This is a genomic window from Hyphomonas sp. (assembly GCF_041398465.1).
Taxonomy (GTDB): Bacteria; Pseudomonadota; Alphaproteobacteria; order Caulobacterales; family Hyphomonadaceae; genus Hyphomonas.
In genome coordinates, this window is sequence record NZ_JAWKUS010000001.1 from 224703 (window position 1) to 281532 (window position 56830).

Consider the following 56830-nt stretch of genomic DNA (forward strand, 5'->3'; position numbering starts at 1 on the left):
CTGTCGCGCATCATCGCCATGGAAGGCGAGCGCAAGAATGTCCGTTCGAACATCATCGCACCATTCGCCTGGACGCGCATGATCGCCTCTATCCCGGTGAAAGACGAAGCCGGCGCCCAGCGGGTCAACCGGATGAAGGAAGGCATGCGTGCCGACCAGGTCGCCCAGCTCGCCGTCGCCCTCTGCGCCGACCGCGCCAAGGACGTCTCCGGCCAGATCTTCGGCGTGCGCGGCAACGAGGTCGTGCTGTTCAACCAGCCGCGCCCGGTCAAATCCGTTGCCCGCCTCGAAGGCTGGGATCCGGAAAGCCTGATCGACCAGTGCATGCCGGCCATGAAGGCCGACTTCACCGATATGGGCCCGACCGCCAGCGTCTTCCCGTACGACCCGATCTGATCGGCAATCCGATCCGATCCATTCTGCGCGCCCCGGACCTTGTTCCGGGGCGTTTGCACATCTGGCCCGGTATAGTCGCTTATAGTCCGGTATAGTCATGACAAGTCATGCATGATCATGACGTAGACAGATTTTGTGCTCTGCCGGTCATGCTTCGACTTCGCTCAGCATGAGTCCGCATCTTCGAAGCGCTCATCCTGAGCGAAGTCGAAGGATGGACGCAGGCTCCCCTCACGTCCCACACGCGTCATCCCCGACCGCGCAGCGGTCTGGGGACCCATCTCTGATCCGCGCCTCGGGAATGTCATGTCGTGACGTGCCTGCCGTATCTTTCAGAGATGGGCGCCCAGATGGCCGGTGGCCATCGGGCGTGACGCTGGTGGGGAGTTATCCACCAACTGAACCGTCAAATCCTGCCGCAGCCATTGTCGCACAAACAAACTCATCCAACACCTCCGTCCCCTGACGTATAGTCCGGCACATGTCGCTCTTCCGTCTTCCCGAAGGCTTCCCGCCGCAGCTCGCCTTTCTTTGGCCCATCATCTGGGTCCAGGTGCTGATGCTGCGTGCGCAAATCCGGGCGGCCTATGGGCGCGGGGTGAAGTATCACTGGAGCGTGACGCCCAATCTCCGTGTGTACCTTGTCAGTATCGACTGGATGCCGGGGCAGAAATCCGAACGCACGTGGCTGAAACCTTCAGAACATTACAATGACCGCCTCGCCGCCGCCTGCGACGGGCGGGCAGCTATGCCTGCTTATGCTGCGCAGTTCGGCGAATTTCATGATGCCCTCATTGCGACCGCCGTACGCAGCCCCGCGATGTCCGGCACGCCGAATCTGCCTCTGCCGGAAACCTGAGGCAGCCCCAGCCCTGAAAAACTCAGCTCACAGACCAAGCGCCTTCACGGGCGCCGTACCTGCTGGCGGCAACGCTCAGTCCGGCGTCTCGTCACGTGGGCGCAGGTCAGTCGGTCCGGACTCGGTGGCCGTCTCCGGCTCGGCTTCCGAAGGCTCCGAAGGCGAAGGCGTGGTCTCCTGCCCGAACCGGTCCTGCGCGTCCTGGAGGAAGCTGTCGAATTCATCCGGGGATTCTGTCACTGCCTCGTTCTGCGGCAGCGACTCCGGACCTTCTTCTGGCGCAGGTGGCAGGTCTGGCAGGCTCGGCCGGGCGGCAGGCGTTTCGGGACGGATCTCTTCCGGTGCTGAAGGCTTCGGCTCGGCGGGCCGCTTCGGCGCAGACCGACGCACCGCCTGCTCGTCCAGCACACAGGCGGCGAGACCTTCGGACCGGACCACCCGCATGCGGGCCTGCAATGTCCCTGCCCGCTGGGAGACATAAGGCCCCGGCGGGTCGAGGCGCCATTTGTTCGGGCTGGGCAGGACGGAAGCGAGCAAAGCAGCTTCGCGTTCTGTCAGATCGGCAGCTGACTTGCCGAACCGCGCCTGCGCCGCCGCTTCTGCGCCGAAGATGCCGTCGCCCCATTCGGCGACGTTCAGATAGGCTTCCATCACCCGGCGCTTGCCCCACATGCCGTCGATGAAGGTCGCAAACCAGGCTTCGGCGCCCTTGCGGGCAAAGCCGCCGCCATTCCAGAGGAAGACATTCTTCGCCGTCTGCTGGGTGATGGTGGAAGCGCCGCGCAGGCCCTTGCCCTGCCGATAGTCGCTGATCGCCTGCTCGATCGCATCCCGGTCAACGCCGGTATGCTGGCAGAAACGCGTATCCTCCGCCGCGATCACCGCGAGGACCAGATTGGGGGAAATATCGTTGATGGAGACCATGTCGCGCTTGATCTGTTCACCGCCAATCGCCCGCTGCGCCATCAGCACCGTGCCGGGCACCGGCGCCGCCTTCAGCACGAGGGCGTAGACATGCACCCCGACAAACAGGCCGAGCACGAATTTCAGCGCCCAGCCCAGATAATCCATCAGGCTGCGGCCTTGAGGTTTTCCTGGCGGCTTTTTCTGCCGGGGTTTCTTCATGCGCCTTTGTTCCATTCCCTCAGCACATCGGGGTCGGTTTCCCCGGCCACATTCTGTGAACGGGCGAATGAGAACCGCTCCGCGTCCAGTTGCAAGAGAGCCCATGCAGCCGCCCCGCGCACCAGCGCGGATTCGTCTGTCACGAGGTCCTCCAGCAGCGGCACGAACCGGGCCGCGCCGGAGTTCCCGATCGCAATGCAGACATTGCGCACGAACCTGTCCCGCCCGATCCGCTTGATGGGCGAGCCGGAGAAGACTTCGCGGAACGCCGCATCGTCCAGCGCTGCCAGCTCATCGAGACCCGGCAGCTTCAGCTCCGCCCGCGCATGGAAGGCCGCTTCGCTGGCCGCGCTCGCAAACTTGTTCCAGGGGCAAACTGCGAGACAGTCGTCGCAGCCATAGATCCGGTTGCCCATGGCCGCGCGGAACTCTTCCGGGATCGGGCCCTTGTTCTCGATGGTCAGGTAGGAAATGCACCGCCGCGCATCGAGCTGGTATGGCGCCGGAAAAGCCGCAGTCGGGCAGACATCGAGGCAATTCCGGCAGCTGCCACAATGGTCCGCCTCAGGAGCATCGGGGACAAGTTCCGCATCGGTCAGCATGACGCCGATAAAGAACCAGGAGCCAAGCTCCCGGCTGACCAGGTTGGTGTGCTTGCCCTGCCAGCCGAGCCCGGCTTTTGCCGCCAGCGGCTTCTCCATCAGCGGGGCGGTATCGACGAAGACCTTCACCTCCGCGCCGGTCTTCGCGACGAATTCCCGGGCGAGCTGTTTCAGGCGGGACTTCAGCGTATCGTGATAGTCCCTCCCCCGCGCATAGACGGAGATATTCCCGGCTTCGCGCTGTTGAAGCGTCTCCATCGGATCATGGTCCGGGCCATAATTCAGCGCGACCGTGACAGCAGACTTCGCACCTTCCCACATGGAAACCGGCGTGCGCCGCCGTTCCAGCGTCGTCTCCATCCACTCCATCGTGCCGTGCCGGCCCGCCGCAACGAACGCCTCCAGCCGCTCCGACGCCGCCCAGGCTTCATCCGCCCGCGCAATGCCGACCGCATCGAAGCCGAGCGTCAGGGCATGTTGTCTGGCAAATTCGGCGCGGCCCGCCGGATCAGAAATCAAGGTCGGCATAGTGCGGGGAAGGTCGCACGGCGGCCAGCCGGTCGGCAAGCAGCGGACGGAAGCTCGGCCGGGACTTTATCCGCGCATACCAGGTGCGAAGGTCCGGCACCGCATCCCACTGGATATCGCCGAAATAGTCGCAGGCCGAGAGATGCGCCGCCGCTGCGAGATCCGCCAGTGTCAGGTCACGCCCGGCGATGAAGCCATGGGTTTCCACCAGCGCGTTGAGGAAAGTCAGCCGGCCCCGCAGCGTGTGCGCACCGCGGCGAAGCTTCTCGGAATCCGGCTGGCGGTCGCGCCGCACCCACTGCATGACCCGCTCGGTCAGCAGCGTATCGGTGACTTCCTCAAAGCCTTGCTCCACCCAGGCCCAGAGACGCCGCGCCTCGGCTCGCTGGCCCGGATTCAAGGGCAGCAGATGATGACCCTCAACCGACTCTTCCAGGAATTCGCAGATCGCCCGTGTGCCAACCGCGACGATACGTCCGCCTGTCCCTTCCTGCAGCAGCGCCGGCGCAACCGCGCCGGGACCGAGCAGCCTGAGATCGGGATGCGGCGCCCATGGAGAGGACTCAACTGTTTCAAAATCCAGACCTTTTTCGGCCAGACAAAGGCGAACCAGCCGTCCGGCAGGGTCAAGGCACCAGTGATAAAGTCGGGTCATCGGCAGGCAAGCCTCCTGCGGTCTGCCGTTCACATTTAGTCCAGAGGAGTAAAGAACGTCTATCCGAACGAAAAAAGTTGTGGTTCAAAAACGCCTTCATAATTCACCAAAGAGACTGCCCCATGAAAACCAGATTTACGTCTGCCCTCCTCGCAGGCGTTGCTTCCGTCGTTCTTGTGTCAGCATGCAGCACGCCGGCCGATACTGTCGCCGCATCTGTTGAAACAGAGACAGCTGCCACGGAGGCACCCGTCCTCCACGCCGAAATTCCGAAAGGCCAGCTGCCCACCGGTGTCCGCCCGACGGCTTACCGGCTGGACCTCGTGACGGACCCGAACGCGGCAACCTTCACGGGTCAGGAAGAGATTGATATCAATCTGGAAAAGCCCCATTCACGCATCTGGCTGCACGCCCTTGGCCCGGATGTGGCGTCCATAAAGGCTGTCCTGCCGGATGGAATGGAAATCGGCGCGACCTTCACGGGCGACCAGACGCCTGATGGCGTCGCGCGCATCGACTTCGACGCACCGCTCCCTGCCGGGGATGCGACGCTCGTTCTGGAATATGAAGCGCCTTACAATCTCCACCTCGCCGGTCTTTACAAGGTCGAGCAAGGTGGCCTGCCCTATCTCGTCACCCAGTTCGAAGACATCGATGCCCGCCGCATGTTCGTCTCCTTCGACGAGCCGCGCTTCAAGACACCCTACACGGTGACCATCACTGCACCGGCAGAAATGGAAGTCACGGCGAACGGCGCCGAAACCGACGCTGAAGACCTTGGTGACGGCCTCGTTCGCCACCACTTCGCCACCACCCGGCCGCTTCAATCCTACCTCGTTGCGATCATGGTCGGCCCCTATGACAAGGTCGAGGCAGACCCGATCCCGGCAACGGACCTGCGTCCGGATCCAATTCCGCTGCGCGCCTACGCCCCGGCTGGCAAGGGTGAAAAGCTCAAGGACGCCCTCGCCATCACCGACGAAATGGTCGAGTGGCAGGAATCCTATTTCGATTATCCGTACCCGTATGGAAAACTAGACCTGATCGCCGCAGCAGACTTTGCGTACGGCGCCATGGAAAATGCGGGCGCTATCGTCTACCGCGAAGCCGCCCTGCTGATCGATGACCGCACGTCGCTGACCCGCCGCCGCGCCATCTACGGTACGCATGCGCACGAGCTCGGCCACCAATGGTTCGGTAACCTCGTCACACCGGCCTGGTGGAACGATATCTGGCTGAACGAAGCCTTCGCCACCTGGATCAGCACCAAGACGATGAACGCCATCGATCCGGAAGGCGACTGGTCGCTTGGACCGATCCTGTCCAGCCTGAATGCGATGCCGACCGACAGCCTCATGTCGACCCGCCAGATCCGTAACCCGATCCTGACGACCGGCGACATCGGCGATGCGTTCGACTCCATTACCTACCGCAAGGGCGGCGCGGTCCTGAACATGTTCGAGACCTATCTCGGTGAAGACACGTTCCGCGATGGCATCCGCCTGCACATGCGCCGGTTCGAAGATGGCGTCGCCACGACGCAGGACTTCATGCAGAGCCTGGCCGATGGTTCCGGCCAGCCGGACATTGTTTCCTCGTTCACCTCCTTCATTTCCCAGCCAGGTATCCCCTTCCTGGACGTGAATGTGAGTTGTTCGGCCCCAACCGGCGCTCAGATGACCATCACCCAGAGCCGGTACGCACCCCTCGGCTCGAAGATCGACACTGAAGCACAGACTTGGGAAATTCCGTTCGCGGCCCGTGTGTCCGATGCCTCCGGTGACCATGTCATTCGCAAGATGCTGTCCGACAAGACCACCACAATCGCGCTTGATGCCTGTCCGGATTGGGTCATGCCGAATGCAGGTGGCGCAGGTTACTGGCGGTTCGCGACCGATGCGGACAATGCTGCGGCGCTGCAGGCGAACTATGCATCGCTCAGCCCGGCTGAGCAGATGATGTACATGGACTCTGTTTCGGCTGGCTTCGATGCCGGCAAGCTGAGCGCGGCGGACTATGTCTCCGCTTTCGAAACTTCGGCAGGCGGATCGGCTTCTGCCATCTACACGTCGGTCAATCTGACCAGCACCCTGGAATCCATGCTGGACGACGAAGGCAAGGCGAAGTTCGCCGACTGGATGGAAACGACCTACGGACCCGTCTGGACCTATCTTTCCGAGCGTCCGGCCACAGCGCTTTCGACGTCGGAAAGGCTGCTCGCCCCGACGCTCTGGACCCGCTTGCTGGAAGACGGCAACCGGGCCGGGGACCGCGCCGACATGGTGGCACGGGCCAAAGCCTTCATGGGTATCGGCCAGGAAGCGAATGCGTCCGCCCTCCCCGCAGAGGACCTCTCCGCCGCTGTTGCAGCGGGCGTTGAGGATGGCGACTGGGACTTCTACCAGGGCACGGTTGATTTCGTTCGGAACTCGCAAAACCAGACGGAGCGCGTAACCATCCTCGCCGCCATTGCAGGCGAAGGCACACCGGACATCGTGGCAGACCTGTTCAAACTGTCCCTCAGCGATGATATTTCCGGCAACGAACTGTACTCGATCTACAATTACTCACTAGAGAACCAGAAAGCCCAGTCGACCGTCTGGCCGCTGATCAAGGACAATTTCGCGAGCATCGTGGCGAAGATCCCGCTGATCCGGAAACAGCAGATGCCGAAAGCGGTGGGCTATTTCTGCAAGGCTGAAGATGTTGCGGATGCAAAAGCCTTCTTCGAAAGCCAGGCTGACCTGATCCCCGGCTATGAGCGCTCTCTCGCACAAGGCGCCGAGCACGGCGAAAACTGCAGCGCGCTCCGCGCCGCCACGGCTGACGATGTGAAAGCCCTCTTCTCGGGCGACTGATCACTCGGCAGGCCGAACAAAGAAGCCCCGCACCTGTTCACCGGGTGCGGGGCTTTCCTTTCGCGCCGGAATAATTGTCTAGCGCTTCATGAAATGGCGAACCGCATCGGCGGCCAGCGCAAACTTCGCAAAGCTCCAGGCCTTCTCCTTGCCGAGTTCAGTCAGCGTTGCCAGCAGGTCCCTGCGGCCATCCTGATGCTTGGACAGCCAGGCGGCTGCCCCACCCGCGGCGAGGGCATCGCGCGCCGCATCGGCCTGCGTCTGCACCAGTTCGACAATCAGGCGCCGGCCGGCAACCCGGTCCCAGAAACCGGCCTTGGAGAGGCCGTCCAGTGCGGAAACGCGCAGACGATCGAGGCGCAGCGCCTCGCCGATCTGGAAGAAACACTCGCCCGCAACAGGCACGGCTTCACGCGTTTCCCGCGCAAGATCCACAACAACGAGGCCTTGTGCGAAAAGACTCATGGCCGATGCCCAACGCGCCAGTTCCTCCGGTGCCCCGCGCCGCATGAGCGTACGGGTCGACCGCTCGATCTGTGCTGCCGGGAAGTGCGTGTGGATATCGGCCAGCGCGGCCTTGAATTCGTTCAGGGGCCCATGGGTCGTGTCCACAAGTTCCTGAAGCGTGCCTTTGGGCATGGTCGTCACGAACCAGGCCGCCGCCGCACTCATCGCCTGCGCCGCAAGCAGCCGCAGGTCCGTCTGCACATCGGCATGCACCACATTGTCGAGCGCATCGACCTCACGCTGGAAGCCTTCAAAATCGAGCACCACCCGCGCCGCTTCGAGGCCCCGCACGATGGCGGCCATGTCGGTCGTGTCGGTCATTTCCCGCAAGCGGAAGACCGGGATCGTACCGCCCATGTCGAGCGACCGGTTGGCGAGCACCGTGGCGATGATTTCCCGCTTCAGGCGGTGATTGTCCATGGCCTCGCCATAGGTGTCGATCGGGCTCGGGAAGTAGGCCTTCAGCACATCCTCGAAATACGGATCATCCGGCAGGTCCGATGCGACGATATCGTCGAACAGGGTAATCTTGGACCAGGCGAGCAGCACCGCGAGTTCCGGGCGGCTGAGGCCCTGACCATGATCGGCCCGGACTTTCATGTCACCCGTATCCGGTAGGCCTTCCAAGGCGCGGTCCAGCACACCGCGGCTTTCCAGATGCAACATTAGACGCTCCAGCGCTTCATGGTCCTGCTTGGCCGTCGCTTCAGCCAGTGTCAGGGCCGCTGTCTGATCGTAATTGTGGCGCAGGACATGCGAGGCGACATCGTCGGTCATCTCCGCCAGCAGGGCGTTGCGGTGGCTCTCCTCCAGATTGCCCAGCCGGATGGCTTCAGCGGCAAGGATCTTGATGTTCACTTCGTGGTCGGATGAGTCGACGCCGGCCGAGTTGTCGATCGCATCAGTATTGATCCGCCCGCCGGAGAGCGCAAACTCGATCCGGGCAGCCTGGGTGAGCCCGAGGTTTGCCCCCTCCCCGACGACTTTTACGCGGAGCTGATGCGCGCCGATCCGGATGGAATCGTTGGCGCGGTCGCCGACTTCACCATTGGTCTCGGCATCCGCTTTCACATAGGTGCCGATGCCGCCGAACCAGAGCAGGTCTGCCTGCGACTTCAGCAAGGCATTGATCAGCTGGTCCGGTGTCACGGCGTCGGCGTTGAGGCCCGTCAGCGCCTTGATCTCATCGGTGAGTTCGATCGACTTGGCCGACCGTGCGAACACACCGCCGCCTTTGGAAATCAGGCTCTTGTCATAATCGTCCCAGGTCGATTGCGGCAGATCGAACATGCGCTGCCGCTCGGCGAGGTTCTTTTTCGAATCGACCGGATCCGGATCGATGAAGACGTGCATGTGGTTGAACGCCGCCACGAGACGGATCTCCGGCGACAGCAGCATGCCATTGCCGAACACGTCGCCGCTCATGTCGCCAACGCCGATCACGGTGAACGGTTCGGACTGGATGTCCTTGCCCATTTCGCGGAAATGCCGCTTGACCGCTTCCCACGCACCACGCGCCGTGATGCCCATCTTCTTGTGGTCATAGCCCGCCGACCCGCCGGAGGCGAAGGCGTCGCCCAGCCAGTGGCCCTTTTCGAGACTGATCGCGTTGGCCGTATCGGAGAACGTCGCCGTTCCCTTATCTGCCGCCACGACGAGATAAGGATCCTCGCCATCCCAGACGACCGTGTCAGCCGGATGCGTGACTTCGCCGCCGACCAGATTGTCCGTCAACTCCAGCAGCGCCGCGATGAATTCCTTGTACGCATCCCGCCCGCCTTCGAACCACGCATCGCGGTCAGACCGGTCCGGCAGCTGTTTCGGATAGAAGCCGCCTTTGGAGCCTACCGGCACGATCACCGCATTCTTTACCTGCTGGGCCTTCACAAGGCCCAGGACTTCGGTGCGATAGTCCGCGGCCCGGTCCGACCAGCGCAGGCCGCCGCGCGCGATCGGTCCGAAGCGGAGATGCACACCCTCGACTTTCGGGCTCGACATGAAAATCTCGCGGAAAGGCTTTGGTTCCGGCACTTCCCGTAGCTCGCGGCTGGCAATCTTCAGGCTGACGAAATTGTGTGGGCAGCCATTGGCATCCGTTTGATAGAAATTGGTTCGTTGCACGCCGAGGATCAGATCCGTCAGGCGGCGCAGGACCTGGTCGTCTGCCAGTGCCGAGACGTCTCTCAGGTTCACTTCGATACTGTCGCAGATTTCGCGGCAGGCTTCCTCGCGCTGGTGCAGGGTGAGATCTTTTGTAGGATCGAACCGGACCGCGAAGAGTTCGACGAGCAGGCGCGTCAAGGCCGGATAGCGGGCGAGTGCCGCTTCCTGCACATCCTGTGGCTGGTCGAGGCCGGTCTGGCGCCGATAGGCGCAGAGTGTACGGACAAGGGCCGCTTCGCGCCATGTCGCCCCCGCGACCAGGATCAGGCGGTTGAAGCCATCATTCTCGGCATGTCCGCTCCACACCGCGACAAAGGCTTCTTCAAGACGCCGGGCCACCGCCTCAAGGTCTATCGGCGCACCGGCTTCCGAGCGCATGGAAAGATCGTGCACCCAGTAGATGTCTGGCGCATCAGGCACCGGCTTCTCACCCGGCCGCACGGGATACCCCGTCTCGAAGGCCGCAAAGAGCCCCATCTTCTCGAACACCGGCACACAGCGCGACAGTGGAATTGATCCGCTGCGGGAGTAGATCTTTACCCGGATCTTGTCGGGGTCTTCATCCGGGGACTGGTATCCGCGGGCGACAATTGGAGAACTCGCGCTGAGCCGCGCCATCATGGCGACATCCAGCATTGCTTCTTCGGGCGTAAAGGCTTCGCGATAGGCCGCGTTGAACGCCCCGATGAACGCACGCGCCCCTTCCCCGTCCTTCTCGCTGAGGTCGGCCTGAATGATCGCTTCGCGTAGAGCCTGGTCCCAGGTACGGGCGAGCTTCGCTATTTCGGCTTCGAGGGCCTCCACATCCGGTTCCGGATGATTTCGATTGATCGCGATCTGGAAATGCACACGCGCCAGCGGCCCGGTATCGAAATAGGGTTGAAAGCGAACGAGTTTGCCATTGTAGGCAGTGAGCAGCGTTTCCGTAATCCGTTCCCGAAGCGTCGTATCATAAGCTTCGCGCGGCACATAAACGATGGCGCTGACAAACCGGTCGAACTGGTCACGCCGCAGGAACAGGCGTGTGCGCGGCCGCCCGATCAGATGCAGCGCGCCCATGATCATCGGGGCCAGCGTTTTCGAGCTTGTCTGGAACAGCTCGTCACGCGGCCAGGTTTCCAGCAAATTGGCAATCGCCTTTTCGGTATGCCCGCCGGGCGTTGCGCCAGAGGACGCAATCACCTTCAGTACACGGCGGCGAATAAACGGAATGGAGCGGGCGGTCTCGTCATAAGCCTCTGCAGTGAATAGACCGAGGAAACGCATCTCCCCGTTCACGCGCCCTTGCTCGTCATATTTCTTTACGCCGACATAGTCACAGGCGACACGGCGGTGGATGCGGCTGATCAGGGTCGATTTCGCAACGATCAGCGGGAACGGCTCTTCCAGCAGTTCTCCGATCTCCGGCGTCAACACCAATGGCTCCGCGTCGCGCGAGAGGACATTCAACTCCTCATCCCGCAACAGCCCCAGATTGCTGCCCTCGACCATGATCGGCTCTTCCGGCAGCACACGGCCTTCTGCGTCGGTTTCAAAGCGGTATTCACGGCAGCCGAGGAATACGAAGTGGTTTTTCGTCAGCCATTCCAGGAAGGCAACAGCTTCGTGCGTGTCGGCGTGTTTCGGTTCTTCCAGCAGCGACAGACGGCGGATCTCTTCCCGCATCCGCTCCTTCATCGGCTTGAAATCCTCAACCGCCTGCGCGGTGTGTCCCAGTGTCCGGCGCGCGCCCGCGGCCAGCCGGTCTGCCTCGCGCTCTGTCAGGCGCGGCAGGTGGATCTGGATCACCGAGATCATACGGCCATCCGGCATGCGCACGACGGGGTGGAACATGGTGCGCACCTCAAATCCCTGATCGGCGCACTCCCCCAGCAGCGAATCGACCAGGAAGGGCATGTCCGGTCCGGCGGCTTCCAGCACGCTGCGCCCCAACGGGCCTGAGGCCCCATCAGCGTCGACCAGGACCCGCACATCCTGTTCGCCGGCAGGCAACGCGGATGCCCAACTCCACAAGTCCCGGGCCAGCACGTCGATATCTGACGGCTGCAGGCCGCTCAGGTCTTCGTTGCCGGATTCAAGGGTGACCTGCGTCAGCACCTGATCGAGCGGATCGGTGGCAACAGTCTGATTGTTCATGGGAGAGACTCACACGGAAAGGAGAAGGATTCGGTGGTGTTCCGGTCTAACGCGGGTCACCTATTCCTTCAACTTGATCGTTTCAAATGAAACTTCCGTGTTGCACTGGCGAGAAGTGAAATACTTTCGCCAAAATAAACGGACCCGCCGAACGGGGACGTGTCCGGCGGGCCCTACAGGCCTTGATCCGCAGGCTGGGTGGGGGGACGCACGCGGAGGCCTGATTCTATATTTTGTATCGAATATTTTATTCGCAAGATCTGCGCATCAGTCCACTTATAAATTCCGTGAAAAACATGCAGTCCAAGTCATTCATATCGCGGTGTGGTTGTGGATTGCCATGAATTGCGTTCACGCTCCACCATCTTGTGCAGCACCGGCTGCGACTCTTTCTGCGTGGAGCCCCCCCTTACCCTGCGGATTGCCGTCAGAAGACAGGAGAATGGCGATCCAGCGCGTTGCATCGGATTGTGCAAACAGCACCATCATCAACACAGTCAGCGGTGCAGACAGGAACATGCCGGGGATACCCCAGATCACGCCCCAGACTGCCAGCGCAAGTAGCACCACCAACGACGACAGGTTGAGTGATTCCCCCATCATGCGTGGCTGGATGAAGTTCCCGATCGAGAATTGCCAGAAACTGACCGTCGCCAGAACGATTCCTGCATAGATGTACGTATCCTGCGGCGGCACGCCGGGCACCCAGGCGGGCATGCTGGGCTGCACCAGCGCGAACAACGGGGGCACCAAAGCCGCCACGATAGAGCCAACCGTGGGAATGTAGTTCAGCACGAAAATCAGCGCCGACAGGAACAATGCGTTCTTCACCCCGAGCGCCAATAGCGAGCCATAGGTCAGCACGGTTATCAGCGCCGAGATCACCGTCTGGGTCCACAGATAGCTCTCGATCCCCCGTCGGGCCTCGTCTCCCACATTACGCACCTGCTCGCGGGCTTCCGGATCAGGGAAGATATTGTCGAGCTTCAGCGTCCAGCCAGACTGGGCCAGGAATAGGAACGCCACATAGATCAGGATCAGAACGACATCGCCGGACAGATCACCGGTGGCGTTGGCGATGGTCGCAAAGAATCGCTGACCGGTCTCGTTGAACAGCAATTCCTGCAGCGTCGGCGCACCGGTCATGTGCACCACATCATAGGCATTCTGGATCAGCCCGTTGATCTTGGTTTCGTACTCGCCTGCATCGCGGCCGAACTCGGCAATGCCATTCGCCATCAGCCCGATGAAACCGATGAAGCCGCCCAATACGAGCAGGATCGCGATGATCCGGGCATGACCGATCTTCAGGAACCGGGTCCAGTTGTCGATCATCGTGGCGAAGCCTTCGATGGTCAGGAAGAGGAACACGGCCAGCGCGAACGGCGCGAGAATGGCACGGGTCCAGTACAGGAACGCGATGATCACGCCTGTCGCGATGACCCAGATCCCAGTCGTGGCGGCACGGCTCATGCCCGGCTCCCCCTTCTGCCTCCGGCAAGCGTGGCGCCAGCCCGGCTCCGCGTCAAGGCACGTGAACCCTGCCGTTACCTTTACACCCCGGCCCTTGCCGAATCCGCCGAATTCTCTAGCGTTCCCGCAGGAACGAAAGAGGCGGGGCAATCATGACAGACTCCATTTTCATTGGCGGCGCGGACGCAAACGGAACCGGTCATCCGGACGTCGCGCAGGAACTGCTGCTGAAGATCGCAAACCGCCACGGCCTCGTCGCCGGCGCGACCGGTACCGGCAAGACGGTGACGCTGCAGATCCTCGCCCAGGGCTTTTCGGATGCCGGCGTGCCGGTCTTCTGCGCCGACGTGAAGGGCGACCTCTCGGGCATCTGCGTTCCCGGCAGCGAGAAGCACCCGCTGCATCCGAAGCTCGTCTCCCGCGCCGAAAAGATCGGCCTTGCCGACTATTCCTATTCCGGCGCGCCGACCATTTTCTGGGACCTGTTCGGCGAGAAAGGCCACCCCGTTCGCACAACGATTGCCGAAATGGGGCCGCTGCTGCTGTCGCGCCTGATGGGCCTGACCGATGCGCAGGAAGGCGTGCTGAACATCGCTTTCGAATATGCCGACGACAACGGCCTTGCCCTGCTCGACCTCAAAGATCTGCGCAAGCTGCTCGCCCATATGGGCGACAAGGAAATCCGCGATGAGCTGAGCAAGGAATACGGCAACATCGCCTCGGCATCTCTGGGTGCCCTGCAACGCAACCTCCTGGTCATGGAACGCGAAGGGGCCGAACACTTCTTCGGCGAGCCGGCGCTGGAACTGCCGGACATGATGCGGACCACGACAGACGGCCGCGGGGTCGTCAGCGTGCTGGATTCCACCCGCCTCATCAACAGCCCGAAACTTTACTCGACCTTCCTGCTCTGGCTGCTGTCGGAACTGTTCGAGCAGCTTCCGGAAGTTGGCGACCCGGACAAGCCGAAACTCGTCTTCTTCTTTGACGAAGCCCACCTCCTCTTTGACGACACGCCGTCTGCCCTCCTCCAGAAGATCGAACAGGTCGTCCGCCTGATCCGCTCCAAGGGCGTCGGCGTTTTCTTCGTGACACAGAACCCGCGCGACCTGCCTGAGAGCGTGCTCGCCCAACTCGGCAACCGGTTCCAGCACGCCCTGCGTGCCTACACGCCGGCGGAGCGCAAAGGTGTCCGCGCAGCGTCCGATTCCTTCCGGCCCAACCCTGCCTTTGACACAGAAGAAGTGATCACCACGCTTGGTGTTGGCGAAGCATTGGTCTCAACGCTCGACGCCAAGGGCGCGCCGAGTATTGTTCAGCATACGATTGTTCGTCCGCCCGCATCCCGGCTCGGCCCCGCCGAAGACGCCGAGCGCAAGAAGATTATCAGCGAAAGCCCCGTCGCCGGAAAATATGAAGGCGTGGTGGATCGCGAGTCTGCTTACGAGATCCTCGAAGCCAAGGAAGCGAAAGCGACCAAGGAAGCCGAGCGCCTGGCCAAGGAGGAAGAAAAGGCCGCCAAGGAGCTGGAAAAGAAAAAGGCCCGCACAAAGAAGACCAGTTCCAGCCGGTCGCGCCGCATGTCACCCCTGCAGAAAGCCGGAAACCAGGCAGCCCGCTCTGCCGCACGCGAAGCCACCCGCTACATCCTGCGCGGCATTCTTGGCAGCATGAAGCGCCGCTAGGTCTGACGGTCAGTTCGGTCGCGAGTCCGGCTCGGCATCTTCCAGCATGCCGAGTTCGTCCTCATCATCATCCATGATCCCGGATGCATCGTCATCGGACGACTGGAAGACCTGTCCTTCTTCATAGGTTTCGCCGGAATAGGTTTCCATTTCCGCCGGGCTGTCATCGCCCAAGACCTCTTCCTCGGCGGCAGCAGCGGCAGCGGCCTTTTCAGCCGCCTTTTCAGCCTTGCGAGCGTCTTTTTCGGCCTGCTTTGCAGCCTTTTTCGCAGCCTTCTCCTCGGCTTTGCGGGCGGCTTCTTCCAGCTGTTCCGGTGTCTTGCGGCGCCCGAACGGCGCGTGGATGTCGGCTTTGCGGTCATACTGCATCGAATAATATTCGTGCGCGGTATGGGTCAGCGGTCGCGGCGTGAGGTGCAGGCCATAGGCGCGCAGGCGCTCGACGACTTCGTCGCGAAGGTACATGCCGGGCAGCGAGTTCTGGCTGAAATTGTGGCCCTTCATCCAGTCGCGCACATCCCAGGAACGGATGCGGCCCACTTCGGACGGCCGGGCGCCGCCATGCACTTCCCACATGTAGAGGGTCGCGATGCCATTGATCGTGGCATCCATCGCATCGTCCATCGGATCGACCGGATCACGTCCCTGGGCCAGCGAGGCGCGCAGCGCCATCTTGCGGGCTTCGAGTTCCTGATAGGTATTGCCGATGACGGCCAGTGCATTGCGGTTCGCGCGGATCATGGACGCGTTGACGCCGTCCAGCTGGGGATGGCGCACCGGCAGCAGGAGATCGGGTCCCGCTTCCTGAATGGCATGGACCTGGCCAAGCTCCGACACGAAGCGCTGGAGGTTGATCCTCAATTCATGGCTGACCCCGTCGAGGGCAGACACAATGCCGGCCTGATGCTCCTCGCGCATGCGCCAGAGATGCCAGGCAACCAGCAGCCCGGCAGCGATCATCAGAGAGACCCCGCCGGTAATGAACGTATAGAACTGCGACTCACTCATTCTGAGCTCCCCTCCGATCAGCCCGAAAACGCCAGCCCCGCGACTATTCAGGTTAATGGAGATGAAACCTTAGCCGCCCAGCGCACGTCCCGCAATCGCCTGCAACTTGTGGATCGTGTCCGGATCGCGCGCTGCCTCAGCCGTGATCAGGGCGTAGTCCAGACAGGTGTCGATTCCATCCGGACTCGGTGTACGATCTGTTCCGCTCAGAGTTTCCGCAAGCTTTACAACGGCCTTGCGGCCAAGAGCGCTGTTACGGGCCATGACTTCGAGCACATTCGTCACCGTGACGGCTTCTTCTTCCTCGCGCCAGCAATCATAATCCGTGACCATGCCCAGCACGGCATAAGGCAGCTCCGCCTCACGTGCGAGCTTGGCTTCCGGCATCGCGGTCATGCCGATCACGTCACAGCCCCACTGGCGGTACAGTTTCGATTCGGCGAGCGAAGAGAATTGCGGGCCTTCCATGGCGATATAAGTCCCGCCGCGGTGCACCTTCGCGCCGACCGCTTCGGCCGCATCCGCCGCCAGCGCGGAGAACCGGGAACAGACCGGACGAGCCATGGAGACGTGCGCGACCATGCCCTCGCCAAAGAACGTCTTGGCGCGGGCAAATGTGCGGTCGATGAACTGGTCGGCCGCCAGGAAATCGCCCGGCGCATAGGCCTCCTGAAGGCTGCCGCAGGCCGAAATGGCCAGCACATCCGTCACACCGGCCATTTTCAGCGCGGCAATGTTCGCCCTGTACGGCACTTCGCTGGGCGTCAGCCGGTGGCCCCGGCCATGGCGCGGCAGGAAGACCAGCTTCACATCGCCAATCCGGCCATGCACCAGCGCATCGGACGGTGCCCCCCAAGGCGTTTCGACGGTCTCTTCCCGGCGGTCTTCCAGACCGTCAATTTCGTAAAGTCCGGAACCGCCGATAATGCCGAAAGTCCAATTGCTCATGTATTCATCCTGAAATCTTTGCGCATGCCGATGGGCGGCGGGGAGCGCGGGTTGGGCGTGGTCAGTTCCACATCATCTGCCAGCACGTAACCAAGCCCGGCATAGAAGTCGACCAACCTCACCTGGTCGTGACGAACGGCGAGCTGCGCCCCCTCTGCGCCAGCGTCGTGGCCTGCCTGTTCGAGCGCCTTGAGGATGACCTCCCCAAAGCCGCGTTTGCGATAGGCTTCCAGCACGCCAATGCGCTTGATTTCCATCCATGCCCCCTGCCCTATGGGCCCGGGCACCGGCACCCAGCGGCCCGATCCGATGGGCACTCCATCGTCCAGCAGGATGGCGCCGCCACCCTTTTGCAGCTGTGCCGCGACGTAGTCCGGGGTTTCGGTGAAGACGGTCGATTCCTCGGACACCCGTCCGGTCCAGATCCGGCGCGTCAGCTGTTCGACAAGGACGCTATCGGCCGGTCCTGCGCTGCGGAGACTGATACCGGACATGCCGGTCGTCTCAGGCTCACTCACAGACAGCCCTGACAACCAATTTCGAATAATGGTCTTCGGTTCTCAGGAATTCCACGAAGCATTTCCCGTCTTCCGATGTGTGGATGTGGGCCCCGATCGGGAATAGTCCCTCCTGGCCATTTATAGTCATGGTATAGCCCTTCGTGGTCCGGTCGAGGTAGCTCATGCTCACGCGTTCGCCATTCCCCATCACGATGGTCTTGGTCTCCCTTGCAGGGATTGCCACGCCTTCGTCGGTAAGAAGCACACCGTCGACATTCGGCAATTCGAGCCCGGCCGCCTTCTCCGCGACCTTGCGGCTGATTTGATCCGCTCGCTTCAGGACATCTGCAGCCTCCCCGGCCGCGGACGGGTCAATGTCCTGCATTTTCTCAAGATTTTCAGCGATCCGGTCGAGCGAAGACGCCATGCCCGACAGGGATTTCGGAGACGTGTCACCTAATGCGAACAGAACACCCAACCCACCAACCAGCGCGCCACCGATTGCACCAGCGGCGTTTGCGATATTCAAGAATTTTCCATCTGCCATCATTCCCTCCACCTGAGGGCGCAGAAGATAAAAGCCAGTCAGACGCCGCCGCAACAAAAAAAGCCCCGGAAAATCCGGGGCTTTTCAAATTTGTGCCGGGTGAAACCGGACCTTAGTGGTCAATTTTCCGCCAGATCTGTTTGTAGGAGAACCACAGAAGGACCGCCAGGATCAGCAGATAGCCCATCACGGCGAGGCCCAGGGACTTGCGGTGTTCCTGCTTCGGCTCACCGGCCCATGCGAGGAACTGAGCGACGTCATACGCCATTTGCTCGATCGTCGCCTCAGTGCCGTCCGTGTACTCGACACGGCCTTCGATCAGCTGCGGTGGCATGGCCAGGAAGCCACCCTTCGGCGCGTGGCGCGGGTCGCCTTCATAGTTCGGCGTTGTGTCGCCGGCCATGTACGGGTTGTAGTACTGGCCTGCATTGATCTTCAGGAAGCCTTCGCCGTGCTCGCCGCCATGGCCGCCGACTTTCGACATATCGAGGAAGTTGGCCGTTTCGCCATCGACGTCCCGCTTTACGAACGCGTCGTCATGCGGATAGCCCGACAGCAGATGATAGACATAGCTGGCACCGCCATGACGGGCTTTGGTAATGACCGACAGGTCCGGCGGGGCCGCGCCGCCATTTGCTGCACGAGCCGCTTCCACGTTCGGATACGGGCTGCGGAACGTGTCAGCAGGTGTCGCCGGACGGAAGTCGAAATCGCCAACATCGTTCGGCGTCGGGCTGAGAATTTCGTTCTCTGCAGCCAGCGCTTTCACATACGGGTTGTCGTTCGGATTTGAGTAGGCCGGGTCGTAGAACGGGCCACCCGGCTCACCGAGATTGCGGTAGCTCATCAGCTTCATCGAGTGACACGACGAACAGATCTGGTGGTAGACCTGATAGCCGCGCTGCAGCGATGCCTGATCGAACTGGCCCGTCGGGCCTTCGAACGGCCAGCCGCCCTCGGGCGGGTGCGGGTGCTCGGCGCCGCCAGCAGCATGTGCTGCAGCGGTGAAGATGAGTCCGGCCAGGCCGGCAGTGAGGAGTCGAAGCGCTTTCATGGTTCCCCTGGCTCCCTATTCCGCCGGAATGGCGGTTGCCGTCGACGCCTTATGGCGTTTCAGGACCGACTTGTGGATGGATTCCGGAACTTCCTTTGGCTTCTCGGTCAGACCGACCAAGAACAGGATCGCGAAGTAACCGAAGTAGCAGAAGGTCAGGATCAGCGAGAGGTGCCGGAACTGGAAGGTCGGCGCCGGCACAGCCGACAGCGACGGGTTCGAGTCGGCCGGAAGCGTTTCCATGAAGCTCTTCGCGTCATGATAGGCTTCGGCTCCGCCCTTGTACTCGCTGGTCACTTCCACATCGTTCTCGGTGTAGCTGACAACCAGTTTCGGCTCGCCCTGCAGCGCCTTGATGACAGCGTCATCCGGGTTTGCAGCGCCGCACCAGCCGAGCAGCACGCAGGTCGCGACAAAGCCGAAGAAGAACTGCTTGGCCACCGGGCGGTAGCGCATGGACTTCACTTTCGACGTGTCGAGCCACGGCAGGATGAACAGCACGGCGATGGCTGCGAACATGAAGATCACGCCCAGCAGCTTGGCCGGGATCGGGCCGAGATCGAAGGTAATGGCACGCAGGATCGCGTAGAACGGCAGCAGGTACCATTCCGGCACGATGTGCGACGGCGTCACCAGCGGGTTGGCCTCGACATAGTTGTCGGCATGGCCCAGCACGTTCGGTGCGTAGAAGACGAACACGGCAAACATGATCAGGAAGATCACGATCGCGAAAGCGTCCTTCACCGTGTAGTACGGGTGGAACGGAACGGTTTCCTTCTCGACATCCTGAACTTCAACACCCGTCGGGTTGTTGTTGCCCGGCACATGAAGTGCCCAGACGTGCAGGATGACGACGGCAGCGATCATGAACGGCAGCAAGTAGTGCAGCGAGAAGAAGCGTTGCAGCGTCTGGTTACCGATCGACGGACCGCCCATCAGCCAGGTCTGGATGCTTTCACCGATCAGCGGGATGGCGCCGAACAGGCCGGTGATCACGTTCGAACCGTGATACGACATCTGACCCCATGGCAGCATGTAGCCAAGGAAGGCAGTCGCCATCATCAGAAGATAGATCACGCAGCCCAGGATCCAGAGGACTTCGCGCGGCGCCTTGTATGAGCCGTAGTAAAGCCCCCGGAACATATGAATGTAGACCGCGAGGAAGAACATCGAAGCGCCGTTGGCGTGGATGTAACGAAGCAGCCAGCCATAAGGCACGTCGCGCATGATGCGCTCAACCGAAGCAAAGGCGCCGTCGACGCTGGCTTCGTAGTGCATGGCCAGAATGACACCCGTGATGATCTGGGTGGCAAGGCAGACGGCCAGGATGCCGCCGAAGGTCCACCAGTAATTCAGGTTCTTCGGGGTCGGAAAATTGATTGCCGTGTCTTGTGCAAAACGCACGATCGGCAGGCGAGTATCCAGCCAGCGGGTAAACGCGTTGGTTGGAGTGTAAGAAGATTCGTGTCCGCTCATGGGCTACCGTCCTTACAGCGAGATGTTGACCACGGTGTCCGAAACATAGCGGTAGTTCGGAACCGGAAGATTGCGGGGCGCCGGGCCTTTGCGGATGCGGCCGGACGTATCGTAGTGCGAACCGTGGCACGGGCAGTACCAGCCGCCGAAGTCGCCGGTGTTACCCTGGGCCGGGCCAACCGGGACGCAGCCGAGGTGCGTACAGGATCCTGAAGTGATCAGGATTGCACGGTTCAGCTCGCCGTTCTGCATCGGGTGCAGGCGGTCGTCATCGGTCTGCGGGTCGCGCAGCGATGAGACGTTCACCGCCTCGGCCGCCGAAATCTCGGCCGGCGTACGGTGGCGAATGAAGAATGGCTTGCCCCCGATGAGCACGCGAATTTCGCTGCCCAGCGGGACTTTGGAGATATCGACGTCCAGGGCCGATGCGGCCTTGGTATCGGCTGCCGGGTTCCACTGGTCGACAGCGACCCAGGCGAACATGGCAGCACCGCCGAAAGCTGCCGCTCCCGTCGCGATGTGAATGAAATTGCGGCGGTCCTCGTCAACAGCACCGCCGTGCTCAAGTGATGTCTGATCGGTCACGCTTTTCCCGTCCTCAACAGGCAGAGTTCTGGCCCCTAATTACAGAACCCCGCCCTCTCGCACATTGCGGCAAGTGGGCGCGGGGCCAGCCCCCTGAGATACACTGAAAAAGGGCGTTATCCTGACTTGAGCCCTGTGACAACAGGGGGCTTGCAAGCTGTGCAGCTTACGCCACAAAACATTCCCCATGACGAAGACCGACCTCGACACCCAAAAACAGCGCGCGCGGGACTGGTTCCGTGCCCTCCAGGAAGACATCTGCGATCGCTTCGAAGCCATCGAACAGGCCGCCGAACCGCCCTTGTACCGGGGCGATCCGGGCAAATTCGAGCTGACGGAATGGAAGCGCGGCGACGGCAGCGAAGATCTTGGCGGCGGGCGAATGGGTCTTATGCGCGGCAAGGTGTTCGAAAAGGTCGGCGTCCATTTTTCAGAGGTTTACGGCACTTTTTCCGAGGGCTTCGCTGCACAAATCCCCGGCGCAGATCAGTCGGACGGGCGGTTCTGGGCGTCGGGAATCTCGCTCATCGCCCATCCACGTAACCCGCATGTGCCCGCCGCGCACATGAATACGCGGATGCTGGTGACCAGCCAGAGCTGGTTCGGGGGCGGCGGAGACCTCAATCCCCTGCTCGCCTATCAACGTGATCAGGCATTTGAGGATTCTGTGGAATTCCACGCCGCCATGAAAGCGGCCTGCGACATTCACCCCGGCGCGGACTACGCGCAAATGAAGGAAACCTGCGACACTTACTTCCACCTGGCCCACCGGGACGAGCCCCGCGGGACCGGCGGCATTTTCTACGACCGCTTCAATTCCGGTGACTGGGACGCTGACTTCGTCTTTACCCAGGAGGTCGGCAAGCAGTTCGCAGACGTCTATCCGAAACTTGTGCGCAAGCATTTCCAACATGGCTGGAGCGAAGCTGAGCGCGAGGAACAGCTGATTCAGCGCGGACGATATGTGGAATTCAATCTGCTCTACGACCGCGGGACGACCTTCGGCCTGAAAACAGGTGGCAATGTTACGAGCATTCTCTCGTCGATGCCGCCTGTGGTGAAATGGCCCTGATCGGCCTGTAATTCCGGCACTTTCGCCCGTTCTTCAGTCAACCTGTCCATCTGACCACGACGGGATTCCCGCGCTTGGGGTACGCCGCAGACGGTTGCGCGATTTTCCGGTATATTCACAAGCCTGATGGTGGACGACAGCCGGGCCCCTCCCTGGGGTGCCAGCCTGGTGCTGGTGCTGGCGACGGCTATGGCCGGCGCGATGGGAGGAATTGTCACCCGATCCGGCAAGGAACCCTGGTATTCCACGCTGGAGAAATCATTCCTCACCCCACCGGACTGGATGTTCGGAATCGTCTGGCCGGGTCTCTTCTCCCTGATGACACTGAGCGCCCTGCTTGTGCTCTGGCGCGCCGGGAGTTCCAGCATCGCAAGCCGCGCGCTCGGCATTTATTTCGCCATGCTCATGGTGAACGTCGGCTGGAGCCTGTTCTTCTTCGGCCTGAAACAGATCCCGCTGTCGCTGGGCGTGCTGATCGCGCTCTGGCTGCTGATCCTGGCCATGATGGGCGAGTTTGCGCGCATTTCGAAGCCTGCCGCCTGGCTGCAACTGCCTTACCTGACCTGGGTGACCTTCGCCGGCTATCTGAACCTCTACATCTGGTCGGCTAATCCGGCGGGGTAAGTTCGGCGAGCAAGTCTTCCCGCGAAAGCGTGAAGCCAGACGCGATCCAGGTGTTCTCTACGCGGGCCAGCGCCTTGCCGATCGCCGGGCCGGATAGCCCCGCTGCCAGCGCATCGGCCCCGCCAACCGGCAGCTCAGGCCGCGACCATCGCCCCGCTGCCGCCAGAACCGGTTTCAGGCTATCGCCTGCCCCGGTTGACGCTTCGATGAGCGCCCGGTCGCAAACCACTTCCGGACCAAACCGATAAAACGCTTCGGCCAGCTCTGCCGGGCTCAAGGTTTCAACATGCCCCAGCGCCGGGTCAGCCCAGGCCGCCATCCGGTCCTGTTCGGCATTCGACAAGCGCAAAACCTGACCTACCTCGCGAATCTCCCGAAGCCGGCGCGGCAACAGGGCCATGAGCCGCTGCATTGGATCAGGCGAGAGACCCGCCGCCCGCTCCACGGCGACAAGCGCAGGCAGCACACCGGCAGATGCGACAGGCAGGACCGCATCGAGGACGTCGCTCTCTTCCATGGCCAGCATTGCATCGGACGGGTCCGGCGCTTCCAGCAGGCGCTTCAGCTCTTTCCAGATACGTTCGCGCGCGATCTTTGCGAGACCGTCTTTCTGGCGCGTACAGGCCGCGAGGCCTTCGGCATCCACTTCGGCGCCGTACCAGGCATTGAAGCGGAAGAAACGCAGGATGCGCAGATAATCTTCCCTCAGGCGCTGGTCCCCATCACCGATGAAAATCACCCGTCCGGCCAGTGCATCTTCGATACTGCCCGGGACAACTTCATGCAGGGCTCCGTCCGGCCCGGCATAGATGGCATTCAGGCGAAAATCCCGCCGCTGTGCATCTTCTGCCCAGTCTTCTGTGAAAGCGACCACTGCGCGGCGGCCATCCGTTTCCACATCCCGGCGCAGGCTGGTGATCTCGAACGGCTCGCCATCAATGATAGCGGTCACGGTACCATGCTCGATCCCCGTCGGCAGAGAGCGGATGCCCGCCGCCTTCATGGCTTTCATCACGTCTTCGGGCAGGATTTGTGTCGCGATGTCTATGTCGTCCGCCGGAATGCCGCGCAGCGTGTTGCGCACGCAGCCGCCGACGAATCGCGAGCCACCGGGACGGGCCGCTTCGAGCGCCGTCATCACGGCTTGTGTGCCGGGAGCAGTCAACCAGTTCGCTTCGATCCGGTCAGGCACTTGGTCAGTCTGGGCCATCTTCGGTGACACCCGTCCCATCGGTGGGCAGTTCAATCGACCCGCCCGGGTCTTCGCTACCAGCCCGGCCCGCGTCTTTCAGGTCATGGGCGCAGGGATAAAACTCCCCCGGCACCAGCTTGCCATCCACGTAACGGGTCGGCTTCTGGCACATTTCGGGTTCCCGCTTTTCCAGGAAGGTCATGGCAAAAAAGCCGACGACCGCGAGGCCCAATCCGATCAGGAACAGCATGTTGACCGGCCATTGGCGCCGCCCCTCATGCTCGGCTGTCGTCGTGGCCAGCACGTAGAGCCCGAACACCAAGAACGGGATCGAGAAGAAAAAGAGTTCGAAGAGTATCCGTCCGGCCAATGTTCCGGTTCCTCACTTGTGATGTTTCTCAGGATAGGCAGATGCCGAAACCAGCGAAACCCTAAACAGACAAAGCCTTACGCTTCGTAGAGTGTTTCATAGAGCCGCTGGATTATCCCCGCCGTGACGCCCCAGATGCGATACCCATTGTGCGGCATCTCATAGTAGCGGCGCGGTTTGCCTTTGTAGAACGCCTCCCCCATCCGGTGATTGCGGGCATCCATCAGGAAATCGAGCGGGGTTTCGAACACGTCCGCCACCTCGGTCGGGTCCGGCACCGGCTGGAAATCTGCCGGTAACAGACCCACGACCGGCGTAATCCGGTAGCGTGTACCGGTCACATAAGGCGCCGCCTTGCCGAGGATCTGGACATCGTCCGGGACGACACCGACTTCCTCTTCCGATTCCCGCAACGCGGCGGCGACCTCGTCGAGATCAATCGGATCCACCTTACCGCCCGGAAACGCCACCTGCCCCGCATGGTCGGCCATTGTGGTCGGCCTCACGGTTAGCAATGCCGTCGCACCGGTTGCCCGGGGAATCACCCCAACCAGCACAGCGGCCGGACGTATGATCGCCACTTCTTCCGGCGACAGGAAATCCATGTCGCCCGTCTCGCCCAGCCGGCCATTCCCGACCGGCGGGTCGAGCCGCGATTCGACGCGCGCAATGAAATCATCAAGGCCTTGCCAGGACATCCTCGTCGTCCTCAGGCAGCCGGGCCAATGGGAAAGAAGCTCCCCTGGCTCCAGACACCCAGAATGTCCGGGTCATCCGGCGAAGGTTCGGCCATTTCGACAAGTTCGTAGAAGGCGGCGCGGGTCAGTTTTGCCTCCAGCCGCCCGCGCACCAGCACATACGGCGCCGGCTCGCCGGTCTCCGGATCGGTCTCGACGCGGATCGGTGCTTCCGGCCCGGCGAGCGTGATGTCGTCCAGATTGGTCAGGAAGGCCAGCGTCTGGTCCCTGCCCGGCTCGCCTACGCGGTCGACCCTTACGCCCAGAAATGGGGCATCCTCGACCTTGACGATCACTTTTTCGTAGGGCGTCACCAGCCAGGTCTGCCCGTCTTCATCCTTGCGCAGGATACGGGAGAACAGCTTCACGAGCCGTTCACGGTTAATGCGCGATCCGTCATGCCACCAGCCGCCGTCAGCGCGAATCTCCATGCCAATGTCGGCGCTGTGCTCAGGGTTCCAAAGATGCACAGGCGGCAGCTTTCCATCCAGCTTGCCCTCAGGCAGGATGTCTTTCAGCGTTTCTTCAAGGCTGATTGTGGTTGTCGAACTGGATGTCACACCTTCCTCCGCCTTGAAGAGGCCTTACAAATAGGTCTGATTGCAAATGACGCAAACCCGGAGACGCTTTTAGAATATGGCTGATACTGATGTGACCGCCGAGGCGATTGTCGCCGATGCCGAGGCTGCCGCCGAAACCCTGCAGCAGGTGAAAGCCGAAATCGCCAAGGCCGTCTTCGGCCAGGAGCGCGTGGTCGAGCTGTCGCTGGCCGCCGTACTGGCGGGTGGCCATGCCCTGTTGATCGGTGCGCCGGGCCTGGCCAAGACCCGCCTTGTCGAAGCCATGGGCACTGCGCTTGGCCTGTCCAACCAGCGCATCCAGTTCACACCGGACCTGATGCCTTCGGATATCCTGGGTTCTGAAGTTCTGGACGAGAGCGCCAGCGGCCAGCGGACGTTCCGCTTCCTGCGCGGCCCGATCTTCACCCAGCTCCTGATGGCGGACGAGATCAACCGTGCTTCCCCGCGGACTCAGTCTGCTCTTCTGCAGGCCATGCAGGAGCGTCATGTGACTGTGGCAGGTGTACGCCATGACTTGCCCGGACCATTCCATGTGCTCGCGACGCAGAACCCGATCGAGCAGGAAGGCACCTATCCGCTTCCCGAAGCCCAGCTCGACCGCTTCCTTCTGAAGGTCGACGTGAACTATCCGGACCTCGACACCGAGCGCCGCATCCTGATCGAGACGACCGGCGGCGCCGACCAGACTGTGCGCCCGGCCCTCGATGCCGAGCGGCTGATGGCCTTGCAGGCGCTCGTGCGGAAGATGCCGGTGGGCGAGAAGATCGTCGCGGCCATTCTTTCCTTGGTGCGCGAGGCCCGGCCGGAGCAGACCTCCGACCCGCACGTCAAACGCCTCGTCGACTGGGGCCCTTCCCCGCGTGCCGGACAGGCGCTGATGCTGGCCGCCCGTTCCCGCGCCCTGCTCCGTGGCCGGTTCGCGCCAAGCCTTGAAGATGTCGAAGCGCTGGCAGAGCCCTGCCTCGGCCACCGCATGGCCATGCGCTACGACCCGACCGGCGACGCCCCAAGCCTCGGCGAATTGATCAACGACCTCGCGCGGAAGGTGGCGTAGCGCAGCCCGATGACTCCTGCTGCCGACCTTCGTGCCGAAGCCGAAGCCCTTGCCCGCCAGCTGCCCGGCCTGAACTTCAAGGCTGAGGCGAGCGAGGCGGCGCATATCGGCTCGGCCGGGCGCCGGCGCGCAGGCACAGGCGAGCATTTCTGGCAGTACCGGCGTTATGCGCAGGAAGACGCGGCCGACCGGGTCGACTGGCGCCGCTCGGCCAAGGGCCACGAACTCTTCGTGCGCGAGACGGAACTCGAAACCGCCCGCACGGTTCTTTTCTGGTGTGACGATAATCCAGGCTTCCGCTGGAAAGCCGAAGGCGAGCTGCGCACCAAGGCGGAGGAAGCTACGCTTCTGATGCTGGCTCTCGCCATTATGCTCTCGAAGGATGGCGAGCGGATCGGCGCCCTTGGCGGCGGACGTGGCGCGAGTTTCGGCAAGCGCGCAGTCGACCGCCTCTCCGAAGAACTGGCCCGCGGGACGGGCGGCAAGTTCCCCTCCCCGCCACGTTCCTCTGCCACGCTGATCGTGGCATCCGATTTCTACGATCCCATTCCGGAATGGCGCGCCCGCCTTGCGCCACTGGCAGGCAAATGTCCCGAAGGCATCCTGCTGGCCGTCTCTTCCCCCATCGAAGTCGACTTCCCCTTCGAAGGCCGCGTGAAGCTGCACCGGCCGGGATCTGCGCTATCTCGTATATTCGGGCGGGCTGAATCGATCCGTGAGGAATATCATCACCGCTTCGCAGCCCAGCGTGATGCCCTCAGTGAGCTGACAAACCGGATGGGATGGCGCTTCGTCTCCCACGTTTCAGGCCAGCCCGCACTTCAGAGCGCGGCCCGCCTTAAGGCCCAGCTTGAAAGCTTCGGGGCGAAGCTATGACCGCTTTCGGCCCCTTCCTGTTCGGCGCACCCTGGGCACTGGCTGCGCTGATCGCCCTGCCGGTGATCTGGTGGATCCTGCGCGCCACACCGCCAGCCCCGAAAGAGATCGAGCTACCGTCGCTGCGTATCCTTGAAGGTATGGAGCCGAAGGAGGAAACTCCGGCCCGCACGCCCTGGTGGGTCTGGCTGATCCGCACACTGGCGGTGATTGCAGCAATCATCGGTCTGTCCCAGCCGGTCTACGCCCCAGGTGGCAAGACAGAGTCCGTGGACGGATCCGGCCCGCTCCTGATCGTGATCGACAATGGCTGGCCCTCTGCCTCGCGCTGGAGCGAACTGGTCAATGCTGCGACCGCCACGCTGGACACCGGCAGCCGGGACATGCCGGTTCACCTGTTGCTGACAGCACCGCAGCAGCTGAACAATGATCCGTCGGAAACGCTCAGCACCACCGACGCTTCCAAGCGGATCTCTTCCCTGAGGCCGCAAGCATGGAATACCGATCGCGCGGACGCGATTACCCGCCTCGACGAATCCGGTTTGAAACCGGGCCGTATCTTCTGGGCGAGCGACGGATTGGAGAATTCGGGCGGCCGTGCCTTCGCCACCAATCTTTCCGCCCGTGCTCCGCTGACCGTTTTCGCGGCGCCGCCCCATGCTCCGGCTGCCATCACCCGGCTGAATTCCGAAACGGACTCCGTTTCGGTCACGCTTCGCCGTGTCGAAACTCGCGGAGAAGAACGCGCCTACGTTTCCGCACTGACGCTCGATGGTTCTGCGCTTGCGACATCCGAGGCGACTTTCGTTGACGGTGAGATTGAAGCGAGCGCCGACTTTACCATCCCCGCCGCGGCGCTCGCCCGTATCGCTCGTTTTACGGTGACCGGACGGCAGGGTGCGGGCACAGTGTGGCTGTGGGATTCCTCCGACCGGTCCCGCCGGGTCGGCCTGGTCGATACAGGTGCCGTCGCCCAACCCCTGCTTTCGGACATGCACTATGTACGGAAGGCGCTGGAGCCGTTCGCGTCCATCACCGAAGGATCCGTCGAAACTCTCGTCGCGGAATCGCCGGACGCGATTATTCTCACCGATGTGGGGCAGATCCTGCCCGAAGATGAAAAGCGCCTGTCGGACTGGGTGGAAAATGGTGGTGCGCTGATCCGCTTCGCCGGGCCGCGCCTTGCTGCGCAGGGGGATGACCTTCTTCCCGTTCCGCTACGCCGCGCCTCCCGCGCACTTGGCGGAGCCCTCGCGTGGGACGAGCCGCAGGCGCTCGCTCCGTTCGCGGAGTCCTCTCCCTTTGATGGCCTGAGCCTGCCGCCTGACGTACGCATCACCCAGCAAGTGCTGGCGCGGCCGGGGCCTGAATTGTCCAGCCACACCTGGGCCCGGCTTGCGGATGGGTCACCGCTCGTCACCGCGGATGCACGCGGCGCTGGAACCATCATCCTGTTCCACATCACCGCCGGTCCGGATTGGGCGAACCTCGCTTATTCCGATCTCTTCCCCCAGATGCTGCGCCGCTGCATCGCTGCGGGCCGGGGCGAGTCCGTGAATGACGAAGAAGGCGCCTACACACCGAAACTGGTTTTAGACGGGTACGGACGGCTTCAGGCACCCGGCCCCGCGGCCGCACCCCTCAAAGCGGCAGACTTCATCACGCTGGAGCCCTCCGAAGCGCATCCGCCGGGGCTCTACCAGGGCCCGGCCGGTACGCGCGCGCTGAACGCCGCACGCAATGCGAAGCCAGCCCTGATCGACGCCTGGCCTCCTGCAGCTCGGCTGCTGGGTGATGCCGAGGCACGAGCCTTGCGCCTCGCCGGTCCCATGCTGACCTTAGCCGCCATCCTGCTGGCTCTCGACCTGTTCATCGCGCTGCTCGTTGCCGGGCGCTTGCCTCGTCCTGGTCGCAAGACCGGCATCGCGGCGGCGGTCTTTCTGACAGGCTTCTTCCTGATACCGGCGCCGGATGCCGCCGCGCAGGAATATCAGTATCAGCTGATGCAGGACGGCACTTACCGCCGGGTCGCGATCGGCCCAAAAGTTGTTCCCCTTCCTCAAGGCAAGGCACCCCAATCGGACGTCGACGCCGCCTTGCGGATGCGGTTCGGCTATGTGAAGACGCCCGACATCGCACTGAACGAGCGGGCCCGCGCGGGCCTGTTCGGACTGGCGACGACGCTGTTCAACCGTACCTCGGTCGAACCCGACCAGCCTGATGAACTGGATCTTGAAACCAGCCCACTGGAGCTTTACCCGCTTATCTATTTTGCTGTGCCGCAAGGCGCCGGCCCCTTGTCGGAAAAAGCCATTGCAAGGTTGAACGCCTATCTGCGTTCCGGCGGCGCACTGGTGATCGATACGCGGGATGGTGACACACCGGGCTCGACCGAAATCTCTCGTCTTGAAACCCTGCTTGAGGGCCTCGACGCTCCCCCTCTCCAACCGGTCCCAAGCAATCATGTTCTGATGCGGTCATTCTATCTGCTGTCGGACTTCCCCGGACGATACGCAGACCGCCAGCTCTGGATAGAACAAGCTGGCTCGGCATCCGCCCCACGTGGGGATGGTGTCTCCGGCCTCTTCATCGGGGATGCCGACTGGATCTCTGCCTGGGCCATCGATGAACGTGGACGTGACCTTTATTCCGTGGACGGCGGTGAGGACCAACGTGAGATGGCGCGCCGCTTCGGCGTAAATCTCGTCATGTACATCCTGACCGGCAGCTACAAGGACGACCAGGTTCACCTGCCCGCGCTGCTTGAACGCCTTGGTGAAGGGAGCGGCGACAGGGGCAGCTTCGGCCCGAGTGCCAGCCCGCCCAACAACAACCGGGAAAGAGACGTGCAGCAATTCCTGCCGAACGGGATGCCTCATGATTGAAGCCGTGCGCATCGGGTTCGATCCCTTCCTCGGTTGGCCGGCACTTTGGGCGGTTGCCTGCGTAGCTGTGCTCGCATGGCTGGCTTACATCGTGCTGCGTGGTCGCGCCTGGCTGACCCGCGGGCTGGGCCTCACGCTGCTGGCAGCGGCGCTGTCCAATCCAAGCCTGGTGCATGAAGAGCGCGAACCCCTACCCTCTGTCGCAGCCGTGGTGCTGGACCGGTCTGAAAGCATGGACATCGGCGACCGTGCGGCAGCTGCCCGCAAGGCCTATGACCAGGTTCAGGCGAAACTTGCTGAAGACCCAAGCCTGGAAGTCCGTGTGCTTGAAAGCGATCCAAACGATGACGGCACGCATCTCTACAGCGCACTCGAAGGCCTGATGGCCGATGTGCCGCGTGATCGGATCGCGGGTGCGATCCTGATTACCGATGGCCAGTTGCACGATGTGCCCGGAAAACCGGATGCGGAAGGCGTCATCGGACCGGTCCACGGTCTGATCGTAGGCGATCCTGACCGTGGGGATCGCCGGGTGGAACTGGTCGAAGCGCCAAGTTTCGGCATCGTCGGCGAAACCGCTGACCTGATTGTCCGGGTCGATGATCCGGACGGCGGAGACATAGATCTCGACGTGTCAGTCAATGGCGGCATTCCAGAACGTGTCCGGGTAAAAGCCGGGGAAGCCACCCCGCTGCCAATCAAGATCGAGCGGCGCGGCGAGAACATTGTCGTTGTTGAAGCTCCGCCCGGCCGGCAGGAGCTGACCATGGCGAACAACCGGACCGCGGCAAGCCTCGCGGGCGTACGCGACCGCCTTCGTGTGCTGCTGGTAACCGGTAAGCCCAATCAGGCAGGCCGCACCTGGCGGGATCTTCTGAAATCCGACCCGTCCGTCGATCTCGTCCACTTCACCATCCTGCGCCCGCCCTACAAGAGCGACAATGCCACCGAAGACGAACTGGCGCTGATTGCCTTCCCGACCGAGGAATTGTTCGAAGCGAAGCTCACAGAATTCGACCTCATCATATTCGACCAGTACGAACGCCGGGGCGTCATCACGCAGACCTATCTCGCCAACATGGCGCGTTATGTCACTGAAGGCGGCGCATTGCTGATCGCGGCGGGCGAGGATTTCGCCGGTCCGGCTAGTCTCGCACGTTCCCCACTCGCCTCCGTATTGCCAGCCGTACCGACAGGCGTGGTCAGAACCGGGGAATTCGTTCCGGAGCTGACGAACGCCGGAAAGCGCCATGCCGTCACAGCACCGCTGGAAGGCCGGCAATGGGGCAGCTGGATGCGCTATATCGAGTCCACCGCCGAGACCGGCGACACAGTGCTCGCGGCGCCGGACGGCAAGCCGCTCCTCGTACTGGACCGTGTCGGCAAAGGCCGGGTCGGCATGCTGATGTCTGACCAGATCTGGTTATGGGCACGCGGCTATGATGGCGGTGGACCTTTCGCCGAGACAATTCGTAGAGTGGTCCACTGGCTGATGAAGGAACCGGAACTCGAAGAGCGCCGCCTGAAGCTTACCGCCGAAGGTGATACAGCCCATGTCGAACTGCGCAGCCTGATGGACACAGCCCCACCGCTTCAGATCGAGACACCGGAAGGCGAAACCATCGAACCCGGCTGGACAGAAACAGGGCCAGGAATCTTTACCGCCGAAGCGCCGATCGACCAGTTGGGGCTCTACCGGGCCCGCGCCGGTGGCCTGGAAACCGTCGCCCTGAACGGCCCTGCCAATCCCAAGGAATACGCCGATCTTCAGTCCACAATCAAAGTCCTGCAACCGCTGGCTCGTGCTACCGGCGGCGGTGTCTTTCGACTGAACGCAGACGACACAGGCTTGCCGGACATCCGCCGCTCCGGCGCGCGGGGCACGTCCGCCGGCGGTAATTGGCTGGGCCTGCGCGAACGCGGCGCCTATGCCGTCCGCTCCTCATCCAGCCAGGCCCTGCTCCCGGGCATCGCGGCAGCCGCCCTGCTGGTTATCTTCCTGCTTCTGGCCTGGCGCCGGGAGGGGCGCTGACATTACTTTAAATGGGGATGCATGATGAGACTATCGAGAACGATCCTTCTGGCATTTTCCGCCGTCAGTTTCAGCTTGCTCGCGACCGCTGAGCCCTCGAATTGCCCGGATGGGGCGGCGACTCAGATGTACCAAGTTGCTGCCGCTGCCGGGCAAACCAGTGAAGCTGCCCAGCTCAGCGTCGCCTATTCCCAGGCAAAACAACTCACTCAGCTTTGTACAAATGATGCGTTTGTCCAGTTCTTCGCCGCTCACACATTTGCGCAGGTCGCCTCTCGCATTCAGGATCCGCCGAGCCGGTTACAATCTCTCACAGACGCCACTCGTGCCTTGTACCGCTATGAAGCTCTCGACCTGGCGTCGGTTGGCGGACCGGTCTTCCAATCTGGCCTGACTTATGAAAATGGCACCGAAGCCGTGGTAGATACTGAGATCAGTGCCAAGCAACTGCTCTGGGACATCATCGTGCCGCAAGTCGTGGACCTGGAAGCACGAGGACAATTCCACGAATTCGTATCTGTGGGCGGCAGGGCAAAGGATGCTCCCTGCCCCTATACCGCCAAAGGTCACGCAGAGGCCGAAGCCGCCGGATACTATGACGCGTTCGAGACGATCGCATATTATTTTCAGGTCAATGGCGGCGCCCCTAATTCGCGTGGCGCGATCGAACGACTCGACTGGCTACGCAAGGCTTGTCCGGATGCGAACGAAGCCGTTACGCTCGAACTCGGCCGTCTGGGCACGCAGGTTGCTGGCTGGCACGAAATGCTGAACGATGGTCCGGCGGCCAAGAAGGCCGCTGCTGAAGCAATTGGCTGGCTGAATGAATACAAAGCCATGGTCGATGAAAACGATCCGTCCAACACCGCTCTTGCCCACGCAAACCTGCTTCTAACGAGAATGCGGGCTTTGACAGCCGAGTGACTATCGTTCTGGCCTATGCCGCTTCCGGATTAACCGGCATGCGCGCTTCCGGAGGAGTTGCTCCCTCCAATTTCGGTTTCGGCATCAGGAACAAGGCAAAAAAGACGATTGCGAACCAGATGGCAACCACATGGAAGCAATCGCGAAAAGCAAGCACCTGCGCCTCGGCTGAGACCTGCCGCCCAATCGCGCCAAATGCATTCTGGAAGGCCGGTAGGACAGCCATGCCGGAGCGCTCCAGTTCCTGCGCATAGATGGCATGCTGGTAGAGCATTTCGGCATTCGCCTCATTCATCGCGACCGACAGGTGATCGCCATGAAAGATCAGCCGGCGCTGCAACAGGATTGCCAGAAGATTCACCCCGAACGCACCGCCAACCTGCATCAGGAAAGAGACGCCCCCCGTTGCCGAAGCCAGCAAATGTGGTGGGGACGCACGCACGGCCGTCGTGTTTGCCGGAGGCATGCAGAAGCTGATTCCGACACGTGAGAGGAATATCCAGCCAACCAGAACCCAGTAAGGCGTCAGTGAAGTTACTCCGCCCAGCAGGTATGCCGCAGTCGCAAAGCTGATGATACCGAACGCCAGCAGGAAGCGCGCATCGACCTTGTCGGTCAGGCGTCCGGCGATAGGAAAACCGACCACCATGGCGAGTCCTGCCGGAATCATCATCACCCCCGCTGCGGTCGGCGAATAGTGCTGCACCATTTGAACGAAAAGCGGGATCAGATAGGTGGAGGCGTAGATGGCAATCCCGGTCGCTGAAATGATTATGCCGGCGGACCAGAATTGCCTGTACATGAAAATGGCCGGATTCAATGCCGGGAATGGATGGCGTCGCTCCCACAGAATGAAACTGACGCCTCCGATCAGGCCGATGGCAAATTTCAGATAGGTAATATCGGAATCCCAGCCATCACGGTTCGCACCCGCAAAGGCCGACAGGAGACTGACAACAGCGATCGTCAGCAAGCCGAGCCCCTGCCAGTCGAGCGGCGGACGGGTCCGCACATTCTGGTCCTCTCCTGTCGGCATCAGGAAGGGGGCGACACTGAGTGCCACAATAGCCAGCGGCAAAGTGGCTACGAAGACCAGCCGCCAGCTGGCGAGGTCAACCGCAATGCCGCCAAGGGCCGGGCCGAATGCGGGTGCCAATACGACACCGATGGAAAAGATGCCCATGGCCGTGCCGCGTTGGTTGTCCGGGAACGTCTGGAAGATCAGAAACATCGACATCGGCTGAAGCAGGCCAGCTGATATGCCCTGCAAGGCACGGGACAGGATCAGCATTTCCAGCGTGGTCGAGACCGCTCCCAGCAAAGAGCCGACGATGAACAGGCACATGCCGGCGACATAGGTCGCCCGCGGTCCATAAGTGTGCATGGCCCAGGCATTGGCCAGCATGGCAATCGTGGAAGAGGCCAGGAATGCGGTGGACATCCACTGCGCCTGATCCTGTCCGAGACCGAAGGCGCCAATAATCGCCGGCAGAGCAACATTGACCGTTGTCGCTGCCAGCATCGTGGCGAGCGACCCGGTCAGCATCGCGCCGAGCAGCATCCAGCGATATTGTGGGCCGAACTGGGCAAAGCGCCGCCGGACGGCAGATCCGGCCATGGCCGGAATGTCATCCGCCGGAACATTCCCGGTTGAGGCGGCGACCGTGCTCACGCCGGATCTTTAGCGGCCTGTTTGCGGATGCGGACCGTCACCATCGTTCCGGGTCTCAGGCGCAAACCAGGATCATCCAGATCGATCCGCACCGTGATGCGCTGAGTGATCTTTGTGAACACACCATTGGCGTTGGGATTCGGCATGAGCGCGGACTCGGCCAGTGTGGCGTTGTGGATCCGCGTGACATGGCCCGAGATTTTCGTACCTGGATGGCTGTCCGCCTTCACCCGCACTTCGGCGCCGGTTTCGATCTTGCGGATGTCGGTTTCCTTGATGTTCGCCGACACCCAGACCGCATCCGGATCGTGCATGAGCGCGACGCGGAATCCACGCAGCGAATGCTCGCCGGTATCGTAGAACAATTCGTCGATCACGCCGTCGATTGGCGCCCGGATCGTATGTTGCTCTACCACGACCCGCTGGGCATCGACGCGTGCTTCAGCCTGTTGCAGGGATGCACGCAGCACGCCGAGGTCCAGTTCTATCAGACGTACCTCTTCGCCCTGAATGGAGGCCGTTCTCTGCTCCGCGCGGGCGCTGTCCCGATCCGCTTCAGCCCGCAGCAGACCCTGACGTGCGGTGTCGAGCGCATTGCGCGACTGATCCAGCGCGCTCTGCGGTACCAGGCCCCGGTCAAACAGGCCTTGTGTGCGGTCGAAATCACGCTGGGCGGTTTCGAGATTGGATCTTGCCGCTTCCACGGATGCGGAAGCCGACTGCGTCCCGGCACGGCGGGCGGCAACTTCGCTGCCGGCCTTTGACGAAGCGAGTCCTATCCGGGCCTCTTCCCGCGCAATTTCAGCCCTGAGCCGGTTTGCTTCGGCTTCGTATTCGGCCAGCGTGTAGGATGCTTCCCGGTCGTCGATCGTGTACAGGACATCACCCGCCTTCACCGTGTCGCCCGCAGACACGCGCTGGGATGTGATCTTGCCAGAAATGTCAGTCGAAACGGCAATCATGTCCGCCGCGATCCGCGCATCAGAGGTTGAGACGAAAGCGGCACGGTCCGCCATGAAGCGAAAAAGCGCCAGCAAAATCAAAAGGATAATACCAGCAATGAGTCCCAACCTGACTCGCGGATTGCGCAGGTGCGCGGTCAGCGGTGTTCGCGCGTGCTGGATCGTTTCGACGTCCGGGGTGACTTGTGTGTTGCCGTCCATGCCTCTCACCAGTGCCTTGCGGCCCGGTCCGCTTCTCTCCCTCGCGGCTCTGTTGGACGGCTTTCAATGCCATCTCTGTATTCCGCGTTACACTTATGAACGTGACATGCCGCTAAGGCAATCAAGCCCTCTTCTTGCGCCGGCCCTGTCCGGTCTGATTAGCTACCGGAAAGATCAGAACCACCGGGAGACCCTGCCATGCCTTTCGACCATCCACTGCCCCCCTTGCCCACGCAGCCTGAAGGCGTCGCGTGGCCGACAAAGGCCTGGCCGGAAGGCACCCCGGCGCACGGGACAGATACTGCAAGACTGAACAGCCTGCTGGAACGCGCCTTCGCAGACCCGGCGCCCGACACCATGGGCGAGACACATGCCTTCCTTGCCGTGCAGGGGGGTAAGGTGGTCGCGGAGCGTTACTGGCGCGACTTCACCCCCGGCACCACGTTTCCTTCCTGGTCCGAGGCGAAATCCATCACACAGGCGTTGGTTGGCATTCTCGTGCGCGATGGCCGGATAAACATTCACGCCCCGGCAGACGTGCCGGAATGGCAGTCGGCGGACGACCCTCGCCGCGAAATAACACTGGATATGCTTCTACGCATGTCGAGTGGCCTGAAATTCGTCGAAGATTATGTGCCGGGCTCTGTTTCCGATGTGATCGAAATGTTGTTCGGCGGAGGACAAGAGGACGTCGCCGCCTATGCAGCAAACCAGCCTCTGGAACATGAGCCGGATACATTCTGGAGCTACTCAAGCGGCACCTCCAACATCGTTGCGCGTTGCGCCGCCCGCACCCTCGGCATGGCGGGAGAGGATTTCCGCGACTTCATGTTCCGTGAACTGTTCAGCCCGATCGGTATGCGCTCCCCTCTTCCGAAATTCGACAAGGCGGGCACATTCATCGGCTCGTCCTTCTGCTATTGCACCGCTCGGGATTTTGCCCGGTTCGGCCTGCTTTACCTGCGCGATGGTGTGTGGGACGGCACCCGGATCCTGCCGGAGGGCTGGGCGGACTATGCCCGCACGCCCACACCGGCCGTGCCGGAAATCGAAACACTCGGCTACGGTGCCCATTGGTGGCTGGGCATGGCCGGGCCCGGCAGCTTTTCCTGCAATGGTTATGAAGGCCAGTATACGGTTCTGGTTCCCGAGAAAGACCTTATCCTCGTCAGACACGGAAAATCGCCACTGGAAGCCAAGGAAGAGGTACAGGCCTGGATCGCCGACGTGGCGGACTGTTTCTGAGACCTCTTCCACCTTTAGGGCAAACCAGCTTATGCTCAGGCCATAAAGGGAGGACTGATCCATGACATCCATGCAAGCGGCCGTGCTTTATGCCGGTCTATTCTGCCTGCTCATGCTGGTGCTGAAAGCGAATGTCGGGCGCGTGCGCACAAAGCACAAAGTCGGCTTTGGTGACGGGAACAATGAAGCCATGCAGCGCAGCCTGCGCGTTCAGGGGAATGCCGTGGAAGATGTGCCGGTCGTGCTGCTGGGCCTGATCGGCCTTGGCGCGCTGTCGGCCCCTGCCCTGCTGATCCATGGCCTCGGCGGCAGCTTCCTGCTCGGCCGCATCCTGCACGCCATCGGCCTTGGCGGCTCTGCCGGCAGCAGTTTTGGACGCAGCGTCGGCACGCTGATCACCGCGCTGGTCATGCTGATCACCGCCGGTGCGTGCGGCTGGTTCGCGCTAACCTAGGACTCCGAGACCAGCCCCGTCACAAGACCGGACAACTTGCTGGCATCACCGGCAAGGTCTTTCACCATGACCCGGGCCTGGTCCTGCGGACCCGGAAAGGTCAGCTGGTTCTTCGGCGTGACGGTGAAACCGATCTCTCCGAAATAGGCCGGTGCGCCGATCAGGATGGCGGCGGGCCAGCCGGCGGATTTACCGGCTTCCAGCGCTTCGCCCGTCACGGTCAGGCCAAGCCGGCTGCCCCGGTGCGATGGCGCCACGGCAACAGGCCCATAGAACAGCGCCTTGTCCCGGCCCGGTCCCACAACCAGCGGCCAGACACGGCAGACCGCGATTACCTGCCCATCCAGTACAGCCACGCGATTGATCTCAGGCAGCGAGCGGGAATACTCGCGCAGCCTCTCGGCAGTCTTGGCAAAGTGGCCGGGGCCGAAGGTGCGATCGAAGAGGTCTTCAATCGCTTCGGCATGCAGGGCTGGGGTTTCGGGCACAATCTGGAGCATGAGGCGCGCCTTTAGGGCGGTGTGCCGTGTGGATCAATGGGGTAATTGCGCCTGGCTGGTCCTAATACTTCACCGAACAGCCATAAGGCTTGGTGCTGCTGACGGAAATTGGCTCCCCGGCGGCAAGGCTGGCCAAAGCCTCCCGGACGTAATTCGTGGCGGTGGCAATGTCTGCCACATTCGCAGAAGCAATAGAGTCTATGGCGCCCTGATAGGCGACCTGCCCCTTAGAACCGATTATGAACATGTGGGGTGTGGTCTTCGCCTGGTAAAGCCGGCCGAGTGTGCCGTCGGGGTCCAGCAGCACATGAGCCGGTTGCGCATTGTGCTCCTCCGTCCACTGATTGGCTGTCGTGCCCTCGGCAAAGCCCTGTTTACCCGGCGCCGAGGAAATCACGGTCAGCCAGACCGTTCCGTCCGCCTCCGCATCGGTCTGCAGGCCCTGAATGTTTCCGGGCGGCTGGGCATAGTGCTTGCGCACAAAGGGGCAGCCTTCGTTTGTCCATTCCAGCACAACGGTTCGGCCAGAAAAATCCGACAACGAAACCGGATCGCCATTGCTGTCCATGGCGGTGAAAGCCGGCGCGGGACGGCCAACCGGGAGACCGGAATCTGCGCGGGCGGTAGAGGCAATCAATGCCCCCGCCGTCAACGCGACCGCAGCTGCCATACCGGCAGCGAGCGACAGGTTTCGCCGATTGATCGTGATCATCCGTTTCTTTGTTCCCTCGTATCCGGGTGACCTCAGGGGGTCAGGGGCAGGCTTGTGACGAGCCCCTGGTTAAGGATTTCCGGCAGGACCTGCGGCTCGTCCGAACCGGCAGGATACCATAAATACATCGGAACGCCTGCGCGCTGATGCCGCGCCAGTTCAGCCGCAATGGCCGGATCCTTGCGGGTAAAATCCGCCACCAGGAAGGCGACATCATTGGCTGCGAAGAAGTCGTGCACCGTTTTCGACTTCAGCGTCGTTGCCTTGTTCACCTGGCAGGTAGCGCACCAGCTGGCAGTGAAGTCGATAAAGATTGGCCGGCCCTCTGCAATCAGCGACTGGACCTTTCCGGCGCTCCACGGCTCGGCCTCATATTTGGCGGCGTAGGCAGACGACGCGCCAATGGCAGGCGCCGGTGCCATCGCACGTTCGGTGACACCGAACAGGGTAAGTGCCAGCGTGACGGCAGCCAGTATGCGCGGCAGGCGCGCTTCGCGCTGCCACAGCCAGGCGGCGAATGCGATTGCCACAGCGCCGGTTGCGGTCCATGCCACGGCGCCCGAGCCGGCAAGATCGCCCAGCACCTTGGCCAACCATGCCGCTGTCAGGAACATCGGGAACGCGAAGAACTGCTTCAGCGTGTCCATCCACTTCCCCGGACGCGGCAGCAACTTGTACAGGTTCGGCACGAAACTCAGCACAAGGAAGGGCAGCGCCAGGCCAAAACCCATGGCCAGGAAGAAGGTGAAAACGACCGGCGCGGAATGCCCCATTACGGCACCCAGCGCGGCGCCAAGAAAAGGCCCGACACAGGGAGAACCGACAATTGCTGCCAGCACCCCCGTAAAGAATGCGCCCGCATCCCCGTCCCGGTCCGCAAGACCAGAGCCAAGATTCTGGAGCGATGTTCCCAATTCGAACATGCCCATCAGCCACAGGCCGACGGCAAACATGACCAGCGTCAGCACCGCTACGACCGGCGCGTTCTGCAGCTGGAAGCCCAGAGTGACCGGCCCGGTGGCGGCGCGCAGGGCGACAATGATCGCCGCCAGCACGCCGAAGGACACCAGTACGCCTGCCGTATACCAGATGCCATGGCGGCGCACTTCTCCGGCATGGCCGCTGGAAACTGCGGACACCATGCCGAACGCCTTCATCGACAGCACAGGCAGCACACACGGCATCAGGTTCAGGATCAGGCCGCCGAGGATCGCCAGCAGGATCAGCTTCCAGGCTGCAACCTGAAGCCCGGCACCGCCCACAGGGCCGAGGCCGGACGTGTCCGGCAAGGGTGAGCCTTCTGCTGCGCTGATCTGGTAACCTGTGCGACTGCCATCGTCTTGTTCGATCACGACGACGCCTTCGAGCGGCTTCGAGACCTCTGTCATATCTGCGGCGCTCAGTGAGAGCGTCGCACCGTGGCGTCCCATTTCCACAGGCTGCTCAGCTGGATGAAGAATGTCATGCCCGAATGGAAAGAAGCGGATCGACCGGACCTTGCCAAAACCGCCATCGAGACGGAGGCTGAGTGTCCAGTCGAGATCTTTCTTGAGGACCCGCGCTTCTCCCGGAAACGGCACGTCGCTTTTCGCAATCCATTTACCGATTAGCTCGCCATCGCGGATGTTCGCTTCAGACTGGTCCGTTTCCAGTTTCAGCTTTACATGGGCCTGTTCGGGTACGCAGGTGTCTTCGCAGATCAGGTAATCGGCGATGACATCGAGCGTGACCGGCCCCATCGCATCGTCGGGAATGGTAATGGGAAACGGGAAAACGACTTCGTCATTGTAGCCGTAATCCATGATCTCCCCTTCCACGACCGGAAGGAGGTGCGGCAGCGGCCAGACGATATCGCCGATCGCGCTCGCTTTGATGTCACTCGCCGGCTGGGCGATGACCTGCGGGGGAAGGCCCGCGTCCCCGGCGTTCAGCCAGTAGACGTGCCAGCCATTGTCGAGGTCCATTTTTAGCGCGGCGTAGATGGTTTCGCCCGGCAGGGCTGCGTCGCGCTCGGAAATCAACTCCACACGCGCATGGCCCGCGTCCACCGGCGCAGCGGCCGCCGGCAGGATGGAGAAGATAGCACCTAACAGGGCAACAAGGCAGGCGGAAAACTTCATCTAGCAGGTCCGGTTTCTTGGAGTTGCGGCTCATATGCCCGCAAACACGCCTCTACAGAAGGGCCTCGCGCAAGCGTGATGGCAAATGTGTCAGCCCGACGCACCCTGCGCGGCAAGAAAAAAGGCGGCCCGGAGGCCGCCTTCGATCTCTTACGCTGACACAGGCGATCAGGCGTTGGCAGCCTGCGGTGCAGGTTCCGCAGGCGGCGGCGTGCGGGTTGCGCGCTGGATCACACGCTGCCAGTTCAGCAGCGAAATGAAGTGGGAGTAGATAGCGCCAAGAGCGCCGCTCGCCTTGAGCTCCAGGTACTTGTCATCCGGCAGATTGTTGAGGCGTTCTTCGGAAATCGCCCAATAGTCAGCGAGTTTTTGCGCTTCGCCGACTGCGGAACCATCCGGCGTGTTCGGCTGGAAGGTGACCGCTTTCTCCTCAAACAGGTCGAAATCACGGATCAGCTTCACGAAATCAGAGGTCGCTCGGCGCTGACGCTCGAATTCCTTGCAGAACTCGATGGCATCATTGGTGAATTTGCTCGGCTGGCCGTTTTCGAAGAACGGCACTTCCGGCTGGTTGGTCACCATCGGGGCCTGACGATCGACGCAAAGGATCAGACGTTCGGCATTATCGTCGTTCGCAAACACGAACGGATACCGGCGGGCAAAGGCGGGCACATAGTGATCGTCCACGATGCGGCCATTGGCATCAATGTAAAGGTTCTGGCCCTGACGCAGGCCCATCACCGCGACGGGGGTCCGCTCGTCTCCGACGAAAATGATCGGATAGGATCCGGCCGCGAGGCCGAATTCCTGAACCGCCAATGGAATGGCATGCGCCTCGCGCATAAAGCCAAGCGGCTGGTCGATCTGCTTGATGCCGAGACCGGCATGGTCTTCCAGGGACAGCGGCTGCGGCTGCTTGTAGAAAAGGACCTGGCCTGTAAGGGCCGTTTGGCCTGCTGCGGGAGGCGTGTTCACGTGTGTCTCTCCGATCTGAGATAATTGGGCGTTTGCCTACCGGAAATAAACACTGGCTACAACACCCGAACCGGCCTGAAATGCAGTGACTACGAGGTGAAGAAACCGTCATGAAATCCACGTCTGACACCCGTTTTCTCATCCGCCGCCGCACGGTTCTGGTGGGACTCGCGGCGGGGACATCGCTGGCAGCGTGCGGCCCGCAAGTCGATGACGCCGGCACGCCGCGGCGCATCGCCCGCGAAGTGGATCAGACCCTGCAGTCCATCGCGATGACAGAGCTCGCGGCGGACCCGGAGCTCGCTACCCGGCTGGGCCTTTCGGAAGACGCGGTTGGTTATCCGTTCAACCGGTACCTGACGGACCGTTCACAAGCCGCCTACGAGCGCCGCCGGGTCAGCCGGCTGGAAATCCTGGAAGCACTGGCCGCAACGCCCCGCCCGGCCGAAGGCAGCCCGCAAGCCCGCCATCTCGACACGGTGATGGCCGCCTACGAAACCGCCGAATCCCTGTTCGTTTCAGGGCACGGGCAAACTGGGCTCGGCGTCTCCTATCCCTATGTGATGGACCATATGCGCGGCGCCTATATCGACGTGCCGGACCTTCTCAGCCGGTCCCACCCGGTCAGGACCACCGCCGAAGCACGTGCCTATGTCGATCGGCTCGCTCAGTTTGCGGACGCGATGGAAGACGAACGGCGGCGCCTGGAAGCCGACGCCAAATCCGGTGTCGTTCCGCCGGACTTCATTCTCGCCCGCATGAGTGATGCAGCCCTGAAATTCGCGGAAGAGCCGACCGAAACGCATGTGCTGATCACGACGCTGGAAAGCCAGCTCGCCGGCCCCGAAGATCTCAGCCTTGAGGATGCTGCGGATATCCTTGCTCGCGCGAAACGCATCGTCGAACAGGAAATCCGGCCCGCCTACCGGCACCTGGCCGAAGCTTTCACGGCGTTGCAGACGGATGCGCCATCCCAGCCCGGCGTCTGGCAACAGCCGAATGGTGACGCCTACTATCAGGCCGCGCTGCAGGCCTATACCGATCAGGGATTGTCTGCAGAAGAGCTGCACGCGCTGGGCCTCAGCGAAGTCGACCGGATCACGGCGGCACTGGAACTCGCCCTGTTCGAGGCGGGTCTGACTGAAGGCAGCGCGGCAGAGCGCCTGACGCTGCTCTCGGCAGAACCGGGGCAGATCTTCGATGCGACGCCGGAAGGCCATGCAGCCCTGCTGGCGCTGATGCAGACCTATCTGGACAAGGCTGAAGCGGCCCTGCCCTCCATCGTGTCGACTATTCCACGGACAAAAGTGGCCCTGCGTGCCGTACCTGAATTCCTTGAAGCGTCCGCCCCGGCGGCGTTTTATTCCGCCGCCCCGGCGAATGGCTCCGCGCCCGGCCTGTTCGAGATCAATCTGGCCGACATGACCGACTGGCCGGCCTTTACGCTGGCCACGCTGGTCTTCCATGAAACGGTGCCCGGCCACCATCTGGAAAGCGCGCTGACAGCAGAAACGGCCCACTTGCCGCTGATCCGGCAGATGATCTGGAACGTCGCATATGGCGAGGGCTGGGGCGTCTATGCCGAGACCTTGGCGGACGATATCGGACTATACCATGACGATCCCCTTGCCAGGATTGGCTATCTCCAGTCCTTGCTGTTCCGCGCCGCACGCCTCGTCGCCGATACCGGCATCCACAGCATGCACTGGAGCCGGCAGGAGGCGATCGACTATCTCGTCGCCGTCACGGGACAGCCGGAAGGCCCGATGGCGCAGGAAGTCGACCGCTACACAGTCTGGCCCGGTCAGGCGGCGGCCTACTGGATCGGACGCAAGCGGATGCTGGACCTGCGTGAGCGGGCCGAGCGCGTGCTGGGGCCCGATTTCGACTTCGTGGAGTTTCACGACACGGTTCTGACAGGTGGCCCGCGGCCGCTCTCGATCCTCGAACAGGATATCGAGCGCTGGTACACCGCTAAGATCCGGGACTGAGCCTTGGCCTCGCTCCGGTTTTCCCGGATTGGGCCCGAATCGTCCCGGCAGCGCCCAATTCCCGCCATGACCGTCTTGCCATTCTGTCATGATCAGAACGCAGGTGGAGGACGATCATGCGCAACAGGACAATCGGGTTTCTTCTGGCAGGTGCAGCCGCGGCTGCGCTGCTGACAGGATGTGCGAGCGAAACGGGCGGCAGCAGCGACGAGATCGCGACGGAAATCGCCGCGCCGCCTCCGCCCCCGGCCCCTCCGCCGCCGCAATACGAAGCCCGGGCTCAGCAGAAAGTCACGGTGACCGGCGCCATGAGCGCAGGCGACTATGCGGCCGCCGCACCGCCGCCGTCCGCGATCATGATGGCCCCGGAACCGGAATTCCGGGACAAGTATGAAGATGTCGACCCGAACCCGGTGAAGCTGACCAGCGAAGAGCCCGTCTCCACCTTTTCCATCGATGTCGACACAGCCTCCTACGCCAATGTGCGGCGGTTCCTGAAAAGCGGGGTGCTGCCGCCGAAGGACGCGGTGCGGATCGAGGAGATGGTCAATTATTTCGACTACACCTACCCGCAGCCGGACGCAGGCGCCGACCCGTTCGCGACTTACGTGACGCTCGCCCCCTCCCCCTTCGCGGAAGGACGCCAGCTGATGCAGATCGGCATTCAGGGCCGCGACATCGACCGTGACGCCCGCCCGCCGGTGAATTTGACCCTGCTGGTGGATGTGTCCGGCTCCATGCATTCGGAAGACAAGCTGCCGCTGGCCAAGCAGGCGCTGAAACTGATGCTGGACCAGATGGACCCGGCCGACACGATCTCGATCGCTGTCTATGCTGGCGCCGCGGGCGAAGTGCTGGAACCGACGCCGGTCAGCGACAAGCGCAAGATTTTCGCGGCGCTGGAAAACCTCCGCGCTGGTGGCTCCACTGCCGGCGGCGAAGGCCTGCGCCTTGCCTATTCGCTGGCGGAGCAAGGCCTAAAGGAAGGCGCCGTGAACCGTGTCATGCTGCTGACCGATGGCGACTTCAATGTCGGCATCACGGACTCCGAACAGCTGGAGGATTTCATTTCCCGCAAGCGCGAGAGCGGCATCTATCTTTCGGTCCTCGGCTTCGGGCGCGGCAATTACAATGATGCGCTGATGCAGAAGCTCGCCCAGTCCGGCAACGGCACCGCCGCCTATGTCGACACGCTGAGCGAGGCTCGCAAGGTTCTGGCCGACGACCTCGGCGGCAACCTCTTCCCGATTGCCGACGACGTGAAGATCCAGGTCGAGTTCAACCCGGCCAAAATCGCGGAATACCGCCTGATCGGTTACGAAACGCGGATGCTCGACCGGGCAGACTTCAACAATGACAAGGTGGATGCCGGGGATATCGGCGCGGGCGCCAGCGTCACGGCCATCTACGACATCACGCCTGTCGGATCGGACGCGGCACAGATCGATCCACTCCGCTATGGCGACAAGCCTGAGGCAGGCGAGGACCCGTCCGGCGAGTACGCCTTCGTCAAGCTGCGCTACAAGCCGCCGGGCGAACCGGATTCCATCCTGCTGACCCATGCGGTGACCGATGCCGACAAGGCAGACAGCCTGGAGGCGGCCCCGCAATGGGTGCGTTTCGCAACGGCCGTGGCCGGGTTCGGGGAAATGCTGCGCGGCGGCGAAGACCTCGGCACAGGCTTTGGCTGGAAAGAGATCCGCGATCTGGCGGCAGGCGCCAAGGGCGAGGATGAATTCGGCTACCGCGCGGAATTCATCGAGCTGACGCGCTTGGCGGAAACGGCTGAGGCGCAGGCGGCACTGAACCGGCCTGCGCCAGAGCAATAAAGACTCGGGCAATAAGACGGATCAGGCGGCGAGGTCTTCTGCGACCGGCGCCGCCTGTACTTCCACCACGTCCCGAGGGCTGAGACAGACCGGGCTGAAGCCTTCCTCGATATCGGCGACCATGCATTTGCGTTCGCGGGCGTCGAATTCGAGGGCAAGGAACACGGCCGAGGCGCCGTAGCGTTCCGCCTCTGCCAGCGCCCAGATCGGCTGCAGGTCATGCGGGCGGCCGGTCAGCTCCATCACGCGGATGATGCGCCAGCCATAGGAGTCGGGGGCTGCGAAGATGACGGCGCCCGGGCTGCGGGCCCATGCGGCGTCCTTTGGAACACGCTGGAAGTCCCATGCCTTGCCAGAGCGTCCCCGAAAACTGACTGCGATGTTCATGTTCATGCTCCGTTCTTGGAGACATGTTCCTATCTTGTTCTCATCTTGTTCGCAAGAAGTTTTTAGTTAACAAGGGGTTAATGGCCCGCCTGTGGAATTACTTCACGACGGTGAAGCGTTTGCGGTCGAAAACCCGCAATACCTGCTGCAGATCGCGCCCGCGGCGCAGGATCTGGCCGGCCTGTCCGTACACGACATACTGGCCCTGCATGTTGGCGAGATGGGGCTGTTTTTCGATCCGCCAGGTCGGATTTTCGGCGTGGCGGCGGAAGATTGCGAAGATCGCATGGTCCTTGTGCATGCCGATGGCGTAGTCACGCGCTTCGCCTGCCATGACCAACCGTCCGTAGACGTCGAGAATCGGTCTCATCTCGGTTTTGTGGAAAGCGATTCGCGGCTCGCTCTGGGCTCGGCGGGAAGGAAATTCGCTCATTTTCTCTGTTTATGACTCCCCTGTAATGCGAATTTGGTGCGGGAAAGCTCGCCTAAACGTCTTTTAATCCGAAATTCCACTGAAACAGCAGGAATTGGGGCAATCTGGCCACCTTTCGGTCTTGCTTGCGCCCCCGCGCACAGCCATCTTTGTCTTGTCGGACGGAGGTGAACATCTAGCACCCCGGACCCATCAGCCCCCCCAGCCCCCTGGGGCGCCAGATAAACTTCTGTCCGACACACTTCCTCAAAAATCGACTGACCAAAATCCGGTTGCAAGCCGTCTCCGTCTAGCTGCGCGCGTTTGGCGCCTTTTCACTATTGGGCCCCTTCGATCCGATGGCGTCAAGCAGCGGCTTTAGGATCTTGCCTGCCGTGCGGCCCGCGCCCGAAGCCTGGGCAAGGCGGCGGGAGACGTATTCGTCGAGGTCTTCCTCGGACGGGTTGTCCAGCCAGTACAGCACGATGGGCGGCAGAATGGCGGTCAGCAGGCCCCGCTTGGAGTAGCGGTTATAATCCTCTGCCGTGTCGCCTGCGGCGTCCCAGACGAAATCGGCCACAGACCAGCCGCGCTGCAGCGCGGGGCCGGCATTCCACGGCACCATGCCGCGCGAAACGGCGCGGCGGACGGCTTCCCGGTTCGGCTCCAGCGCCTTCAGCCAGGCGAGCACGCCCGCCTTCACCTTGTCCGGAATGCGCATGGATGACAGGTCCTGAGCGGCGAGATCGGCCTTTGCCGCCTCCCCTGCTTCCTCGAAAAAGCCGTCGATCAGGTCGATCACGCCGCGCGGCGCGGCAAGGGCCTGTTCACCCTCACTAAGCCCGGCGTCATTGGCTGCGCGGGCTGCTGCGGCCTCCGTCCAGCCGTCAAAAGCGACCTCCGGCAGCAGGGCATCCAGCCAGCGGCGGCGAAGTTTCCGGGAAGGCGTGACAGTCATGACTGAACTCCATGGCAAAGGGGGGCTTGGCCAAATCCCTTTTCACGTGATATAGCGCCCGCTTTCCGGCCTGTCTGGCCGACACAAAGTCACAATCGGGGCGACGCCCCCAACCCAATGGAGATTCCCATCGTACAGATCGTCGTCCGCGATAACAATGTCGAGCAAGCCCTGCGCGCTCTGAAGAAGAAGATGCAGCGTGAAGGCCTGTTCCGCGAAATGAAGGCTCGCCAGCATTTCGAAAAGCCGTCCGAGAAAAAAGCACGCCAGCGCGCAGAGGCCGTCCGCCGCGCCCGCAAACTGGCCCGCAAACGCGCCCAGCGCGAAGGCATCCTTTAGGACGCTGCTTTTATCGCAAGATAATCAAAACCCCGTCAGAGCGATCTGGCGGGGTTTTTGTTTAGGCCGACTTCTTGCGCCCCATGCCCTTCAGCATCTTGCCGAGGTCGCCGATGCTGGCGCCGTTGACGGCCCCGGCGCGGTAGACGCGGACGGAGACCCAGAGCACGGCCAGCGTCGTCACCACCATCAGGCCCATCTGCGTCGCCACTTCCCACATGGGCGGGTCATGCGGCATGCGCAGGATCAGCAGGAAGGGCGTGAAGACAGGGATCCACGTCGCAAAGTCCACCACGGGCGAGCCCGGGTCCTGGAAGGCGATGAAGATCGCGAACATGGGCAGCATCAGCAGGATCATCATCGGGCTGAGCAGCGTCTGCGCTTCCTGGATCGTATCGCAGAGGGAGCCGAGCGCCATGAAGATCATCCCATACATGATGTAACCGAGCACAAAGCTGACCAGCGCAGGCAGCAGGATCTGCGGACTGCCTGCCGCCGCGAGAAACGGCGTGATCATACTTCCCGCCCCCGGCACCTGCGTCGCGAGGAAGGCCGAACCCGACAGCGTGAACAGGCCCCAGACCAGCATCATGGTGGACGTCACCGCGAACACAGCGAGCAGCTTGCCCGCCAGCAATTCCGGCATGCGCACAGACGTCAGCAGCGTGTCGAAGATCTTGTTGGAGCGTTCCTCGATCGTGCCCATCAGCAGGTACTGGATGATCGAGAACACCATCAGCCACAGGAAATAGGCGAGCGCCCCGGCGACGAAGACCGGCGCCTTGTCGGCGAGCGTCACTTCCGCGCCGGCCGATTCCTGTTCCGCCACGCTGCGGATGCGCCGCGCGGGCACCTCAACGGCGGCGTCATCGGCATTCTGGATGAAGTCAGGATCCAGCCCCGCCGCTTCCAGCGCATGCTTGCGCGCCAGGCGTCGCACGGCATCCTCGGCCTCATAGCGCAGCGTGTTGATGTTGACGTCATCGCTCCAGTATTCGAGCGTCTGGCCATCCTCAGACAGGATGAAGGCCGCAAACAGCGGCTTCTCGCCCAGCGGGCCAGAGACGAACCGTTCGCCCAGAAGGTAAGGCCGCAGGCCATCGATTGATCCTGCTGGCGGCGCAACCGCAATGAATTTCCGCTCCCGGAGCGTCTGCATGGCACCGTTGTTCATGGCCCCTTCCGGCAGCTGCATTTGTTCTGCAAGGTCTTCGGCCTTTGCCGCCGCTTCATTCCGGGCAAATTCCGCATCGATGGCTTCGGCATAGAGCTGGCCCGGTTCGATCACCGTGTAATAACGCACCGGAGACGATTGCGCCGCGAACAGGGCAAACATCGAACCGATCAGCATCAGGGCGGGCACAGCGGCGAGGCTCAGCCAGAAGCCCCAGGCTTTGACGTAGCCGAGATAGTCCCGGCGGAAGACGAGATAGATATTCCGCATCAGACCGTGCTCCCCTCTTCCTGCTCCGTTGCCGGATCATCCAGCGCGGCGGCCTCTGCCTCTCCGACGAGCGAGACGAACACATCCCGCAGGCGGGCCTCGTCCGGCGCAAAGCCCGTGATTGGCGCACCTGCCTCAATGGCGGCGCGCAACGCATCCTGCGGACCCGCGCCTCTCGGCAGCGCGATGCGCCAGGCATCGCCATGACCCCGGTCTGCTGCGCGCTGGGCCTCGAACCCTTTCGGCGCCAGTGCAGCGCCAAGGTCGTAACCTTCCTCCACTTCCAGGCTCGCGCCCTTCTCCAGCGTGGTGAAGGCTTCCGGCAGCGTGCCGTCGAACACTTTGCGACCGCGCGCCATCATCATGATGCGGTCGCAGAGCCGCTCGGCATGTTCCATCACATGGGTGGAGAACAGGATCGTCGCCCCGCGCTCATGCTCGGCACGGATCAGGTCTTCGAGCACCTGCTGGTTCACCGGGTCGAGGCCGGAAAACGGCTCGTCCAGGATCAGGAAATCCGGCCTGTGGGCCAGTGTCGAGAGGATCTGGACCTTCTGAGCCATGCCCTTGGAGAGCTTGGAGACCCGCGAATGGCGAAACTCGCCAAGCCCGGTCGATTCCATCAACTCGTCCGCACGGGCTTTCGCTGCACCCGCGCCGAGGCCTTTCAGGCGCGCGAAATAGGCGATGGTCTCCCGCGCCGTCATCTTCTTGTAGAGGCCACGCTCCTCCGGCAGGAAACCGACGCGGCGCAGGGACAGGATGTTCGGCGCTTCTCCGAACAGGCGCACCTGACCTTCATCAGGCGGTATCACGCCCAGCGCCATGCGCAGGCTGGTCGACTTGCCGGCCCCGTTTGGACCCAGAAACCCGATGATCTGCCCTTCCGGCACCTCAAGCGACAGGGTCTGGACCGCCGTAAAGCCGCCGAAACGCTTGGTCACATCCGTCAGGATGAGGGGGGATTGGGCCATCCGTATCTCCGAATCCGTATGAAAATCGCTCGCTTTTCACGAGAGTCGATATGGCTGCCTATTCTTTGGCCCGGTGCGTCTTGCCAACCCCTTAAAGCCGTCGCAGCATGAATTCGGATGAAGACGGATGTGCGCCCCCTTGCACCGTCAAACTTGGGGTTGGCGGCAGAAGAGTGCGGGCAGGCTGCGCGCACCAGGCTGCAATCTTATGCCCAGAAACTCGCACGGATTGAGGCCGCCCTCTCCCGGATGGAAAGAGGATGCTATGGCTTCTGCCTGACCTGCGAAGGGCGCATAGGACTACATCGCCTCGAAGCCGACCCGGCCGAGGCGATGTGCGAGACCTGCGATGTGGGTGGAGACAGCGTCAGATAAGGACGCCGAACAGCCAGATCATGAACTGAACAAACAGGCCGGTGAGCAGCAGGATCACCAGCGTCGCATACCAGCGGCCGCTCAGGTTCAGCACGAGGCCGGACGCGATGCCCACAACGGTCATCAGGCCGAGGGAAACGGCCCAGTGAATGCCAATGGCAATGGCCAGAACGGCATGGCCGATCATAAGCGCCAGAATCAGGCCGCCCCAGGTGCTTCCCGTGATGAAGCCGTTCCAGGTGGCTTGCTGGTCGTGGATATCCATTTCGCCGTGGTGGTATTCGCTGGCAGCCATTTAGGGCTCTCCCCGTGAAATCATTGCTGCCTGCCGTATTATCGAAGGCAGGCGAAGGGTCAAGCGGATGATGGCGCCCGTATTGCCGCAGATGACAGAAGCCGCAGGTCTGATCAGTTCAACTGGCCCTTTGGCTTCGGCACCGGCGGCGTGAACGGTTCAGGCAGCGGCGCAGCCGGTACGCCTTCTTCCTTCAGGGCTTCGCGCTCTTCCTCGGTCGTTTCACCCCAGATCGGACGCTCATCCTGTTCCCCGTAATACATGGAGCGCGCCTCTTCGGCGAAATTGCCGCCGACATAGTCGAAATTCTCAGCCACATGCTTGCGGGCTTTTTCGGCGAAAGCAGCAAACATTTTCTCCGGGTCAGCAGATGCCTCCTTGCCCTTCGTCGATTTCACCGACGGGGCCATGATCTGTTTGTCCACGCGGGAGGAATTGCAGGCGGTGCAGCGCACCTGACGCTTTTCCTTCAATGTTTCATATGCCGACGATGAGGCAAACCAGGCTTCGAAATCCTCGTCACAAGCCTGGCAGTGAAGTGCGTAGCGGATCACCGGTCAGCCCCCCTCTGGTCACGGAGACGCCAGCATCGGGTCGAGTTTCCCGGCCCGTTCCAGCGCCATCATGTCGTCGCAGCCGCCGATGTGATGCTCGCCGATGAAAATCTGCGGGAAGGTCCGTCCGCCATTCGAGCGCTGGATCATCTCGGCTTTCTTGTCCGGGCTCATGCCTGCATCGATCTCTTCGAACTCCACCTGCTTCTCGCGCAGCAGCGACACCGCGCGCGAGCAATAGGGGCAGAAGGCCCGGGTATAGATCGTGACTTTCGTCATGAAGACGCTCCTTGGAACCGTTACAGGAATTATATGGTGATGTCCGTTTCCCGTACAACGCGCGCGAGCACCAGAACGTCCACATGCCGCGCCCCTGCCCGTTTGAGGGCACGTGTGCATGCACCAAGTGTTGCGCCCGTTGTCAGCACATCATCGACCAGGAGGACACGTTTACCCTGGATATGCCCGGCCCGGCCCGGGCGTAGCGCAAAGGCGCCGGCCACATTGCGGCGCCGCGCCCGGGCGGACAGACCGCCCTGCGTCGGCGTCCGGCGGATCCGCTTCAACGCATCGACTGCCACGGGCACACCGCTGCGCCGGGACAAGGCATCCGCAAGCCAGGCCGACTGGTTGAAGCCCCGGCTGGCGAGCCGGACATAGTGCAGCGGGACCGGTACGATCACGTCCGCCTCGTCAAGCAGGGCGCGGCCTGCCTGCGCCATCCAGCCGGAAAACGTACCGAGCCCGTCACGCCTGCCAGAGCGTTTGAGGTCCAGCACCAGGCGGCGGGAGGCTGCTTCATAGACGAAGGCGGCGCGCGCCCGGTCCCAGCGCGGCGGGCGAGCGATACAGGCGGCGCAGACGGCGCCTTCGTCCAGTTCCGTCCCCAGCGGCGTACCGCAGCGATCGCAGACTGCGCCGCTCAGGAAATGGATCTGTCCGAATTCGTGTGGACCGAGCGGCCCCTTGCCCAGCCCGCGTTCCCGGCTGACCAGCGAGCGCGGCGGCCAGAGGAAATCCGCCGCCATGCGCAGAAAGGCCTTTGAACGGCTGTGCTGCTGCTCCATATCGCGTGCCATGACGCCCGCTGCTCCCCCGCGCCTGTTCGACCGTGCCCGTGTCGCGCGCAATCGCGATCGGGCGGCTTCCCGTTACGCAGACTATGCGTTCCTGAAGGAACGCGTGTCGAGGGACATCGCGGACCGCGTGCAGGATACGCCGCGCACATTCGAGCGGGCACTGGACCTTGGCTGCCATGATGGACGGCTGGCACGCATCCTGTCCGGCACGGGCCGCGTGAGTTCAGTGGCAGCAAGCGACCTCTCTCCAGCCATGGTGGATGCAGCGCGCGCTGCCGGCACCGAGGCACACATGCTGGACGAGGAGACGCCGGACCTGTCGAGTGGCGGCTACGATCTCATTGTTTCGGCATTGTCCCTTCACTGGGTGAACGATCTTCCAGGCACGCTGGTGCGCTTGCGCCAGGGCCTGAAGCCTGATGGCTTATTTCTTGGCGCCCTTTTTGGCGCAGGCACGCTGGCCGAACTACGCGAATGCCTGATGGAAGCGGAAACAGAGATTTCGGGCGGTGTCTCGCCTCGCCTCTCTCCCCTGCCGGGCCTCAAGGATATGGCGGACCTGATGCAACGCGCCGGTTTCGCCCTTCCTGTAGCAGACCGCGACACGGTGGTCGTGCGCTACCGCGATCCGGCGCGGCTGCTGACAGACCTGAAAGGCATGGGCGAGCAGACTGCACTTGCGCCGGGCATGATCCGGCCGCTGCCACGCGCGGTCCTCAGCCGGGCGCTCGACCTCTACCGGGAACGCCACGCCGAGCCGGACGGACGCGTGCGGGCGAGTTTCGAGATTGTGCATGTATCCGGCTGGGCGCCGGGGCCTGGCCAGCCAAAGCCTTTGCGGCCCGGCTCCGCCACGGCTAGCCTTGCCGACGCGGTACGCCGGCAGGGCAAGCGCGATTAAGGGCCGGAAAAACCGTCGGCGGCCTTGGTGAACGAAGCGTTCGTCGATGTGCCGACGGCCGTTATTCCACCAACAATCGCGAGGCAGATGATGCCTGCAATCAGGGCGTACTCAACCGCGGTTGCACCGTCCTCGTTACCGAGGAATTGCGTAAACAGTTCACGTGCGGCTCTCATGGTCCCTCCGTCGCGTGTCCCCCCGAAAGAACCTCGAACAGCGGAATATCCGCAGGAGGGGCCGGGTAATCAAACAGGTTTGCCGGAGGAACCCACGCGATGGCCTGGCCTTCTCGTGGATGCACTTCGCCTGACCATGCCTGACACGTGTAGAGTGGCATAAGAAGATGAAAGTCGGGGTAAGTGAAACTCGCAAAAGTTGCCGGCCTGAGTTCCGATTCCTTAACCCTGATTGAAAGTTCCTCGTACAGCTCCCGCGCAAGTGCTGCCTCCGGCGTCTCGCCCGGCTCTACCTTGCCACCCGGAAACTCCCAGAGGCCTGCGAGCTGCTTGCCTTCCGGGCGCTGCGCCAACAGGATTTCACCCTTGTCATTGTAAAGCGCAGCAGCGACGACCAGGACCAACCGGTGCGTCATGTCCGGTAAGCGCCGTTGATATCCACATAACCGTGCGTCAGATCGCACGTCCACACGGTCGCTGACTGGTCCCCGACGGCAACATCGACACGGATCGTGAATTCGGGCTTCGCAAACACCGCGCTGGCTGCCTCTTCACTATAACCTGACATGCGGGCGCCATCCTTCGCGACCTGAACATCGTCGAACCAGATGGCGAGAGCCTCGGCCGAAATCGGCTCCAGCGACTTGCCCACCGCCATGACAATCCGTCCCCAGTTCGCATCGCCCGCCGCCATGGCGGTCTTGATCAGGGGAGAATTGGCGATCTCGCAAGCAATGATCTTGGCCGAGAGGTGGGACACGGCACTATCGACCTGGATGGTGACGAATTTTTGCGCCCCTTCCCCATCCTTGACGACCAGCTGGGCCAGTTCGAGACAAACAGAGTGAAGGGCCATCGCCACCGAATCTAGGCGCGGGTCATCCTTCGAGGTGATCGGGTCCATGCCGGATTGGCCCGTCGCGAAAACCATCAGCGTGTCGGACGTGGACGTATCGCCATCGACCGTTATGCAGTTGAACGTCTCGTTCGTGATGTCTTCGAGCAATTCCTGCAGCACGTCATGGGCGATGGCGGCGTCGGTGAAGACATAGGCAAGCATCGTGGCCATGTTCGGCGCAATCATGCCGGAGCCCTTCACGATCCCGGCGAAATTCACTTCACGTCCGTCAATGTCCATCGACGTACCGGCGCCTTTGGCGAACGTGTCTGTGGTCATGAAGGCCCGTGTCGCCGCCTCCCAATCCGGTGGCCCGAGCTTTTCTGCCAGGTCAGGCACGAATGCCCCGACAAAGTTCGGATCGGGCAACGGTTCACCAATGACACCGGTCGCGGCCAGAAAGCAGTGCTCCTTTGCAACGCCCAGCGCCTCAGTCATCGCTTTCAGCGTTGCCTCGTTCTTCTCATGGCCTTTCGGGCCCGTGAACGCATTGGAATTGCCCGAATTGGCAACCAGGGCACGGGCCGTGCCGCCGCCCACCTCCAGTGCCTGACGGCACCACAGCACGTCCGCGGATGCGGTTCGCGAGATTGTGTAGACACCCGCACATGTCGTGCCTTCGTCGAAGGCGAACAGGAAAACATCGTCACGCTTTACGCCACGCTTTGCATAGAAGCCGCGCGAGCCAGTGGCGGCGCGTACGCCTTTCACCTCAGGCAGTGTGGGAAAGGGAGTCGCGAAGGGCGAGGGCGTCAGGTTCAAAGTTCAGTTCCTTCAGGGGCGGGTGTCGACGGGTCGTCGGGCGCATCGGGCCCGGTGTCCGTGTCAGGAAGCCTGTAAGGCGTTGCGCCATCGTCGTCGAGCCCCGGTTCACCCTGCTGGATCTGGGCTTCTGCCTTGAGACGACGGACGATCTTGGCGACCTGTTCGAGCGTCAGGAAGGTGACGATATCGGGCCGCATTTCGTCCCGCGTCTTGGGCGCGCGGGAGCGGCGATTCTTCACTTTCAGGATGTGCCATCCATCGGCGGATTCGAATGGCGGCGCGACCTCGCCTTCGCCGGTATTGGCGATGACCAGCGGAAATGGCGGCGGCTCGTCATTGGGAGAGACATAACCGAGATCCCCCTGCTCCATGCGCGTCGCGCTGTCGAGCGAATTGGCGCTGACCAGGCTCTCGAAGCTTTCGCCCGCCTGAATCCGGTCGAACAGGGCCTGAGCCTCTTCTTTCGTGGCGACCAGGATGTGGGCGATGCGCACTTCATCATCGTCCTGCTGCAGGGCGACCTGCTTCTGGTACATCGCCTCGATCTGGTCCTCGGTCACATCCTCGGCGACGAGGTTTTCGACCAGCAGGTTGCCGAGAATTCGCTCCTCAGCCATTTCGAGCCGGCGGCGCCCGGCCGGATCCTTGTCCAGACCGCGCCGGACAGCCTCCTGCGCCATCAGCTTCTGCTCGACCAGCTGGTTGAGAACCGTATCGTATTCGGTATCCCCGGCTTTGACCTTCGTTCCGGCGGAAACAAGCCCCCTTGCAACGGCCTCAAGCTCCACGTCGCTGACATAGATTTTCTCGCCATTCACCGTGGCAGCGGTTGCGCCTTCAACGCGAACCGGCACTTCTTCCTCCGGTGGCGGGCTGCAGGCAGCCGTTGTCACAATCGCCAGACCGGCAAACAGGATACGCGGGCTGACCCGCAATGCCTTCAGATTCAACACAGTCATCACTCCAGCTGTCTGATGGCGCCGCATTGACACCCCATTGCGGCGTTCTTAAGTCTCACCCGCGCGCTGGTCGAGTGGGTTCGGCTGGTGTAATCACGGTGGGAGAACCCGCGTATTCCTGTGCGGTCACACGGTCAGGATCACAGTTTCTTCGCCCCAGACCTGATTGGTGCAGCCTCTTATGTTTTCCGTCGCCCGCAA

General features: G+C 62.2%; 53 protein-coding genes (2 of these 53 only partly in view). 18 read left to right on the forward strand and 35 right to left on the reverse strand.

All coding sequences use genetic code 11. The features are described 5' to 3' along the window. Both R3C98_RS01085 and R3C98_RS01090 read left to right on the forward strand, forming a co-directional pair. On the forward strand, positions 1 to 396 hold the final stretch of the coding sequence (locus R3C98_RS01085) for an SDR family NAD(P)-dependent oxidoreductase (protein ID WP_371312266.1). Its footprint begins 522 nt before the window's first position; the window shows 396 of its 918 coding nt (coding positions 523-918); the start codon falls outside the window, past its left edge; the stop codon is at positions 394 to 396. Between the two features lie 481 nt (positions 397 to 877). After that, positions 878 to 1255: a hypothetical protein gene (locus R3C98_RS01090; protein ID WP_371312267.1), complete on the forward strand. Its 378-nt coding sequence runs from the start codon at positions 878 to 880 to the stop codon at positions 1253 to 1255. A gap of 75 nt (positions 1256 to 1330) precedes the next feature. Here the strand turns inward: R3C98_RS01090 and mtgA are convergent, their stop codons facing one another. From mtgA to R3C98_RS01105, 3 genes are read right to left on the reverse strand one after another with little or no spacing between them, the layout of a single operon-like run. Further along, positions 1331 to 2380: a monofunctional biosynthetic peptidoglycan transglycosylase gene (mtgA, locus tag R3C98_RS01095; RefSeq protein ID WP_371312268.1), complete on the reverse strand. Its 1050-nt coding sequence runs from the start codon at positions 2378 to 2380 to the stop codon at positions 1331 to 1333. Continuing rightward, on the reverse strand, positions 2377 to 3510 hold the full coding sequence (gene queG / locus R3C98_RS01100) for a tRNA epoxyqueuosine(34) reductase QueG (protein ID WP_371312269.1): 1134 nt from the start codon (positions 3508 to 3510) through the stop codon (positions 2377 to 2379). Before queG ends, mtgA begins: the two co-directional genes overlap by 4 nt. Then, the gene (locus R3C98_RS01105; protein WP_371312270.1) at positions 3491 to 4165 is read right to left on the reverse strand and encodes a glutathione S-transferase family protein; all 675 of its coding nucleotides are present in this window, start codon (positions 4163 to 4165) and stop codon (positions 3491 to 3493) included. The genes queG and R3C98_RS01105 overlap by 20 nt, the downstream gene beginning before the upstream one ends. A gap of 122 nt (positions 4166 to 4287) precedes the next feature. On the opposite strand from R3C98_RS01105, the gene R3C98_RS01110 reads away from it, so the two are divergent. After that, the gene (locus R3C98_RS01110) at positions 4288 to 7023 is read left to right on the forward strand and encodes a M1 family metallopeptidase (RefSeq protein ID WP_371312271.1); all 2736 of its coding nucleotides are present in this window, start codon (positions 4288 to 4290) and stop codon (positions 7021 to 7023) included. Positions 7024 to 7101: 78 nt separating this feature from the next. Here R3C98_RS01110 and R3C98_RS01115 read toward each other — a convergent pair whose 3' ends face one another. Next, positions 7102 to 11829 (reverse strand): NAD-glutamate dehydrogenase, encoded by a 4728-nt coding sequence (locus R3C98_RS01115; protein WP_371312272.1) that lies wholly within the window; start codon positions 11827 to 11829, stop codon positions 7102 to 7104. Between the two features lie 351 nt (positions 11830 to 12180). Next, complete coding sequence (locus R3C98_RS01120) at positions 12181 to 13302, reverse strand: AI-2E family transporter (protein WP_371312273.1); 1122 nt, start codon at positions 13300 to 13302, stop codon at positions 12181 to 12183. A gap of 152 nt (positions 13303 to 13454) precedes the next feature. Between R3C98_RS01120 and R3C98_RS01125 the strand changes: the two genes are divergently transcribed. Further along, a complete protein-coding gene (locus tag R3C98_RS01125) occupies positions 13455 to 14987 on the forward strand; it encodes a helicase HerA-like domain-containing protein (RefSeq protein WP_371312274.1) in 1533 nt (510 codons plus the stop codon). A 9-nt stretch (positions 14988 to 14996) separates the two neighbouring features. Here the strand turns inward: R3C98_RS01125 and R3C98_RS01130 are convergent, their stop codons facing one another. The 7 genes from R3C98_RS01130 to petA all read right to left on the reverse strand — a co-directional run bounded on the left by R3C98_RS01130 (position 14997) and on the right by petA (position 21105). Further along, positions 14997 to 15995, reverse strand: coding sequence for a hypothetical protein (locus tag R3C98_RS01130; protein WP_371312276.1), 999 nt, complete (start codon positions 15993 to 15995; stop codon positions 14997 to 14999). A 69-nt stretch (positions 15996 to 16064) separates the two neighbouring features. After that, positions 16065 to 16943 (reverse strand): S-methyl-5'-thioadenosine phosphorylase, encoded by an 879-nt coding sequence (locus R3C98_RS01135; protein ID WP_371312277.1) that lies wholly within the window; start codon positions 16941 to 16943, stop codon positions 16065 to 16067. Next, positions 16940 to 17437, reverse strand: a complete 498-nt coding sequence (locus R3C98_RS01140) for a GNAT family N-acetyltransferase (RefSeq protein ID WP_371312278.1) — start codon at positions 17435 to 17437, stop codon at positions 16940 to 16942. Before R3C98_RS01140 ends, R3C98_RS01135 begins: the two co-directional genes overlap by 4 nt. A gap of 16 nt (positions 17438 to 17453) precedes the next feature. Next, positions 17454 to 17972, reverse strand: a complete 519-nt coding sequence (locus R3C98_RS01145; RefSeq protein WP_371312279.1) for a hypothetical protein — start codon at positions 17970 to 17972, stop codon at positions 17454 to 17456. 130 nt (positions 17973 to 18102) lie between these two features. Next, the gene (locus tag R3C98_RS01150) at positions 18103 to 19044 is read right to left on the reverse strand and encodes a cytochrome c1 (RefSeq protein ID WP_371312280.1); all 942 of its coding nucleotides are present in this window, start codon (positions 19042 to 19044) and stop codon (positions 18103 to 18105) included. Between the two features lie 15 nt (positions 19045 to 19059). Further along, complete coding sequence (locus tag R3C98_RS01155; protein ID WP_371312281.1) at positions 19060 to 20520, reverse strand: cytochrome bc complex cytochrome b subunit; 1461 nt, start codon at positions 20518 to 20520, stop codon at positions 19060 to 19062. Between the two features lie 12 nt (positions 20521 to 20532). Then, the gene (petA, locus tag R3C98_RS01160; protein ID WP_371312282.1) at positions 20533 to 21105 is read right to left on the reverse strand and encodes a ubiquinol-cytochrome c reductase iron-sulfur subunit; all 573 of its coding nucleotides are present in this window, start codon (positions 21103 to 21105) and stop codon (positions 20533 to 20535) included. 187 nt (positions 21106 to 21292) lie between these two features. Between petA and hemF the strand changes: the two genes are divergently transcribed. Continuing rightward, on the forward strand, positions 21293 to 22177 hold the full coding sequence (gene hemF / locus R3C98_RS01165; protein WP_371312283.1) for an oxygen-dependent coproporphyrinogen oxidase: 885 nt from the start codon (positions 21293 to 21295) through the stop codon (positions 22175 to 22177). Positions 22178 to 22303: 126 nt separating this feature from the next. After that, positions 22304 to 22801 (forward strand): TspO/MBR family protein, encoded by a 498-nt coding sequence (locus R3C98_RS01170; RefSeq protein ID WP_371312284.1) that lies wholly within the window; start codon positions 22304 to 22306, stop codon positions 22799 to 22801. Here R3C98_RS01170 and R3C98_RS01175 read toward each other — a convergent pair. The 4 genes from R3C98_RS01175 to R3C98_RS01190 all read right to left on the reverse strand — a co-directional run bounded on the left by R3C98_RS01175 (position 22785) and on the right by R3C98_RS01190 (position 25660). Then, entirely contained in the window at positions 22785 to 24011 is a 1227-nt protein-coding gene (locus R3C98_RS01175; protein WP_371312285.1) for a CCA tRNA nucleotidyltransferase, read from the reverse strand. The two genes, R3C98_RS01170 and R3C98_RS01175, sit on opposite strands and share 17 nt — an antisense overlap. Beyond that, on the reverse strand, positions 23998 to 24363 hold the full coding sequence (locus tag R3C98_RS01180) for a DUF6111 family protein (RefSeq protein WP_371312287.1): 366 nt from the start codon (positions 24361 to 24363) through the stop codon (positions 23998 to 24000). Before R3C98_RS01180 ends, R3C98_RS01175 begins: the two co-directional genes overlap by 14 nt. 77 nt (positions 24364 to 24440) lie before the next feature. After that, complete coding sequence (locus tag R3C98_RS01185) at positions 24441 to 25061, reverse strand: CoA pyrophosphatase (RefSeq protein WP_371312288.1); 621 nt, start codon at positions 25059 to 25061, stop codon at positions 24441 to 24443. A gap of 11 nt (positions 25062 to 25072) precedes the next feature. Continuing rightward, positions 25073 to 25660 (reverse strand): DUF1285 domain-containing protein, encoded by a 588-nt coding sequence (locus tag R3C98_RS01190; RefSeq protein WP_371312289.1) that lies wholly within the window; start codon positions 25658 to 25660, stop codon positions 25073 to 25075. A gap of 76 nt (positions 25661 to 25736) precedes the next feature. On the opposite strand from R3C98_RS01190, the gene R3C98_RS01195 reads away from it, so the two are divergent. The 5 genes from R3C98_RS01195 to R3C98_RS01215 all read left to right on the forward strand — a co-directional run bounded on the left by R3C98_RS01195 (position 25737) and on the right by R3C98_RS01215 (position 33452). Next, a complete protein-coding gene (locus tag R3C98_RS01195) occupies positions 25737 to 26735 on the forward strand; it encodes an AAA family ATPase (RefSeq protein ID WP_371312290.1) in 999 nt (332 codons plus the stop codon). Between the two features lie 9 nt (positions 26736 to 26744). Continuing rightward, positions 26745 to 27611 carry a DUF58 domain-containing protein gene (locus R3C98_RS01200; RefSeq protein WP_371312291.1) on the forward strand — a complete coding sequence of 289 codons (867 nt, stop codon included), beginning with the start codon at positions 26745 to 26747 and terminating at the stop codon, positions 27609 to 27611. Further along, a complete protein-coding gene (locus tag R3C98_RS01205) occupies positions 27608 to 30496 on the forward strand; it encodes a DUF4159 domain-containing protein (RefSeq protein ID WP_371312292.1) in 2889 nt (962 codons plus the stop codon). Before R3C98_RS01200 ends, R3C98_RS01205 begins: the two co-directional genes overlap by 4 nt. Next, complete coding sequence (locus R3C98_RS01210; RefSeq protein ID WP_371312293.1) at positions 30489 to 32528, forward strand: glutamine amidotransferase; 2040 nt, start codon at positions 30489 to 30491, stop codon at positions 32526 to 32528. Before R3C98_RS01205 ends, R3C98_RS01210 begins: the two co-directional genes overlap by 8 nt. Positions 32529 to 32654: 126 nt before the next feature. After that, positions 32655 to 33452, forward strand: a complete 798-nt coding sequence (locus R3C98_RS01215; RefSeq protein WP_371312294.1) for a hypothetical protein — start codon at positions 32655 to 32657, stop codon at positions 33450 to 33452. 13 nt (positions 33453 to 33465) lie between these two features. Here the strand turns inward: R3C98_RS01215 and R3C98_RS01220 are convergent, their stop codons facing one another. Both R3C98_RS01220 and R3C98_RS01225 read right to left on the reverse strand, forming a co-directional pair. Further along, positions 33466 to 35124, reverse strand: a complete 1659-nt coding sequence (locus R3C98_RS01220) for a DHA2 family efflux MFS transporter permease subunit (RefSeq protein ID WP_371312295.1) — start codon at positions 35122 to 35124, stop codon at positions 33466 to 33468. Next, on the reverse strand, positions 35121 to 36287 hold the full coding sequence (locus R3C98_RS01225) for an HlyD family secretion protein (protein WP_371312296.1): 1167 nt from the start codon (positions 36285 to 36287) through the stop codon (positions 35121 to 35123). Before R3C98_RS01225 ends, R3C98_RS01220 begins: the two co-directional genes overlap by 4 nt. A 198-nt stretch (positions 36288 to 36485) precedes the next feature. Between R3C98_RS01225 and R3C98_RS01230 the strand changes: the two genes are divergently transcribed. After that, on the forward strand, positions 36486 to 37532 hold the full coding sequence (locus R3C98_RS01230; protein WP_371312297.1) for a serine hydrolase domain-containing protein: 1047 nt from the start codon (positions 36486 to 36488) through the stop codon (positions 37530 to 37532). A 61-nt stretch (positions 37533 to 37593) separates the two neighbouring features. Continuing rightward, on the forward strand, positions 37594 to 37986 hold the full coding sequence (locus R3C98_RS01235; RefSeq protein WP_371312298.1) for an MAPEG family protein: 393 nt from the start codon (positions 37594 to 37596) through the stop codon (positions 37984 to 37986). Here R3C98_RS01235 and R3C98_RS01240 read toward each other — a convergent pair. The 4 genes from R3C98_RS01240 to R3C98_RS01255 form a co-directional block, all read right to left on the reverse strand. Continuing rightward, entirely contained in the window at positions 37983 to 38486 is a 504-nt protein-coding gene (locus R3C98_RS01240; protein ID WP_371312299.1) for a GNAT family N-acetyltransferase, read from the reverse strand. The two genes, R3C98_RS01235 and R3C98_RS01240, sit on opposite strands and share 4 nt — an antisense overlap. A 61-nt stretch (positions 38487 to 38547) precedes the next feature. Beyond that, on the reverse strand, positions 38548 to 39198 hold the full coding sequence (locus R3C98_RS01245) for a redoxin domain-containing protein (protein WP_371312300.1): 651 nt from the start codon (positions 39196 to 39198) through the stop codon (positions 38548 to 38550). A 32-nt stretch (positions 39199 to 39230) separates the two neighbouring features. Continuing rightward, a complete protein-coding gene (locus R3C98_RS01250; protein WP_371312301.1) occupies positions 39231 to 41318 on the reverse strand; it encodes a protein-disulfide reductase DsbD family protein in 2088 nt (695 codons plus the stop codon). 168 nt (positions 41319 to 41486) lie between these two features. Continuing rightward, positions 41487 to 42293, reverse strand: a complete 807-nt coding sequence (locus tag R3C98_RS01255) for a SapC family protein (protein WP_371312302.1) — start codon at positions 42291 to 42293, stop codon at positions 41487 to 41489. Between the two features lie 110 nt (positions 42294 to 42403). Between R3C98_RS01255 and R3C98_RS01260 the strand changes: the two genes are divergently transcribed. Further along, the gene (locus R3C98_RS01260) at positions 42404 to 44284 is read left to right on the forward strand and encodes a DUF885 family protein (RefSeq protein ID WP_371312303.1); all 1881 of its coding nucleotides are present in this window, start codon (positions 42404 to 42406) and stop codon (positions 44282 to 44284) included. A 116-nt stretch (positions 44285 to 44400) separates the two neighbouring features. Then, positions 44401 to 46113 (forward strand): von Willebrand factor type A domain-containing protein, encoded by a 1713-nt coding sequence (locus R3C98_RS01265; RefSeq protein ID WP_371312304.1) that lies wholly within the window; start codon positions 44401 to 44403, stop codon positions 46111 to 46113. 21 nt (positions 46114 to 46134) lie between these two features. Here the strand turns inward: R3C98_RS01265 and R3C98_RS01270 are convergent, their stop codons facing one another. The 3 genes from R3C98_RS01270 to R3C98_RS01280 form a co-directional block, all read right to left on the reverse strand. After that, a complete protein-coding gene (locus R3C98_RS01270; protein WP_371312305.1) occupies positions 46135 to 46500 on the reverse strand; it encodes a hypothetical protein in 366 nt (121 codons plus the stop codon). A 97-nt stretch (positions 46501 to 46597) separates the two neighbouring features. After that, entirely contained in the window at positions 46598 to 46933 is a 336-nt protein-coding gene (locus R3C98_RS01275; RefSeq protein ID WP_371312306.1) for a DUF2794 domain-containing protein, read from the reverse strand. Between the two features lie 289 nt (positions 46934 to 47222). Beyond that, on the reverse strand, positions 47223 to 47870 hold the full coding sequence (locus tag R3C98_RS01280; protein ID WP_371312307.1) for a COQ9 family protein: 648 nt from the start codon (positions 47868 to 47870) through the stop codon (positions 47223 to 47225). 117 nt (positions 47871 to 47987) lie between these two features. Between R3C98_RS01280 and rpsU the strand changes: the two genes are divergently transcribed. Further along, positions 47988 to 48209, forward strand: coding sequence for a 30S ribosomal protein S21 (rpsU, locus tag R3C98_RS01285; protein ID WP_371312308.1), 222 nt, complete (start codon positions 47988 to 47990; stop codon positions 48207 to 48209). A gap of 61 nt (positions 48210 to 48270) precedes the next feature. Here the strand turns inward: rpsU and R3C98_RS01290 are convergent, their stop codons facing one another. The 6 genes from R3C98_RS01290 to R3C98_RS01315 form a co-directional block, all read right to left on the reverse strand. Continuing rightward, a complete protein-coding gene (locus R3C98_RS01290; protein WP_371312309.1) occupies positions 48271 to 49653 on the reverse strand; it encodes an ABC transporter permease in 1383 nt (460 codons plus the stop codon). Next, the gene (locus tag R3C98_RS01295) at positions 49653 to 50627 is read right to left on the reverse strand and encodes an ABC transporter ATP-binding protein (protein WP_371312310.1); all 975 of its coding nucleotides are present in this window, start codon (positions 50625 to 50627) and stop codon (positions 49653 to 49655) included. The genes R3C98_RS01290 and R3C98_RS01295 overlap by 1 nt, the downstream gene beginning before the upstream one ends. A gap of 367 nt (positions 50628 to 50994) precedes the next feature. Beyond that, positions 50995 to 51297 (reverse strand): aa3-type cytochrome c oxidase subunit IV, encoded by a 303-nt coding sequence (locus R3C98_RS01300; RefSeq protein WP_371312311.1) that lies wholly within the window; start codon positions 51295 to 51297, stop codon positions 50995 to 50997. Positions 51298 to 51410: 113 nt separating this feature from the next. Continuing rightward, positions 51411 to 51851, reverse strand: a complete 441-nt coding sequence (locus R3C98_RS01305) for a DUF1178 family protein (RefSeq protein WP_371312312.1) — start codon at positions 51849 to 51851, stop codon at positions 51411 to 51413. Positions 51852 to 51869: 18 nt separating this feature from the next. Next, entirely contained in the window at positions 51870 to 52130 is a 261-nt protein-coding gene (gene grxC / locus R3C98_RS01310; RefSeq protein WP_371312313.1) for a glutaredoxin 3, read from the reverse strand. A 29-nt stretch (positions 52131 to 52159) separates the two neighbouring features. Further along, positions 52160 to 52930: a ComF family protein gene (locus R3C98_RS01315; protein ID WP_371312314.1), complete on the reverse strand. Its 771-nt coding sequence runs from the start codon at positions 52928 to 52930 to the stop codon at positions 52160 to 52162. On the opposite strand from R3C98_RS01315, the gene R3C98_RS01320 reads away from it, so the two are divergent. Continuing rightward, complete coding sequence (locus R3C98_RS01320) at positions 52929 to 53831, forward strand: methyltransferase domain-containing protein (RefSeq protein WP_371312315.1); 903 nt, start codon at positions 52929 to 52931, stop codon at positions 53829 to 53831. The two genes, R3C98_RS01315 and R3C98_RS01320, sit on opposite strands and share 2 nt — an antisense overlap. On the opposite strand, the gene R3C98_RS01325 is transcribed toward R3C98_RS01320, so the two are convergent. The 4 genes from R3C98_RS01325 to R3C98_RS01340 are packed head-to-tail and all read right to left on the reverse strand — an operon-like array spanning position 53828 to position 56629. Beyond that, positions 53828 to 54007, reverse strand: coding sequence for a Flp family type IVb pilin (locus tag R3C98_RS01325; protein ID WP_371312316.1), 180 nt, complete (start codon positions 54005 to 54007; stop codon positions 53828 to 53830). The genes R3C98_RS01320 and R3C98_RS01325 overlap by 4 nt on opposite strands. Beyond that, positions 54004 to 54423, reverse strand: coding sequence for an 8-oxo-dGTP diphosphatase MutT (gene mutT, locus R3C98_RS01330; RefSeq protein WP_371312317.1), 420 nt, complete (start codon positions 54421 to 54423; stop codon positions 54004 to 54006). The genes R3C98_RS01325 and mutT overlap by 4 nt, the downstream gene beginning before the upstream one ends. Then, positions 54420 to 55667, reverse strand: a complete 1248-nt coding sequence (gene argJ / locus R3C98_RS01335; protein ID WP_371312318.1) for a bifunctional glutamate N-acetyltransferase/amino-acid acetyltransferase ArgJ — start codon at positions 55665 to 55667, stop codon at positions 54420 to 54422. The genes mutT and argJ overlap by 4 nt, the downstream gene beginning before the upstream one ends. Then, the gene (locus R3C98_RS01340; protein ID WP_371312319.1) at positions 55664 to 56629 is read right to left on the reverse strand and encodes a peptidylprolyl isomerase; all 966 of its coding nucleotides are present in this window, start codon (positions 56627 to 56629) and stop codon (positions 55664 to 55666) included. Before R3C98_RS01340 ends, argJ begins: the two co-directional genes overlap by 4 nt. A 181-nt stretch (positions 56630 to 56810) precedes the next feature. Here R3C98_RS01340 and secA point away from each other — a divergent pair, with 181 nt between their 5' ends. Then, positions 56811 to 56830 carry the beginning of a preprotein translocase subunit SecA gene (gene secA / locus R3C98_RS01345; RefSeq protein WP_371312320.1) on the forward strand. Its footprint extends 2752 nt past the window's final position, so the window shows 20 of its 2772 coding nt (coding positions 1-20); it begins with the start codon at positions 56811 to 56813; the stop codon falls past the right edge of the window.

What these genes read in the sequence shown, in the direction of transcription:
- R3C98_RS01090 (WP_371312267.1), top strand. Translation starts at nt 878, where the DNA reads ATGTCGCTCTTCCGTCTTCCCGAAGGCTTCCCGCCGCAGCTCGCCTTT.
- mtgA (WP_371312268.1), bottom strand. Translation starts at nt 2,380, where the DNA reads ATGAAGAAACCCCGGCAGAAAAAGCCGCCAGGAAAACCTCAAGGCCGC.
- queG (WP_371312269.1), bottom strand. Translation starts at nt 3,510, where the DNA reads ATGCCGACCTTGATTTCTGATCCGGCGGGCCGCGCCGAATTTGCCAGA.
- R3C98_RS01105 (WP_371312270.1), bottom strand. Translation starts at nt 4,165, where the DNA reads ATGACCCGACTTTATCACTGGTGCCTTGACCCTGCCGGACGGCTGGTT.
- R3C98_RS01110 (WP_371312271.1), top strand. Translation starts at nt 4,288, where the DNA reads ATGAAAACCAGATTTACGTCTGCCCTCCTCGCAGGCGTTGCTTCCGTC.
- R3C98_RS01115 (WP_371312272.1), bottom strand. Translation starts at nt 11,829, where the DNA reads ATGAACAATCAGACTGTTGCCACCGATCCGCTCGATCAGGTGCTGACG.
- R3C98_RS01120 (WP_371312273.1), bottom strand. Translation starts at nt 13,302, where the DNA reads ATGAGCCGTGCCGCCACGACTGGGATCTGGGTCATCGCGACAGGCGTG.
- R3C98_RS01125 (WP_371312274.1), top strand. Translation starts at nt 13,455, where the DNA reads ATGACAGACTCCATTTTCATTGGCGGCGCGGACGCAAACGGAACCGGT.
- R3C98_RS01130 (WP_371312276.1), bottom strand. Translation starts at nt 15,995, where the DNA reads ATGAGTGAGTCGCAGTTCTATACGTTCATTACCGGCGGGGTCTCTCTG.
- R3C98_RS01135 (WP_371312277.1), bottom strand. Translation starts at nt 16,943, where the DNA reads ATGAGCAATTGGACTTTCGGCATTATCGGCGGTTCCGGACTTTACGAA.
- R3C98_RS01140 (WP_371312278.1), bottom strand. Translation starts at nt 17,437, where the DNA reads ATGTCCGGTATCAGTCTCCGCAGCGCAGGACCGGCCGATAGCGTCCTT.
- R3C98_RS01150 (WP_371312280.1), bottom strand. Translation starts at nt 19,044, where the DNA reads ATGAAAGCGCTTCGACTCCTCACTGCCGGCCTGGCCGGACTCATCTTC.
- R3C98_RS01155 (WP_371312281.1), bottom strand. Translation starts at nt 20,520, where the DNA reads ATGAGCGGACACGAATCTTCTTACACTCCAACCAACGCGTTTACCCGC.
- hemF (WP_371312283.1), top strand. Translation starts at nt 21,293, where the DNA reads ATGACGAAGACCGACCTCGACACCCAAAAACAGCGCGCGCGGGACTGG.
- R3C98_RS01170 (WP_371312284.1), top strand. Translation starts at nt 22,304, where the DNA reads ATGGTGGACGACAGCCGGGCCCCTCCCTGGGGTGCCAGCCTGGTGCTG.
- R3C98_RS01175 (WP_371312285.1), bottom strand. Translation starts at nt 24,011, where the DNA reads ATGGCCCAGACTGACCAAGTGCCTGACCGGATCGAAGCGAACTGGTTG.
- R3C98_RS01185 (WP_371312288.1), bottom strand. Translation starts at nt 25,061, where the DNA reads ATGTCCTGGCAAGGCCTTGATGATTTCATTGCGCGCGTCGAATCGCGG.
- R3C98_RS01195 (WP_371312290.1), top strand. Translation starts at nt 25,737, where the DNA reads ATGGCTGATACTGATGTGACCGCCGAGGCGATTGTCGCCGATGCCGAG.
- R3C98_RS01200 (WP_371312291.1), top strand. Translation starts at nt 26,745, where the DNA reads ATGACTCCTGCTGCCGACCTTCGTGCCGAAGCCGAAGCCCTTGCCCGC.
- R3C98_RS01205 (WP_371312292.1), top strand. Translation starts at nt 27,608, where the DNA reads ATGACCGCTTTCGGCCCCTTCCTGTTCGGCGCACCCTGGGCACTGGCT.
- R3C98_RS01210 (WP_371312293.1), top strand. Translation starts at nt 30,489, where the DNA reads ATGATTGAAGCCGTGCGCATCGGGTTCGATCCCTTCCTCGGTTGGCCG.
- R3C98_RS01215 (WP_371312294.1), top strand. Translation starts at nt 32,655, where the DNA reads ATGTACCAAGTTGCTGCCGCTGCCGGGCAAACCAGTGAAGCTGCCCAG.
- R3C98_RS01225 (WP_371312296.1), bottom strand. Translation starts at nt 36,287, where the DNA reads ATGGACGGCAACACACAAGTCACCCCGGACGTCGAAACGATCCAGCAC.
- R3C98_RS01230 (WP_371312297.1), top strand. Translation starts at nt 36,486, where the DNA reads ATGCCTTTCGACCATCCACTGCCCCCCTTGCCCACGCAGCCTGAAGGC.
- R3C98_RS01235 (WP_371312298.1), top strand. Translation starts at nt 37,594, where the DNA reads ATGACATCCATGCAAGCGGCCGTGCTTTATGCCGGTCTATTCTGCCTG.
- R3C98_RS01240 (WP_371312299.1), bottom strand. Translation starts at nt 38,486, where the DNA reads ATGCTCCAGATTGTGCCCGAAACCCCAGCCCTGCATGCCGAAGCGATT.
- R3C98_RS01245 (WP_371312300.1), bottom strand. Translation starts at nt 39,198, where the DNA reads ATGATCACGATCAATCGGCGAAACCTGTCGCTCGCTGCCGGTATGGCA.
- R3C98_RS01250 (WP_371312301.1), bottom strand. Translation starts at nt 41,318, where the DNA reads ATGAAGTTTTCCGCCTGCCTTGTTGCCCTGTTAGGTGCTATCTTCTCC.
- R3C98_RS01260 (WP_371312303.1), top strand. Translation starts at nt 42,404, where the DNA reads ATGAAATCCACGTCTGACACCCGTTTTCTCATCCGCCGCCGCACGGTT.
- R3C98_RS01265 (WP_371312304.1), top strand. Translation starts at nt 44,401, where the DNA reads ATGCGCAACAGGACAATCGGGTTTCTTCTGGCAGGTGCAGCCGCGGCT.
- R3C98_RS01270 (WP_371312305.1), bottom strand. Translation starts at nt 46,500, where the DNA reads ATGAACATCGCAGTCAGTTTTCGGGGACGCTCTGGCAAGGCATGGGAC.
- R3C98_RS01275 (WP_371312306.1), bottom strand. Translation starts at nt 46,933, where the DNA reads ATGAGCGAATTTCCTTCCCGCCGAGCCCAGAGCGAGCCGCGAATCGCT.
- R3C98_RS01280 (WP_371312307.1), bottom strand. Translation starts at nt 47,870, where the DNA reads ATGACTGTCACGCCTTCCCGGAAACTTCGCCGCCGCTGGCTGGATGCC.
- rpsU (WP_371312308.1), top strand. Translation starts at nt 47,988, where the DNA reads ATGGAGATTCCCATCGTACAGATCGTCGTCCGCGATAACAATGTCGAG.
- R3C98_RS01290 (WP_371312309.1), bottom strand. Translation starts at nt 49,653, where the DNA reads ATGCGGAATATCTATCTCGTCTTCCGCCGGGACTATCTCGGCTACGTC.
- R3C98_RS01295 (WP_371312310.1), bottom strand. Translation starts at nt 50,627, where the DNA reads ATGGCCCAATCCCCCCTCATCCTGACGGATGTGACCAAGCGTTTCGGC.
- R3C98_RS01300 (WP_371312311.1), bottom strand. Translation starts at nt 51,297, where the DNA reads ATGGCTGCCAGCGAATACCACCACGGCGAAATGGATATCCACGACCAG.
- grxC (WP_371312313.1), bottom strand. Translation starts at nt 52,130, where the DNA reads ATGACGAAAGTCACGATCTATACCCGGGCCTTCTGCCCCTATTGCTCG.
- R3C98_RS01320 (WP_371312315.1), top strand. Translation starts at nt 52,929, where the DNA reads ATGACGCCCGCTGCTCCCCCGCGCCTGTTCGACCGTGCCCGTGTCGCG.
- R3C98_RS01315 (WP_371312314.1), bottom strand. Translation starts at nt 52,930, where the DNA reads ATGGCACGCGATATGGAGCAGCAGCACAGCCGTTCAAAGGCCTTTCTG.
- R3C98_RS01325 (WP_371312316.1), bottom strand. Translation starts at nt 54,007, where the DNA reads ATGAGAGCCGCACGTGAACTGTTTACGCAATTCCTCGGTAACGAGGAC.
- mutT (WP_371312317.1), bottom strand. Translation starts at nt 54,423, where the DNA reads ATGACGCACCGGTTGGTCCTGGTCGTCGCTGCTGCGCTTTACAATGAC.
- R3C98_RS01340 (WP_371312319.1), bottom strand. Translation starts at nt 56,629, where the DNA reads ATGACTGTGTTGAATCTGAAGGCATTGCGGGTCAGCCCGCGTATCCTG.